The 56,817-nt window shown below is 61.9% G+C and carries 48 protein-coding genes and 1 pseudogene; 23 read left to right on the plus strand and 26 right to left on the minus strand.

What is annotated here, in order from left to right; translation table 11 throughout:
• Positions 1–85: 85 nt before the first annotated feature.
• Complete coding sequence (locus tag AC3WLP_RS22000; protein WP_012053644.1) at positions 86–1,633, minus strand: AmpG family muropeptide MFS transporter; 1,548 nt, start codon at positions 1,631–1,633, stop codon at positions 86–88.
• A gap of 43 nt (positions 1,634–1,676) precedes the next feature.
• Complete coding sequence (locus tag AC3WLP_RS22005; protein ID WP_010952470.1) at positions 1,677–2,030, minus strand: MGMT family protein; 354 nt, start codon at positions 2,028–2,030, stop codon at positions 1,677–1,679.
• A 164-nt stretch (positions 2,031–2,194) separates the two neighbouring features.
• On the opposite strand from AC3WLP_RS22005, the gene AC3WLP_RS22010 reads away from it, so the two are divergent.
• From AC3WLP_RS22010 to groL, 5 genes are all read left to right on the plus strand, one after another.
• Positions 2,195–3,205, plus strand: coding sequence for a DUF481 domain-containing protein (locus AC3WLP_RS22010; protein ID WP_012053643.1), 1,011 nt, complete (start codon positions 2,195–2,197; stop codon positions 3,203–3,205).
• Between the two features lie 82 nt (positions 3,206–3,287).
• Positions 3,288–4,019 (plus strand): HugZ family pyridoxamine 5'-phosphate oxidase, encoded by a 732-nt coding sequence (locus AC3WLP_RS22015; protein WP_012053642.1) that lies wholly within the window; start codon positions 3,288–3,290, stop codon positions 4,017–4,019.
• 65 nt (positions 4,020–4,084) lie between these two features.
• On the plus strand, positions 4,085–4,546 hold the full coding sequence (locus tag AC3WLP_RS22020; protein WP_003251903.1) for an FxsA family protein: 462 nt from the start codon (positions 4,085–4,087) through the stop codon (positions 4,544–4,546).
• A gap of 243 nt (positions 4,547–4,789) precedes the next feature.
• Positions 4,790–5,083 (plus strand): co-chaperone GroES, encoded by a 294-nt coding sequence (locus tag AC3WLP_RS22025; protein ID WP_003251905.1) that lies wholly within the window; start codon positions 4,790–4,792, stop codon positions 5,081–5,083.
• 50 nt (positions 5,084–5,133) lie between these two features.
• On the plus strand, positions 5,134–6,774 hold the full coding sequence (gene groL, locus AC3WLP_RS22030; RefSeq protein ID WP_003251907.1) for a chaperonin GroEL: 1,641 nt from the start codon (positions 5,134–5,136) through the stop codon (positions 6,772–6,774).
• 126 nt (positions 6,775–6,900) lie between these two features.
• On the opposite strand, the gene pyk is transcribed toward groL, so the two are convergent.
• Positions 6,901–8,355: a pyruvate kinase gene (gene pyk / locus AC3WLP_RS22035; protein ID WP_003251912.1), complete on the minus strand. Its 1,455-nt coding sequence runs from the start codon at positions 8,353–8,355 to the stop codon at positions 6,901–6,903.
• 180 nt (positions 8,356–8,535) lie between these two features.
• On the opposite strand from pyk, the gene AC3WLP_RS22040 reads away from it, so the two are divergent.
• The 3 genes from AC3WLP_RS22040 (at position 8,536) to sbcB (ending at position 10,896) form a co-directional block, all read left to right on the plus strand.
• Complete coding sequence (locus tag AC3WLP_RS22040) at positions 8,536–8,922, plus strand: tol-pal system YbgF family protein (protein ID WP_003251914.1); 387 nt, start codon at positions 8,536–8,538, stop codon at positions 8,920–8,922.
• A 123-nt stretch (positions 8,923–9,045) separates the two neighbouring features.
• Positions 9,046–9,405, plus strand: coding sequence for a PilZ domain-containing protein (locus tag AC3WLP_RS22045; protein ID WP_012053641.1), 360 nt, complete (start codon positions 9,046–9,048; stop codon positions 9,403–9,405).
• Positions 9,406–9,462: 57 nt separating this feature from the next.
• Positions 9,463–10,896 (plus strand): exodeoxyribonuclease I, encoded by a 1,434-nt coding sequence (gene sbcB, locus AC3WLP_RS22050; protein WP_003251919.1) that lies wholly within the window; start codon positions 9,463–9,465, stop codon positions 10,894–10,896.
• 72 nt (positions 10,897–10,968) lie between these two features.
• Here sbcB and mvaT read toward each other — a convergent pair whose 3' ends face one another.
• Positions 10,969–11,346 carry a histone-like nucleoid-structuring protein MvaT gene (gene mvaT / locus AC3WLP_RS22055; protein WP_003251920.1) on the minus strand — a complete coding sequence of 126 codons (378 nt, stop codon included), beginning with the start codon at positions 11,344–11,346 and terminating at the stop codon, positions 10,969–10,971.
• Between the two features lie 284 nt (positions 11,347–11,630).
• Here mvaT and purU point away from each other — a divergent pair, with 284 nt between their 5' ends.
• Complete coding sequence (gene purU / locus AC3WLP_RS22060) at positions 11,631–12,482, plus strand: formyltetrahydrofolate deformylase (protein ID WP_088513329.1); 852 nt, start codon at positions 11,631–11,633, stop codon at positions 12,480–12,482.
• Between the two features lie 231 nt (positions 12,483–12,713).
• Here the strand turns inward: purU and gpgF are convergent, their stop codons facing one another.
• From gpgF to AC3WLP_RS22085, 5 genes and pseudogenes are all read right to left on the minus strand, one after another.
• On the minus strand, positions 12,714–13,706 hold the full coding sequence (gene gpgF / locus AC3WLP_RS22065) for a glucosaminyl phosphatidylglycerol flippase (RefSeq protein WP_003251923.1): 993 nt from the start codon (positions 13,704–13,706) through the stop codon (positions 12,714–12,716).
• Positions 13,703–14,467 (minus strand): N-acetylglucosaminyl phosphatidylglycerol deacetylase, encoded by a 765-nt coding sequence (gpgD, locus tag AC3WLP_RS22070; protein WP_012053638.1) that lies wholly within the window; start codon positions 14,465–14,467, stop codon positions 13,703–13,705. Before gpgD ends, gpgF begins: the two co-directional genes overlap by 4 nt.
• The gene (gpgS, locus tag AC3WLP_RS22075; protein WP_088513330.1) at positions 14,460–15,581 is read right to left on the minus strand and encodes an N-acetylglucosaminyl phosphatidylglycerol synthase; all 1,122 of its coding nucleotides are present in this window, start codon (positions 15,579–15,581) and stop codon (positions 14,460–14,462) included. The genes gpgD and gpgS overlap by 8 nt, the downstream gene beginning before the upstream one ends.
• Positions 15,582–15,746: 165 nt before the next feature.
• Positions 15,747–16,511, minus strand: coding sequence for a methyl-accepting chemotaxis protein (locus AC3WLP_RS22080; protein WP_370588296.1), 765 nt, complete (start codon positions 16,509–16,511; stop codon positions 15,747–15,749).
• 93 nt (positions 16,512–16,604) lie between these two features.
• Positions 16,605–17,621 (minus strand): annotated as a pseudogene (locus tag AC3WLP_RS22085) (cache domain-containing protein); the annotation flags it as partial.
• 169 nt (positions 17,622–17,790) lie between these two features.
• Here AC3WLP_RS22085 and AC3WLP_RS22090 point away from each other — a divergent pair.
• Entirely contained in the window at positions 17,791–19,266 is a 1,476-nt protein-coding gene (locus AC3WLP_RS22090) for a helicase HerA-like domain-containing protein (RefSeq protein ID WP_012053636.1), read from the plus strand.
• 105 nt (positions 19,267–19,371) lie between these two features.
• Here AC3WLP_RS22090 and AC3WLP_RS22095 read toward each other — a convergent pair whose 3' ends face one another.
• Together AC3WLP_RS22095 and AC3WLP_RS22100 are read right to left on the minus strand one after the other, a co-directional pair.
• Positions 19,372–20,844, minus strand: a complete 1,473-nt coding sequence (locus AC3WLP_RS22095; RefSeq protein WP_003251935.1) for an inorganic phosphate transporter — start codon at positions 20,842–20,844, stop codon at positions 19,372–19,374.
• A gap of 315 nt (positions 20,845–21,159) precedes the next feature.
• Positions 21,160–21,360 (minus strand): hypothetical protein, encoded by a 201-nt coding sequence (locus AC3WLP_RS22100; RefSeq protein ID WP_003251937.1) that lies wholly within the window; start codon positions 21,358–21,360, stop codon positions 21,160–21,162.
• 478 nt (positions 21,361–21,838) lie between these two features.
• On the opposite strand from AC3WLP_RS22100, the gene pcaR reads away from it, so the two are divergent.
• The 7 genes from pcaR (at position 21,839) to pcaC (ending at position 29,955) form a co-directional block, all read left to right on the plus strand.
• A complete protein-coding gene (gene pcaR / locus AC3WLP_RS22105) occupies positions 21,839–22,714 on the plus strand; it encodes a pca regulon transcriptional regulator PcaR (protein WP_088513331.1) in 876 nt (291 codons plus the stop codon).
• Between the two features lie 320 nt (positions 22,715–23,034).
• The gene (gene pcaK / locus AC3WLP_RS22110) at positions 23,035–24,381 is read left to right on the plus strand and encodes a 4-hydroxybenzoate transporter PcaK (protein ID WP_088513332.1); all 1,347 of its coding nucleotides are present in this window, start codon (positions 23,035–23,037) and stop codon (positions 24,379–24,381) included.
• Positions 24,382–24,704: 323 nt separating this feature from the next.
• Positions 24,705–25,910, plus strand: a complete 1,206-nt coding sequence (gene pcaF / locus AC3WLP_RS22115; RefSeq protein WP_178085915.1) for a 3-oxoadipyl-CoA thiolase — start codon at positions 24,705–24,707, stop codon at positions 25,908–25,910.
• Positions 25,911–26,097: 187 nt separating this feature from the next.
• Positions 26,098–27,387, plus strand: coding sequence for an MFS family transporter (locus AC3WLP_RS22120; protein ID WP_003251946.1), 1,290 nt, complete (start codon positions 26,098–26,100; stop codon positions 27,385–27,387).
• Between the two features lie 9 nt (positions 27,388–27,396).
• Positions 27,397–28,749, plus strand: coding sequence for a 3-carboxy-cis,cis-muconate cycloisomerase (locus AC3WLP_RS22125; RefSeq protein ID WP_003251947.1), 1,353 nt, complete (start codon positions 27,397–27,399; stop codon positions 28,747–28,749).
• Positions 28,750–28,760: 11 nt separating this feature from the next.
• The gene (pcaD, locus tag AC3WLP_RS22130) at positions 28,761–29,552 is read left to right on the plus strand and encodes a 3-oxoadipate enol-lactonase (RefSeq protein WP_014754363.1); all 792 of its coding nucleotides are present in this window, start codon (positions 28,761–28,763) and stop codon (positions 29,550–29,552) included.
• Positions 29,553–29,562: 10 nt separating this feature from the next.
• Complete coding sequence (gene pcaC, locus AC3WLP_RS22135; protein ID WP_003251949.1) at positions 29,563–29,955, plus strand: 4-carboxymuconolactone decarboxylase; 393 nt, start codon at positions 29,563–29,565, stop codon at positions 29,953–29,955.
• A gap of 53 nt (positions 29,956–30,008) precedes the next feature.
• Here the strand turns inward: pcaC and AC3WLP_RS22140 are convergent, their stop codons facing one another.
• From AC3WLP_RS22140 to ttgA, 5 genes are all read right to left on the minus strand, one after another.
• Complete coding sequence (locus AC3WLP_RS22140) at positions 30,009–30,533, minus strand: Mpo1 family 2-hydroxy fatty acid dioxygenase (RefSeq protein ID WP_088513334.1); 525 nt, start codon at positions 30,531–30,533, stop codon at positions 30,009–30,011.
• 243 nt (positions 30,534–30,776) lie between these two features.
• A complete protein-coding gene (locus tag AC3WLP_RS22145; protein ID WP_019752475.1) occupies positions 30,777–32,033 on the minus strand; it encodes an OprD family porin in 1,257 nt (418 codons plus the stop codon).
• A gap of 446 nt (positions 32,034–32,479) precedes the next feature.
• Positions 32,480–33,934 (minus strand): AdeC/AdeK/OprM family multidrug efflux complex outer membrane factor, encoded by a 1,455-nt coding sequence (locus AC3WLP_RS22150; RefSeq protein WP_003251955.1) that lies wholly within the window; start codon positions 33,932–33,934, stop codon positions 32,480–32,482.
• On the minus strand, positions 33,931–37,083 hold the full coding sequence (gene ttgB / locus AC3WLP_RS22155) for a multidrug efflux RND transporter permease subunit TtgB (protein WP_014754360.1): 3,153 nt from the start codon (positions 37,081–37,083) through the stop codon (positions 33,931–33,933). Before ttgB ends, AC3WLP_RS22150 begins: the two co-directional genes overlap by 4 nt.
• Before the next feature lie 3 nt (positions 37,084–37,086).
• A complete protein-coding gene (gene ttgA / locus AC3WLP_RS22160; protein ID WP_003251957.1) occupies positions 37,087–38,241 on the minus strand; it encodes a toluene efflux RND transporter periplasmic adaptor subunit TtgA in 1,155 nt (384 codons plus the stop codon).
• Between the two features lie 257 nt (positions 38,242–38,498).
• Between ttgA and ttgR the strand changes: the two genes are divergently transcribed.
• Positions 38,499–39,131: an efflux transport transcriptional regulator TtgR gene (gene ttgR, locus AC3WLP_RS22165; RefSeq protein ID WP_012053630.1), complete on the plus strand. Its 633-nt coding sequence runs from the start codon at positions 38,499–38,501 to the stop codon at positions 39,129–39,131.
• Positions 39,132–39,242: 111 nt separating this feature from the next.
• On the opposite strand, the gene AC3WLP_RS22170 is transcribed toward ttgR, so the two are convergent.
• Positions 39,243–40,694: an MDR family MFS transporter gene (locus AC3WLP_RS22170; protein WP_012053629.1), complete on the minus strand. Its 1,452-nt coding sequence runs from the start codon at positions 40,692–40,694 to the stop codon at positions 39,243–39,245.
• A 381-nt stretch (positions 40,695–41,075) separates the two neighbouring features.
• On the opposite strand from AC3WLP_RS22170, the gene AC3WLP_RS22175 reads away from it, so the two are divergent.
• Positions 41,076–41,945 (plus strand): isocitrate lyase/PEP mutase family protein, encoded by an 870-nt coding sequence (locus AC3WLP_RS22175; RefSeq protein ID WP_003251963.1) that lies wholly within the window; start codon positions 41,076–41,078, stop codon positions 41,943–41,945.
• A 232-nt stretch (positions 41,946–42,177) separates the two neighbouring features.
• On the opposite strand, the gene AC3WLP_RS22180 is transcribed toward AC3WLP_RS22175, so the two are convergent.
• Positions 42,178–43,086, minus strand: a complete 909-nt coding sequence (locus AC3WLP_RS22180) for a LysR family transcriptional regulator (RefSeq protein ID WP_014754356.1) — start codon at positions 43,084–43,086, stop codon at positions 42,178–42,180.
• A gap of 183 nt (positions 43,087–43,269) precedes the next feature.
• Here AC3WLP_RS22180 and AC3WLP_RS22185 point away from each other — a divergent pair, with 183 nt between their 5' ends.
• Positions 43,270–43,884 (plus strand): NAD(P)-dependent oxidoreductase, encoded by a 615-nt coding sequence (locus tag AC3WLP_RS22185; protein WP_003251968.1) that lies wholly within the window; start codon positions 43,270–43,272, stop codon positions 43,882–43,884.
• Positions 43,885–43,981: 97 nt separating this feature from the next.
• Here AC3WLP_RS22185 and AC3WLP_RS22190 read toward each other — a convergent pair whose 3' ends face one another.
• The gene (locus AC3WLP_RS22190; RefSeq protein WP_012053627.1) at positions 43,982–44,857 is read right to left on the minus strand and encodes a LysR substrate-binding domain-containing protein; all 876 of its coding nucleotides are present in this window, start codon (positions 44,855–44,857) and stop codon (positions 43,982–43,984) included.
• A 114-nt stretch (positions 44,858–44,971) separates the two neighbouring features.
• Here AC3WLP_RS22190 and AC3WLP_RS22195 point away from each other — a divergent pair, with 114 nt between their 5' ends.
• Positions 44,972–46,609 carry a 5-guanidino-2-oxopentanoate decarboxylase gene (locus tag AC3WLP_RS22195; protein WP_088513335.1) on the plus strand — a complete coding sequence of 546 codons (1,638 nt, stop codon included), beginning with the start codon at positions 44,972–44,974 and terminating at the stop codon, positions 46,607–46,609.
• Between the two features lie 123 nt (positions 46,610–46,732).
• Here AC3WLP_RS22195 and AC3WLP_RS22200 read toward each other — a convergent pair whose 3' ends face one another.
• Positions 46,733–47,653 (minus strand): AraC family transcriptional regulator, encoded by a 921-nt coding sequence (locus AC3WLP_RS22200; protein ID WP_003251974.1) that lies wholly within the window; start codon positions 47,651–47,653, stop codon positions 46,733–46,735.
• Between the two features lie 202 nt (positions 47,654–47,855).
• Here AC3WLP_RS22200 and AC3WLP_RS22205 point away from each other — a divergent pair, with 202 nt between their 5' ends.
• On the plus strand, positions 47,856–48,149 hold the full coding sequence (locus AC3WLP_RS22205) for a putative quinol monooxygenase (protein ID WP_003251976.1): 294 nt from the start codon (positions 47,856–47,858) through the stop codon (positions 48,147–48,149).
• A gap of 16 nt (positions 48,150–48,165) precedes the next feature.
• Positions 48,166–48,432, plus strand: coding sequence for a hypothetical protein (locus tag AC3WLP_RS22210; RefSeq protein ID WP_014754353.1), 267 nt, complete (start codon positions 48,166–48,168; stop codon positions 48,430–48,432).
• Here AC3WLP_RS22210 and AC3WLP_RS22215 read toward each other — a convergent pair whose 3' ends face one another.
• From AC3WLP_RS22215 to bglX, 6 genes are all read right to left on the minus strand, one after another.
• Positions 48,433–49,038 carry a flavin reductase family protein gene (locus AC3WLP_RS22215; RefSeq protein ID WP_004575149.1) on the minus strand — a complete coding sequence of 202 codons (606 nt, stop codon included), beginning with the start codon at positions 49,036–49,038 and terminating at the stop codon, positions 48,433–48,435.
• A 119-nt stretch (positions 49,039–49,157) separates the two neighbouring features.
• A complete protein-coding gene (locus AC3WLP_RS22220) occupies positions 49,158–49,523 on the minus strand; it encodes a hypothetical protein (protein ID WP_012053623.1) in 366 nt (121 codons plus the stop codon).
• A 300-nt stretch (positions 49,524–49,823) separates the two neighbouring features.
• Complete coding sequence (locus AC3WLP_RS22225) at positions 49,824–51,143, minus strand: MFS transporter (protein WP_003251986.1); 1,320 nt, start codon at positions 51,141–51,143, stop codon at positions 49,824–49,826.
• Positions 51,144–51,397: 254 nt separating this feature from the next.
• Positions 51,398–52,732, minus strand: coding sequence for a sigma-54-dependent transcriptional regulator (locus AC3WLP_RS22230; protein ID WP_088513336.1), 1,335 nt, complete (start codon positions 52,730–52,732; stop codon positions 51,398–51,400).
• Positions 52,726–54,483 (minus strand): ATP-binding protein, encoded by a 1,758-nt coding sequence (locus AC3WLP_RS22235; RefSeq protein WP_012053622.1) that lies wholly within the window; start codon positions 54,481–54,483, stop codon positions 52,726–52,728. Before AC3WLP_RS22235 ends, AC3WLP_RS22230 begins: the two co-directional genes overlap by 7 nt.
• 87 nt (positions 54,484–54,570) lie before the next feature.
• Positions 54,571–56,817 (minus strand): beta-glucosidase BglX (gene bglX, locus AC3WLP_RS22240; RefSeq protein WP_103340246.1); only part of this gene is annotated, 2,247 nt, incomplete at its 5' end.

Below are 56,817 nucleotides of genomic sequence, written 5' to 3' on the forward strand. Positions count from 1 at the left end.
GGGTAAACCCGCTCCTACACCGGGCCGCGCTGCCTTGTAGGAGCGGGTTTACCCGCGAAGAGGCCAGCACAGGCAATACAAAGTTTCAGGGCCGCTCAGCCACCGAGTGGTCGTCCGCCACCGGCGTTCCCCGCCCGGCTTCCTGATGCCACTGCAGGGCGATCAGGATCAGCGTAGGCACCCCCAGCAGCGCCGTGATCAGGAAGAAGTCGTGGTAGCCGAACTTCTCCACAATAACGCCCGAATACCCGCCGATCAGCCGCGGCAACAGCAACATGATCGAACTGAGCAGCGCGTACTGGGTCGCCGAGAACTTCAGGTTGGTCAGGCTGGACAGGTAGGCGACAAAGGCCGAGGTAGCCATGCCGGAGCTGAAGTTGTCCAGCGAGATGGTCACCACCAGCATTTCCAGGTTCGGCCCCATGTCAGCCAACATCAGGAACAGGATGTTGGTGCCGGCAGAGGCTACGCCGCCAATGAACAGGATGGGCATGATGCCGAAGCGTACGATCAGCAGGCCGCCAACCCCGGCGCCGACCAGGGTCATGATCAGGCCGAAGATCTTGCTGACGCTGGCAATCTGGTCCTTGGTGAAGCCCATGTCGATATAGAACACGTTGGCCATCACCCCCATCACCGTGTCCGACATGCGATAGGTGGCGATCAGGCCGAGCAGCAGCAGAGCCTGCCAGCGGTAGCGGGTGATGAAGTCGTTGATCGGGGTCAGCACGGGGGCCAGGCCGCGACGGCCGAGGCTCGACAGGCAGGCCCAGGTCAGCAGCACGTAGAGGATCAGGCGCAGGAAGGCGCGGTCTTCCAGCAGCAGGTCGAGCGGCGTGGCATCACCGGAGACCACGCTGGACCAGCCGGTATTGAACATCTGGGTGAAGCTGGCCGGTACCGAGACCAGCAGGATGATCAGCACGAACACCGAAGCCATCTGGTGCACCAGCCCGTAGCGCGCTGCCGACAGTTGGGTGCGCATGGGCACTGGCGGTTCGCGCATGACCAACGTGGTGAACAGGGCGGGCAGCATCATCACCCCGAACATCACGTAAGTGCCGGCCCAGGCCTTGTGCAGGTAGCTGAAGCCGGTAGAGCCGAACCACTCGGCGAAGAACAGGGCACCGGCCGTGGCGAGCAAGGCAGCCACCCGGTAGCCGGCCATGTAACTGGCTGCGAGCGCGGCCTGGCGCTGGTCGTCAGCGATTTCCAGGCGGTAGGCGTCGACAGCAATGTCCTGGGTAGCCGAGGCGAAAGCCACCAGTACGGCCATGGCAATCAGCCAGGAGAGATGCTGTTGCGGGTCGCACAGGCTCATGCCGACCAGCCCGATCACCACCAGCGCTTGCGACAACAGCAGCCACGAACGCCGGCGCCCGAGGCCGCCAAGCAGCGGCAAGCGCCATTGGTCGAGCAGCGGTGACCAGACCCACTTGAAGGCGTAGGCCAAGCCAATCAGGCTTGCATAACCGATGGTTTCACGGGCAACGCCGGCTTCGCGCAACCATACCGACAGGGTCGAAAACACCAGCATGTAGGGTAGGCCGGCGGCGAAACCGAGTAGCAAAAGTACCAATGTTGACGGGCTGGCATAGGCAGCAAGCGCAGCGCGCCAGGTTTTACGGGGCATGGGCCAACATCTGCCTCAAGTTTTCGAAAACAAAGCGCGCACTCTAACCGCTGTGCTCCATTGGGCGCCAGCCATGGCGCGTCATATCCACACGATTGTTGCTTACATTCACACCTTCTGCGCGTAACCGCGCCCGTTGTTCATCGCCCGACGGGGTGCCCAGCGCCAGGCTCAGCCGGCCACCTGCACCAAGCACCCGGTGCCAAGGCAGGCGTGTGTCTGCAGGCAACTGCCCCAGGGTGCGCCCAACCCAGCGCGCCGCACGGCCAAGCCCTGCCAGTTCGGCCAGTTGGCCATAGCTCACGACCTTGCCGGGTGGCACTTGGCCCAGTACTGAATACAGCGCCGTTCGTCGGCCCTCGGCCGAATCGAGGGCGTGCTCATATCCATCAGACATCTCGCCCGCCTTGGGCTGCAGATGAAACCGGACCGGTGGTCTGGTCAATGAGAGTTGAACTCAACGGCATACTCCCGGTCTGTCCTTGCTCTGGTCGTGGGTATCTGGATAATGCCCGGCTTTTTCGTCAAATCGAACCCATAGTCCGCAAACAAAGCCCGTTTATGAATTCTAGATCCTTGTTGTGCCTTCTTGCTGTTTCCCTGTGTGCCTCTCCGGTGTTCGCCGACACTGTGTGGATGAAGAACGGTGACCGGCTAAGTGGCAAGATCAAGGTATTCGACGGCGGCAAGCTGCTGCTGGAAACCCCTTATGGCGGGTCCATCGCCCTGGACTGGAAACAGGTCCAGACGCTGGAGAGCGACCAGGAGATGCTGGTCAAGCAGGACGCCTACAGCGGAGAGAAAGCCAAGTCGCTCAAGGCGGCAGAGCCAGGCAAGGTGACCTTGGCCAATGGCGAGGCACCGAAGACGGTGGAACTGGCCAGTATCGAGCAGATCATGAAGCCCAAGCCGCTGGTCGAGGATTTCGTGTGGAAAGGCAATGTCGACGTGGCCCTGGATTACAAGCGCGCCGAGAACGACACCGACGATTACGACGTAGGCTTCAAGACCACCGCCCGTCATGGCCGTTGGCGGCACAACGCCGAGGGTGAGTACAACCGCGAGACCAAGGACGACGTCACCACCACCGACAACTGGAGCGCCGAGTACGCGCTGGACCGCTTCATTACCGAGAAGTGGTTCTGGCAGGGGCGTGCGGAATACAAACGCGATCGCATCGAAGACCTGGCCCGCCAGCGCACCGTGGGTACCGGCCCGGGTTACCAGTTCTGGGACGATGAGCTGGGCGCGTTCTCGCTGGGCTCACTGATCAACCGTACTGACTTCGAGTATCAGGACGGCGGCAAGGATAATTTCTATTCTGCGGCCGTGAAGTGGGATTACACCCGATACCTGATCGGCAAGAACGTGCAGCTGTTCACCAACGGCGAGTTCGCCAAGCCGCTGGGTGGCGTGGCCGACTACTCGCTGGATGCCGAGGTTGGCCTGCGCTACAAGGTCACCGAGTGGGCCTCGCTGAACCTTAAGGCGGAGAAGGATATCATCACCGGCACGCGTGAAAGTGACCTGGACAAGACACGCTATACCGCGGGCTTCGGCGTTACCTGGTAAGGCGTCTGGATGCAGGTCAGTGGCACAGGCAGCTGATAATGCTTATCTTGTCCCGAACCCGTCCGCCAGGAGCCGCCCTCAAGTGAGTACCAACGCCATCCGCCCCGCCCGGGAACTGCTGCTCAAGGAATACCGCGGCGTGCTTTCGACACATTCCAGGTCGATGCCTGGCTACCCCTTCGGTTCGGTCGTGCCGTACTGCCTGGACGCTCAGGGCAACCCGCTGATCCTGATCAGCCGCATTGCCCAGCACACCCATAATCTGCAGAAGGACCCCAAGTGTTCGCTGTTGGTGGGTGAGCGCGAGGCTGAGGATGTGCAGGCGGTAGGGCGCCTGACGGTGATGGCCGAAGCGCACAAGCTGGTCGACGAGGCCGTCATCGAGGCCGCCGCCGAACGCTATTACCGCTATTTCCCGGATGCGGCCAACTACCACAAGGCCCACGACTTCGATTTCTGGGTGCTGCAACCGGTGCGTCACCGTTACATCGGCGGCTTCGGTGCGATCCACTGGCTTGACCATGTCACCTTGGCCAACCCGTTCGCGGGCAAGGCCGAGGGGAGCATGATCGAACACATGAACAGCGATCACGCCAGTGCCATTGCCCACTACGTCGAATTGACCGGGTTGCCACAGCACGTACCGGCGCAGATGGTTGGGGTAGACAGTGAAGGCATGCACCTGCGCATCGGCCAGGCCGTGCACTGGTTGCCTTTCCCCACTACTTGCAACACGCCGACACAAGTCCGCGAGGCCTTGGTTTTGCTGGCTCGCGCCGACCATTGGCCGCTTGTGATGCAAGCCGAGGGTTGAAATCCGGAGCGCAGGCATCCATGTGAGGTCTTATTGGAAGGTTATCTTCCGTCGAGGAACCCTTGATGCGTGCTTTTCTACTGCTGTTTCTGATTTTTCCTGTGCTGGAGCTGTTCGTCTTCGTGAAGGTCAGCGCGGCAATCGGTTTCTTTCCGGCGTTGCTGCTGATCATCGCCGGCTCCGCCTTGGGCGTACTGGTCATGCGGGTGGCCGGCCTGGCGACTGCATTGCGCGCCCGTGAAAGCCTGCAGCGCGGTGAATTGCCCGCCGAGGACATGTTCCAGGGCATGATGCTGGCCGTGGGTGGTGGCCTGTTGTTGCTGCCCGGCTTCATCAGCGACGTGCTGGGTGTGCTGTGCCTGCTGCCATTCACCCGCCGCCTGGCAGCGCGCAAGATGCGCGAGCGTGCCGAGGCCCAGGCCATGCGCCAGCGTGCATTCCAGGACGACCCCTTCCAGGCGCAGCCGCGTGATGGCGGCCACCGCCCGAACGTGATCGAAGGCGAGTACGAGCGCCGCGACAAGTAAGAAGGACCGGGGCCGCACAAGCGGCCCCGGTTTTTTTTGGCCTGATGAAAATTTTTCTATCTCGAGCCTTGTAATTGGATGTGGCGGCCTCATGTATGTGGTCACCGCAAGGTTTCTGGTGGCAACACCAGACATTACACAGGTGGTTCGCTCACAGCGGGCCGCCCCCGGCAACGCCGGACAGCATCAAAACCGCCGGTGTCGAACCGGCCGATGAAAACCACAATTTGGGAGAGATCGACAATGAAACTTCGTCCTCTGCATGACCGCGTAGTCATCCGTCGCAGCGAAGAAGAATCGAAAACCGCTGGCGGTATCGTCCTGCCGGGTTCGGCCGCTGAAAAACCAAACCGCGGCGAAGTTGTAGCCGTCGGCACCGGTCGCGTCCTGGACAACGGCGAAGTTCGCGCGCTGGCCGTGAAAGTGGGTGACAAAGTGGTTTTCGGCCCGTACTCGGGCAGCAACACCGTGAAAGTCGATGGCGAAGACCTGCTGGTCATGGCCGAGAACGAAATCCTCGCCGTTGTTGAAGGCTGATTTCCCCCCGACTTCCCGTTACTCCAAAGTTTTTCAAGGATTAAACGATCATGGCTGCTAAAGACGTAAAATTTGGTGATTCCGCCCGTAAGAAAATGCTGGTTGGTGTCAACGTTCTGGCTGACGCGGTAAAAGCGACCCTGGGCCCGAAAGGCCGTAACGTGGTACTGGCCAAGAGCTTCGGCGCGCCGACCATCACCAAGGACGGCGTTTCCGTCGCCAAAGAAATCGAGCTGAAAGACGCTTTCGAAAACATGGGCGCCCAGCTGGTCAAGGAAGTTGCTTCCAAGGCCAACGACGCTGCCGGTGACGGCACCACCACCGCTACCGTTCTGGCTCAGGCCATCGTCAACGAAGGCCTGAAAGCCGTCGCTGCCGGCATGAACCCGATGGACCTGAAGCGCGGTATCGACAAGGCCACTGCTGCCGTTGTTGCCGAGCTGAAGAACCTGTCCAAGCCATGCGCCGACTCCAAGGCCATCGCCCAGGTAGGTACCATCTCTGCCAACTCCGACAACTCCATCGGTGAAATCATCGCCGAAGCCATGGAAAAAGTCGGTAAAGAAGGCGTGATCACCGTTGAAGAAGGCTCGGGCCTGGAAAACGAACTGTCCGTCGTAGAAGGCATGCAGTTCGACCGCGGCTACCTGTCGCCGTACTTCGTCAACAAGCCGGACACCATGGTTGCCGAGCTGGAAGGCCCGCTGCTGCTGCTGGTCGACAAGAAAATCTCCAACATCCGTGAGCTGCTGCCAGTTCTGGAAGCCGTTGCCAAGGCCGGCCGCCCACTGCTGATCGTTGCCGAAGACGTTGAAGGTGAAGCGCTGGCTACCCTGGTAGTCAACAACATGCGCGGCATCGTCAAGGTTGCTGCAGTCAAGGCTCCAGGCTTCGGCGATCGCCGCAAGGCCATGCTGCAGGACATCGCTGTCCTGACTGGCGGCCAGGTCATCTCCGAAGAAATCGGCCTGTCCCTGGAAACCGCTACCCTGGAGCACCTGGGTAACGCCAAGCGCGTCATCCTGTCCAAGGAAAACACCACCATCATCGACGGTGCTGGCGCTGACACCGAGATCGAAGCACGCGTCAAGCAGATCCGTGCCCAGATCGAAGAAACTTCCTCGGACTACGACCGTGAGAAGCTGCAAGAGCGTCTGGCCAAGCTGGCTGGCGGTGTTGCCGTGATCAAGGTAGGTGCCGGCACTGAAGTTGAAATGAAAGAGAAGAAAGCCCGCGTTGAAGACGCCCTGCACGCTACCCGTGCAGCCGTTGAAGAAGGCGTGGTGCCTGGCGGTGGTGTTGCCCTGGTTCGCGCCCTGGCTGCCATCGTCGACCTGAAAGGCGACAACGAAGACCAGAACGTCGGTATCGCGCTGCTGCGTCGCGCTGTTGAATCCCCGCTGCGCCAGATCACTGCCAACGCCGGTGATGAGCCAAGCGTGGTTGCTGACAAGGTCAAGCAAGGTTCGGGCAACTTCGGCTACAACGCCGCTACCGGTGAATACGGCGACATGATCGAGATGGGCATCCTGGACCCAGCCAAGGTTACTCGCTCGGCGCTGCAAGCTGCTGCTTCGATCGGCGGTCTGATGATCACCACCGAAGCCATGGTTGCCGACCTGCCGGAAGACAAGCCAGCTGCTGGCATGCCTGATATGGGCGGCATGGGTGGCATGGGCGGCATGATGTAAGCCAGCCTTACCCCCTGCACCATCAAAAAGCCCCGGTTCGCGAGAACCGGGGCTTTTTGTTATTCCAGTCGGGGCCTCTTCGCAGCACAAGGCTGCGCTTGAGCCTTGTGCTGTGAAAAGCGTGGATCAACCGACCAGCGGATCACCCACGTGCAGGATCTTCATGCCGTTGGTGCCACCGATAGTGTGGTAGCTGTCACCTTTGGTCAGGATCACCCAGTCACCTTGCTCCACCAGGCCACGTTTGAGCAGTTCGTCGACCGCTGCCTGGCTCACCTTGTCGGCCGGCAGCGCGGCCGGGTCGAAGGCAATCGGATACACGCCACGGAACATCGAGGCGCGTGCCTGGGTGGCGCGGTGCGGCGACAGGGCGAAGATCGGTACATGCGAACGCAGGCGCGACATGATCAGCGGGGTGTAGCCGCTTTCGGTCAGGGCGATGATCGCCTTTACGCCCGGGAAGTGGTTGGCAGTGTACATGGCCGCCAAGGCGATGCTTTCGTCGCAGCGCTGGAAGGTGGTGTGCAGGCGATGGCTGGACTTCTGGCTGGTCGGGTGCTTTTCGGCACCCAGGCAGATGCGTGCCATGGCCTGGACCGCTTCGATCGGGTAGGAACCGGCGGCGCTCTCGGCCGACAGCATCACCGCATCGGTGTTGTCCAGCACGGCGTTGGCCACGTCGGACACTTCCGCGCGGGTCGGCATCGGGTTCTGGATCATCGACTCCATCATCTGAGTCGCCACGATCACGGCCTTGTTGTTGCGGCGGGCGTGCTGGATGATCTTCTTCTGGATAGCGATCAGCTCGGCGTCGCCGATTTCCACGCCCAGGTCACCACGGGCAACCATCACAGCGTCGGAGGCGGCGATCAGCTTGTCGAGGGTCTCGTCATCGGCAACTGCTTCGGCGCGTTCGATCTTGGCCACCAGCCAGGCGCTGCCGCCGGCTTCGTCACGCAGCTTGCGCGCGTATTCCATGTCGCTGGCGTCACGCGGGAAGGAAACGGCCAGGTAGTCCAGGTCCATTTCCGCAGCCAGTTTGATGTCGGCCTTGTCTTTTTCGGTCAGGGCCGGTGCGGTCAGGCCACCACCTTTACGGTTGATGCCTTTGTGGTCCGACAGCGGGCCACCGATGATCACCACGCAGTGCAGGGCGTCTGCAGTGGCGGTTTCGACGCGCATGACCACACGGCCATCGTCGAGCAGCAGTTCGTCACCAACGCCGCAGTCCTTGACCAGGTCGGGGTAGTCGATACCGACGATGTCCTGGTTGCCTTCGGTCAGCGGGTGGGCGGTGGAGAAGGTGAACTTGTCACCGATCTTCAGTTCGATGCGCTTGTTGGCGAACTTGGCGATGCGGATCTTCGGACCCTGCAGGTCGCCCAGCAGTGCAACATGGCGGCCGTTCTTGGCGGCGATGTCACGGATCAGGCGCGCGCGGGCCTTGTGCTCGTCCGGCGTGCCGTGGGAGAAGTTCAGACGTGCCACGTCCAGGCCGGCGAGGATCAGTTGTTCGATCACTTCCGGCGAGTTGCTGGCGGGGCCAAGGGTGGCGACGATTTTGGTGCGGCGGATGCTCATGCACAGACTCCTATAGTGAAGCGCAGCGAAAGGCTACTCCTGAATCTCGCTGTAGTCATTGTTCCGTTGCACTACCTGCGACCAAGGCAGGGTGGCATTTGAACGGGGCAGGGTATCCTTGCAAAAGGGTGTGAAGATTTGCAGGCAAACGCCGATACACTGGCATCAAAGGAGATCCCCATGCGAGCCCTGATCGTTTTAGCCTTGGCCGCCAGCGCCGTCGGCTGTACCCGCTGGTCCATGGACCACCATCTGAACAATGCCTACCGCGCCTACGACCGCGGCGATTGCGCACGGGTCATGCTCGAACTGTCGCAGGTTGATCGCACCAGCCGTGCCCGGCCGTTCATCCACCCCGAAGTATCACTGCTGCGCGGCCAGTGCCTGGAGCGCCAGGCGTTGTACGTGGACGCGGCGCAAACCTATCAGTACCTGATCCAGCAGTACCCGGGCAACGAATATGCCTATCGCGCCCGAGCGCGCCTGCAGACGCTGGAAAAACTCGGCCATTTGCGCGGCGCAGAAACGGCCGTGGCCAATCCGGTGACGACCGTACCTTGGCGCTAACACAAAGGTGTGGTTTATTTCACGGGATTTGCTGCGCGTGCTGCGCTAATCTGTAACTCAGCTGTTACAACAACCGCCAGTACCTAGTATTCCTGGCATCAGGTACGGAATACACTCGCGATCATGTTTAACAAGCGCCACATCGAACGTCATCAGCTACCTTGTGTCCTCAAGGTGTTCAACCGCTTTACCGGTCAGGAGATCGGTCAGCTAGGCAATGCCTCTGAAAATGGGTTGATGGTCATCAGCCAGCTGCCCGTGTTGGTCGGGCCTGATTACGAGCTGCAACTGCGTATGCCCCTGCCTGGCGGCGGGCACCAGTTCGTCAACCTCACGGCCAGTTGCCTGTGGTGCCGCGAGGACCAGACGCCTGGGCACTACGATTCGGGCTTCATGCTGCTGCAGTCTCCGCGCGAGTACGATGATTTCGTACGTTCGTTGCGCGACTATTTCAGTTTCCGCCCCGCGAACGCTCCCGTCTGAACGTTCATTTTTCAGAATCGCGCTAGAATCGGGTCGACCTCGATACAGGACGACCCCGTGACCTCCAGCATTTTCTGGCACGACTATGAAACCACCGGCATCAACCCGCGCTGCGATCGGCCGCTGCAGGTGGCCGGCGTGCGCACTGACTTCGACCTCAACGAAATCGACGAGCCAATCAGCCTTTATTGCCGACCGTCGGACGACATCCTGCCGCACCCGGCGGCCTGCCTGGTGACAGGCATCACGCCACAACTGTTGGCGGAGCAGGGCCTGTGCGAAGCCGAGTTCATGACTCGCGTGCACGCCCAGCTGGCGCAACCGGGTACCTGTGGTGCCGGCTACAACACCCTGCGCTTTGACGATGAAGTGACCCGCTACAGCCTTTACCGCAACTTTTTCGACCCCTATGCCCGTGAATGGCAGGGAGGCAATAGCCGCTGGGACCTGATCGACATTGTGCGCACCGCCTATGCCCTGCGCCCGGAGGGCATTGAATGGCCGCAGCAGGACGGGCGCACCAGCCTGCGTCTGGAGCTGCTGAGCAAGGCCAATGGCATTGACCACGGTCATGCCCACGAAGCGCTTTCCGACGTGCGGGCAACCATTGCCTTGGCTCGCCTGATTCGGCAGAAACAACCCAAGTTGTATGACTGGCTGTTTCAACTGCGTAGCAAGCATAAAGTGATGGAGCAGATCCGTCTGTTGCAGCCACTGGTGCATATATCCGGGCGTTTTTCGGCGGCGCGCAATTACCTGGGGGTCGTATTGCCACTGGCCTGGCACCCGCGTAATCGCAATGCACTGATTGTCTGCGACCTGCATCAGGAAACCCTACCGTTACTGCGGGAAAGTGCTGAAGTTTTGCGTCAGCGCTTGTACACCCGGCATGATGAATTGGCTGAAGGTGAATTACCGGTACCGCTCAAATTGGTGCAGATCAATCGTTGCCCGGTAGTGGCGCCGCTGTCGGTATTGCGCCCGGTCGATCAACAACGATTGGGCCTGGACTTGACGTTGTTACAATCGCGCGGCGAACAATTGGCCAATCAACAGGCGCAATGGCAAGAAAAGCTGGAGCACATCTATGGCAAGGACGAGTTCGCTCCGAGCGAGGACCCGGAACAGCAGTTGTATGAGGGTTTTATAGGTGACCGCGACCGGCGCTTATGCGAGCAAGTTCGTGCGCTGGAACCGGCGCAGTTGAGCCATGGCCACTGGATGTTCGATGATCCGCGTTTGCCGGAGCTGTTGTTTCGCTACCGGGCACGTAACTTCCCTGAAACCTTGACCCCCGAAGAGCGGCAACGTTGGTATGGCTTCTGCCAGCAACGCCTGAGCGACCCGCAGTGGGGCGCGCCGAATACCTTGGGCGACTTCGAACAGGCACGCCAGCAAGCCTGGGAGGGCGCCGACGAGGCGGGCAGGCGAGTGTTGGAGGCCTGGCAACTGCATGCTCGACAATTGCAGGAGCACTATTCAATCGGCTGATGGCCGGTAAACAAAAACGCCGGCAGTGTGCCGGCGTTTTTGTTGTGCGAAGCAAGAGGCGTATGCGGATAATCAGTCCAGCAGGGTTGCCCAGCTTTCAACCACATCGCCGCCCCAAGTGGCTTTCCACTCTTTCAGGGTCTTGTGGTTGCCGCCTTTGGTTTCGATCACTTCACCGTTGTGCGGGTTCTTGTATTGCTTGACCTTGCGTGCGCGCTTGGTGGCGGTAGTCTTGACCGAACCACGAGGTGCCTTGCTCAGTTTCGATTCTGGATCGAGCAGGGCAATCACGTCGCGCAGCGACTTGGAGTACTCGCCCATCAGTGTGCGCAGTTTGCCTTCGAACTCCAGTTCTTTCTTCAGCTTGTCATCCTGCGACAGATTGGCCAGGCGGGCCTGAAGTTCCTTGATGGCTTCTTCGGTAGCGCGGTACTCGTTGATCAGGGACATGGAGTGTTCCTTAATGCGTGTTCAGAAATGTGTGGGGCAATAATAGACAGCCCCTACTCGCAAGTAAACATAAGATTGGGCAATTAACTGTTAATTAAGCTGTGACAGCATTTCTCTACGTGAACAAATTTTTACATATGCCCCGTGCGTTTCCTCTTGTCTGTCAGGCAGCGCCCGTGTGGCGTTTTCGGGCCTGCATATGCAATCGCGGCAGCGATCAATACTGCGTTTTTTCTGGCGGGCCGCTAGAATAGGCGCCTTTGCGAAGTTCTGGAGTCTCATTCATGCGCACCTATCGTCTGGTGATCGCCTGCCCCGACCGTGTAGGCATCGTGGCGAAAGTCAGTAATTTCCTGGCCTTGTACAATGGCTGGATCAACGAAGCCAGCCACCACTCCGATGAGCAGAGCGGTTGGTTCTTCATGCGTCATGAAATCCGCGCTGAATCGCTGCCGTTCGGTATCGAAGCCTTCCGTGAGGCGTTTGCGCCGATCGCCGAAGAGTTCTCCATGACCTGGCGCATTACCGACTCGGCTCAGAAAAAACGCGTGGTATTGATGGCCAGCCGTGAGTCGCACTGCCTGGCAGACTTGCTGCACCGCTGGCACACCGATGAGCTGGACTGCGAGATCCCTTGCGTCATCTCCAACCACAACGACCTGCGCAGCATGGTCGAGTGGCACGGTATTCCGTTCTTCCATGTTCCGGTCGACCCCAAAGACAAGGCCCCGGCCTTTGCCGAAGTGTCGCGCCTGGTGCAGGAGCATGCCGCCGACGTCGTGGTGCTGGCCCGCTACATGCAAATCCTGCCACCACAACTGTGCCGGGACTATGCCGAGAAGGTGATCAACATCCATCACAGCTTCCTGCCGTCGTTCGTCGGCGCCAAGCCTTACCACCAGGCTGCCCTGCGTGGGGTGAAGCTGATTGGCGCGACGTGCCACTACGTCACTGAAGAGTTGGATGCCGGCCCGATCATCGAGCAGGATGTGGTGCGTGTCAGCCATGCCGACAGCATCGATGACATGGTCCGCTTTGGCCGTGATGTGGAGAAGATGGTGCTGGCCCGTGGCCTGCGTTATCACCTGGAAGACCGTGTGCTGGTGCATGGTAACAAGACTGTGGTGTTCGACTGACACCGTCCGGCTTGCTGTGAGGTGCTGGGCTGCTGCGCAGCCCTGTCGCGACAGGGGCGCAGAGCGCCCCGGCAATCTTGGGTGAAACGGCAATGACCAAGCAACGCAACAATCCCGTCGCCTCACCTCCACCGATCCTTGGCGAAGGCTGCCTGGCCCGCTACGACCCTGAAGCCCTGGATGATACGGATGGCACCGACTTCCCCGGCGCCGCCGAACTCTGGCAACAGCTCAACCCGCCTGACGCCGCCAGCGCTCCAGCAACGGACGTCCCAGCAGGCACACAAACACCGGCCCCCCAGCCAGCAGATAAAAGTAGTAAGTAACCGCCCGCCATATAAGGATTGCTGCAGCTGCGGTCGAGCTGCCTACCAAGGGTGTCAACAGGCTGGCCGACGTCAGCTCGGCGGCCCCGGCCCCGCCAGGCAGCAGACTGAATTGGCCGGCGCTGAGCGACAGCATCTGCACCAGGAAGCTGGGAATCCACTGCAGGTCTACCCCCAAGCCCCGCAACACCAGGTACAGCACGCTGTAGCGCAGCCCCCAGTGGATGCAGGTCAGGGTGAACACAAGGCTCAGCCTGCGCTTGGGCAGGCGCCAGGTCTGCGCCAGTGCTGCAACAAAGTGCAGCAGTTTGCGCGCCCAGCGACGTTTGCGCGGCTGGCCCATCCCCATGCGCTGCAACAGCCTGCCGTTCATGCGCATTATCGGGCGCCGGTAGCGCAACAGCCCGATCACCCCGGCCAACGCTGTGCACAGCAGTAACGCACTGCCAAGCAACATGCTTTCCTGGCTGCGGCCCAGGCTGTGGAACAGCGCGTAGCCGGCAATCGCCAGCATTGCGCAGAAGAAGAACACCAGGTCGTTCAGCTGGTCCATGGCAAAAACGGCGCCGCTGCGCGCCGGGCGGATGCGGTCTCGCGCCAGCAGGGCCATCAGGGTCAGCGGCCCACCACTGCCGCCAGGGGTGGTGCAGATGGCAAACTCGGTGGCCATGACCACGCCGAGGCTGCGAGCATGGCTCAACTGTTTTGCCTGCTCACCCAGCAACAGGCGCAGGCGCAGCGCATTGATGACCCAGCACAACAGAATCATGCCTAGCAGCATGAGCAGCAGGTGCGGGTCGAACCGGCTCAGCCTCGGCAGCAGCTCGCTACCACCCAGCAACGCTGGCACCAGCGCTGCCCCCAGCAGTGCCAGCGCCAGCCAGGCCCAACGCTTCATGCTGCCCCCTGGCGCTCCAGCCAGGCAGATTTGGTCAGCGGTTCGCGGCCATCCTTCACCAGTGTTTCCAGCGTTCGCAACCAATAGTCTCGGGATGAGCGATGACGCATGTCTACAGGGTGCAGCCCCAAGCGCAATGTGCTCGCGCCTCGCCAGCGCCTGCATTGCCAGTCGCACAGCGTGCGGGACAATGTGCGACGCCATGCGCTCCGTGCGCTCCAGACCAGGCCTGGCGCATCAATGGCTGTAAAGTCTGGCAACCGGTACAGATGCTGCGGTGTACTGGTGTATTTGAGTGGCAGGCGGCACAGGGCTTGCCGCGTGCCCTGGCTCATGAGCCAGGCCGGTGCGACAAAGCCTGCCACAGGCCAACCTTGGCTCTCGAACAGCGCCAGGCCCTCCTGTAGCCGGGTAAGCGCTTCGTTCTCATCAAGGCCGTAGAACTCGCCTTCATGGGTATAAATGCGCCGCATGAAGTAGTCGATGGGGCTGCGCGGTGCGGGGCCTTCGTCAGCATGGGCATAGCCGTGAAGCGCCAGTTCGTCACCTTTGGCAAGGCGTTCGTCCAGGAGGCGGCAGAACGAAGGTGCCTGGTGCAGCGGATTGCGTCGATGGAAGTCCGGGACCACCAGCCATGTCATTGGCACGTGGCCCAGTGCGTCCACGGCCCTTACGAACGGTTCATAGTCCGGCCAGGTTTCCGGGGCAACATCGTGCAACACCAGCATGAGGCTGCGCTGGCTGGCGGAGGGCTCAAGCATGGGCGCGCACCTGCGGCTGGTGGCCGAGCACGGCCTGGTAGTGCTGGAGCAGGCCAGCTACCACGTTATCCCATGAATAATGTTGCTCTACATGGTGGCGGGCCTGCAGGCCGAGCTCGCGGGTACCCGCCTCGAACGCCTCGCGCACGGCGCACGCCATGGCCCGACCATCGTTGGGCGTGCACAGGCGGCCACACTGTTCGTTGATGATTTCAGGGAACGCACCGGCGCGCACGGCCACCACAGGGGTGGCGCTGGCCATCGCTTCGAGAATGACCAGGCCGAATGTTTCCTGGTCGCCAGCATGCACCAGCAAGTCGGCGCTGGCGATCAGCCGGGCCACCTCGGCAGACGGGCAGAAGTGATCGATGACGCTGACGTTGGACGGCACGTTGGCCGGCATGTTCGAGCCTACCAGTAACAGGTGGTAGGGGGCGCCGAGTTGCTGCATGCAGTCAAGCAGCACCGGCAGGTTCTTCTCCCGCGAGCCGCGGCCGGCAAAGATCAACAGGCGGCTGGTGTCGGGAATGCCCAGTTCGGCACGCACATGTGGGTCGCGCCGGGAGGGGTGGAAAGTGGCAAGGTCAACGCCCAGCGGCTGCACATGGACATCGCGCACGCCCAAGCGGCGTAATTTGTCGGCCATCACCTGGCTGGGGGCCAATACCCGATCAAAATTGCCGTATAGCTTGCTGACGTAGGCCTCGACATTGGGTGCGAACCAGTTGCCCATGCGGTTGCTGACCAGTAACGGCAGGTCGGAATGGTAGAAACCGATCACGGGCACGTCGAGCTGGCGCCGCGCTTCCAGCGCCGCCCAGGCGGTCAGGTAGGGGTCGCCAACTTCAATCAGGTCGGGTTTGAGCGTGCGCAGTGTATTGCACCAGGGGGCCAGGCGTACCGGAAAGCGGTAGCCCTTGCCAAACGGCAAGGGTGGCGCAGGTACCTGATAGATGCCATCGCCGTGTTGGGCGCTGGCACCGGGAATCAACAGGCTGTGGCGTACGCCGTGAATGGCGTCGAGACGGTGATGTTTGGCATCAAGATAGGTACGTACGCCACCGCTGGCCGGGGCGTAGAACATGGTGATGTCGGCGATGTGCACGATCAGCATCCCTCCGGGATCGTCTTCGGGTCTGTCATCCGGCGTTGAATGGCCGGCGATGAAACGCCTAAAGGTGGACCTATCAGAAGGATAGTTTGTTCGATCGGTTTGAGAGGGGGAGTGCGCAATGCCTGGAGCAGCACAAGGCTGCTCCAGGTGAAGGTGTAGCCTTTATCAGATACGGAAGCTGCCCACCAGGTGCTTCAGGCGGCCAGCCTGCTGCTCGAGGTCGGAGCAGGCGCGCAGGGTCGCTTGCAGGTTCTCCACGCCTTCCTGGTTGAGCATGTTGATCTCGTTGATGTCCATGTTGATCGCCTCGACCACGGCGGTCTGCTCTTCGGTGGCAGTGGCCACCGACTGGTTCATGCCGTCGATCTCGCCAATGCGCACGGTAACGCTGTCCAGTCGCTCACCCGCCTGGTTGGCGATCTGCATGCTGTCCTGGCTGTGGCGCTGGCTCTGGTCCATGGTGTCGACCGACTCGCGGGCACCGACCTGCAGCTCTTCGATCATGGTCTGCACTTGCTGCGCCGACTCCTGGGTGCGGTGCGCCAGATTGCGCACCTCATCGGCGACCACGGCAAAGCCACGCCCGGCCTCACCGGCGCGGGCCGCTTCGATGGCGGCGTTCAGCGCCAGCAGGTTGGTCTGCTGGGAAATGCTGGTGATCACTTCCAGGATCTGGCCGATATTCACGGTCTTGCTGTTCAGTGTCTCGATGTGCGCGCTGGAGGTGACGATCAGGTCGGACAGGCGGTTCATCGCGGCAATGTTGCGCTCGACCACTTGCTGGCCTTCTTCGGCCAACAGGCGCGCGGAGCTTGCATGCTGCGAGGCCTGGGCGGCGTTGCCGGCGATTTCCTGAGCCGCAGCGCCCAATTCATTGATGGCGGCGGCGACACTGTTGGTGCGGTTGGACTGCTCGTCGGAGTTGGTCATCGACGAGTTCGAAGCGCTGATCACCCGCAGGGCTACTTCGTTGACCTGCTCGGTGGCCGAGGACACTTCGCGAATGCTGCTGTGAATGCGCTCGACGAAGCGGTTGAAGGCGTTGCCGAGGACACCGAATTCGTCGTGGTTGTGGATGTGCAGGCGCTTGGTCAGGTCGCCTTCACCTTCGGCAATGTCTTCCATGGCGCGGGTCATGGTGTGCAGCGGCTGCATCAACACGCGGATCAGCAAGCCGAGCAGGCCGATGATGATCACCACTGCCACCACCGTGGCGATCACCGCCGAGGTGCGGAAGGTGCTGAGCATCGAGAAGGCCTTGTCCTTGTCCACCGACAGGCCGATGTACCAGTTTGCCGACGGCAGGCCGGTAATCGGGCTGAAGGTCAGCAGGCGGGTCTGGCCCTCGCTTTGCACTTCGGTCAGCTCACCGGTCAGTTTCGGCGTGCGCTGCGGGAACAGGTCCGACAGCGATTTCATGACCAGATCCTTATCCGGGTGTACCAGGATCTTGCCCTGGTCGTTGACCAGGAAGGCGTATCCCATGCCGCCGAAGTTCAGCGAGTTGATGATCTGCACCAGGCCGTCCAGGGCCAGGTCGCCGCCGACCACGCCCACGCTGCTGGAGACCTTGCTGAGGATACCAATGACCATCTTGTTGGTGGTCATGTCGATGTAGGGTTCGGTCAGCGTCGCGCCGCTGGCGTTCATGCCGTCCTTGTACCAAGGGCGGGTGCGCGGGTCGTAGCCGTCGGGCATCTTCGCGTCCGGGCGTACGCTGAAACCGCCGTCGACTTTGCCCAGGTAGACCGTGAGGAAGCTGGATATCAGCGCATTCTGACCCATCAGGGTTTCGGCGTTGGCTGGGTCCTGGGCAATGTTCTGCGCCAGGTTCTCCACCAGCTTTATCCGGCCCTCGAACAGGTTGCGAATGTTGGTCGACGTGGAGGTGCCCATTTCAGCCAGATAGTTTTCCAGGTCCTCGCGGATCGCATTACGCTGGAGGTAATCGTTGTAGAGGGTGAAAAGGCTGAAGGCGAGTATCACGATCAGTGATGCCGCCAAAAGAATCTTGTGGCTGAAACGAAGGCTTTTGTTCATGGCGTAATCGGTTCCGCTAAGGTTTTATATCAGGCGTTCGCACGAGTGGAGCCGTAGGTTGTGCAACATCCCGAAAAGTCCCTTTTCGGCTGTTCCTCTCTAATTAAGGCGAATAACACCCACAGGTATCGGCCGAATTAAGCTAAAGCTTGAGCAGAGGATTAAAGAGATGTCGGAATTTTCGACCATCGTTGTAGGCGCGGGCCCGGATGGCCAGCCAGTCGGGCAAGCAATGCGCCTGGCCAACCGCCACGGTCTGGTGGCTGGCGCAACCGGTACTGGCAAGACCGTCACCCTGCAGCACCTGGCGGAGGTGTTCAGCGACGCGGGGGTAGCGGTGTTCGCCGCCGATGTCAAAGGCGACCTCTGTGGCTTGGGTGCTGCTGGTGCGCCACAAGGCAAGGTGGCTGAGCGCATCGCCGGCATGCCGTGGCTGGGGCATACGCCCAAGGCCTACCCGGTGAGCTTGTGGGATATCGCCGGGCTGTCGGGCCACCCGCTGCGCACCACCCTCAGTGAAATGGGGCCGCTGCTGCTGGGCAACTTGCTGGAACTGACCGACAGCCAGCAGGCGGCGCTGTATGCAGCATTTAAGGTGGCCGACCGCGAAGGCCTGCTGCTGCTGGACCTCAAAGACCTCAAGGCCCTGCTGGCGCATCTGAAGGACAACCCGCATCTGCTTGGCGAAGACAGCGCGCTGATGACCACGGCCTCCACCCAGGCTTTGTTGCGCCGGCTCGCTACGTTGGAGCAGCAGGGCGCCGAGGCACTGTTTGGCGAGCCGGCATTGCAACTGGAGGACCTGCTGCGCCCTGATCCGGATGGCCGTGGACGTATCCACCTGCTCGATGCCAGCCGATTGGTGCACGAGGCACCCAAGGTGTACGCGACGTTCCTGTTGTGGTTGCTGGCCGAACTGTTCGAGCAGTTGCCCGAGCGCGGTGATGCCGACAAGCCGGTGCTGGCGCTGTTCTTCGATGAAGCACACTTGCTGTTCAACGGCACGCCCAAGGCGCTGCAAGACCGTCTTGAGCAAGTGGTCCGGCTGATCCGCTCCAAGGGGGTGGGGGTCTATTTCGTTACCCAGTCGCCGGGTGACTTGCCGGACGCGGTACTGGCCCAGTTGGGCTTGCGCATTCAGCACGGCTTGCGGGCGTTCACGGCCAAGGAGCAGAAGTCGCTGCGGGCGGTAGCCGATGGTTTCCGTCCCAACCCAACATTCGACACCCTGGCGGTGCTTACCGAACTGGGTATTGGCGAAGCGCTGGTGGGTACGTTGGAAGAAAGGGGCACACCGGCCATCGTGCAGAGGGTGCTGGTTGCACCGCCGCAGTCGCGTATCGGGCCACTGAGTGCGGCTGAGCGCAGTGCGCTGATTGCGGCTTCGCCATTGTCGGGGCGCTATGACAAACCGGTGGACCGTGAGTCAGCCTATGAAATGCTGAGCCAGCGTAAGGGCGAGCCGGTGGAACCGGCGCCGCAACCGAAGGCGGATGAAGAGAGTTTTGCCGACAAGGCGGGTGAGTTCTTGCAGAGTGCAGCGGGGCAGGCGATCAAGTCAGCAGTGCGCCAGGCCGCTAACCAGTTGGGGCGGCAGTTGGTGCGCGGGTTGATGGGGTCGTTGTTAGGGGGCAAGAAAAGGTAGTCTTCCTGCGCCGCGCCCATACCCTTGGTAGCACAAGGCTGCTTCGGCAGGCATAACGGCTATGAAAAAGGCGCCCGAGGGCGCCTTTATTCATTGCGGTGTCACTCAGCCAATGGCTTTGGACGCCAGCCAGAACAGGCCGGCCGCCAGGCCCATCGAGGCAGGCAGGGTCAGGACCCATGCCAGCAGGATGGTTTTCACAGTGCCGCCTTGCAGGCCACTTTTGTTGGCAACCATGGTGCCGGCCACGCCGGACGACAGCACGTGGGTGGTCGACACCGGCAGGGCGAATACGTTGGCCATACCGATGGCGCAGGCTGCGGTGATCTGTGCCGACATACCTTGGGCATAGGTCATGCCTTGTTTGCCGATCTTCTCGCCCACCGTCAATACCACGCGCTTCCAGCCAACCATGGTGCCCAGGCCAAGGGCCAGGGCGACGGCCACGATCACCCAGAACGGGGCGTATTCGGTGGTGGCGGTGAGGTCTTTGCGCAGTTTTTCAAGGTCGGACTTTTCACGGGCGTCCAGGCCTGGCAGCTTGCCAACCTTCTTTGCCGTGTCATCCAGGCACAACAAATAGCGGCGCACTTCAACGCGCTTCTCGGCATCGAGGCTGTGGTAGTCCGTCACGCCTTTCAGCGAGGTCTGCAGCGCAGCAATGGTCGGCTCGGTCTGCTGCGGGTTGCAACTGAACTGCTCCGGCAGATCGCTGGCCTTGGCCTTGCCCAGTGCCAGGAACTCGCCCAGGGTGGCGGCGTTACGCTGGTAGAACTGGCTCATGTGCAGGGTAGCGTCGCGAGTACGTTCGATCTGGTAGGTGGTGCTGTTCAGATCGAGTACGAACTTGGCCGGCACAATACCGATCAGCACCAGCATGATCAGGCCAATGCCCTTCTGGCCGTCGTTGGAGCCGTGCACGAAGCTCACGCCCATGGCGGAAACAACCAGGACCAGACGGTTCCAGAAGGGTGGGTGCTTCTTGTCATCGAGCTTGCGGCGCTGTTCCGGGGTTTTGTGCATCTTCGACAGCGGGCGCCACCATTTCAGGCCGATCAACACCAGGGCAGCAACGGCGAAACCGGCCATTGGCGAGACTACCAGCGACATGGCGATATCAATCGCTTTCTGCCAGTTGACGCCGTCGCCTAGCGGAATGTCGTTGATCAGGGCGTTGGCCAGGCCGACACCGAGAATGGAGCCGATCAGCGTGTGCGAACTGGAGGCAGGGATGCCAAAGTACCAAGTGCCCAGGTTCCAGGTGATGGCCGCGGCCAGCAACGAGAAGACCATGGCCAGGCCGTGTCCGGTGTTCACATTGATCAGCAGCTCTACCGGCAACAGGTGCACGATGGCATAGGCCACCCCTACACCGCCGAGCAGAACCCCAAGGAAGTTGAACACGCCGGAGAAGAACACGGCGAGGTGTGGCGGCATGGCTTTGGTATAGATGACGGTAGCTACCGCGTTGGCGGTGTCATGAAAGCCATTGATGAACTCGAAGGCGAGTACGAAGGTCAAGGCGAGCAGCAGGCTCACCAACACCCAGGCATCCAGTCCGCTGAATAAATCGATCATGAAGGTTGTCTGGCGGGTCATAGGGGGGCGGGATTATGCCAGAAAACCTTGGCAATCGATGCACCTGCAACAGACAGATGACCGCCTTCATGGTGCAACCGTGTCGTGCGGAGGGGGGCGCTCAAGGCGATAAATGGCGGTAAAAAATCACAAAATATGGCGAAATAAGGCCGAAATGTTGAGAAGTGGTCATTTCCCTAAAATTCAAACGGCCGTATGAAATTTGTGTGATTCCATTTCATCATCGGCCAGACAGTAAAGATCGACCTCGCCCGGGTGCACCGGGCGACGACACGCAGAGGGCGCCCCCGACGCTCAGGGGTTGTCGCTGCGCAGTTCTTTTTCGATGCGTTCCAGTTCCTGGCTGAAGGCCTGGTCACGAACGCTGGCACGCTTGCGCCAGGGTTTGCGTTCCGGATCCGGTTGTGCGGCGTATGTGGTGACTTCGCCACCATAAACATCCTTGTAACGTTCAGCCTGGCGCTCGAGTTCCGCGCGCAGTTCATCTTTCGTCACGTGCAGTACCTGAAATAAGTGTAATGACTGTTGTTATGCATTGTGCAACATGCATTTTGCCTTGCGGGCCGCAACGGCTTGATAAAGCGGAAGGTTCCATGACCACGGTAAGCGGAGGGCCTGCGCAATCGATTATAGCAACCGATAATTCGCCGATCATCGTTAATTTACTCAGCCCTGACATCATCTGGCGTAAATAGCAGGATGTGCCCGCGAACAGTTTGGACCTTTCGTACAAGTTAGAAAGGAATGACGGATAGAAGTTCGTTGCAATGTCAGGGCGGGCCGTAATGAAAAACGGCCTCGCCGAAAGGCGAGGCCGTTGCCTGGGGACTTCTACGGTGGGTACCTGACCAGTCTCTCCAAAGAAGCCACAAGTGGCATGAGAAAGGTATAAGCAAAAGTGTCGGCGGTCAATTGCGATTATCGGCCGTTTGTTCGATAATCGCACGAACCGGTGTTTTTTTTGAGGTGTGCGATGAGTAACGAAACCCTGGGCAACGATTCCGGCAATGCAGAGGTGGCGCGACCTGCTTCGGCTGCCATGGCGCCGCCGATCGTGGCTTCCCCGGCCAAGCGCATCCAGGCCTTTACCGGTGACCCGGACTTCATGACCTCGCTGGCACGTGGCCTGGCGGTGATCCAGGCATTCCAGGAGCGCAAGCGCCACCTGACCATCGCCCAGATCAGCCACCGTACTGAAATCCCTCGCGCAGCGGTGCGCCGTTGCCTGCACACGTTGATCAAGCTGGGTTACGCCACCACCGACGGGCGTACCTATTCGCTGCTGCCTAAAGTGCTGACCCTGGGGCATGCTTACCTGTCGTCGACGCCACTGGCAATTTCTGCCCAGCCGTACCTGGATCGCATCAGCGACCAGTTGCATGAGGCGGCCAACATGGCCACCCTCGAAGGCGACGACATCCTTTATATAGCCCGTTCGGCCACGGTCGAGCGGCTGATTTCGGTCGATCTCTCGGTGGGGGGACGCCTGCCGGCCTACTGCACGTCGATGGGGCGCATTCTGCTGGCGGCCATGGACGACACCAGCCTGCGTGAGTATCTGGAACGTGCTGATCTCAAAGCGCGCACCAGCCGCACCCTGAATGATCCCGAATCGTTGTTCGCCTGCATCCAGCAGGTGCGCGCCCAAGGCTGGTGCGTGGTGGACCAGGAACTGGAACAGGGGCTGCGATCGATTGCAGTGCCGGTGTATGACGCTTCGGGGCAGGTGTTGGCTGCCTTGAACGTAAGTACCCATGTTGGGCGGGTGACCCGCAGTGAATTGGAGCAGCGGTTCTTGCCGATTTTACTGGCAGCCAGTCGAGACCTTTGCCATCAGTTGTTTGGTTGAAACCGCAGGGAGCACGTTGCGGCCCCGGATCAGAACAGGCAAAACCGTTTCTTGTGCGATAAACGCACAGTGTCGTGCCGGGTGAATTGCTTCACCCCGGCCCGCTGATTAATGTCTCTCGCAACGGTCGGCTAGCCGACCGAACAAGAAAAACATAAGAGGCACTTACGCATGAATACTGTCACCTCGCTGCTGCGGCCGCACCCGCATGCAGTACCGTTGTATCCAGGCTGACCCAGGCCATATACCCCAATCATCGCCTTTGTACCGGTTACCCGCGTGCAATGGCCTGACTGTGTCCCTCATTCTGGATAACAATAATGAATCAAGCGCAAACCAACGTCGGCAAAAGCCTCGACGTTCAGTCGTTCATCAATCAGCAGCCGCTGTCCCGCTATCAGTGGCGAGTCGTGCTGCTGTGCTTTCTGATCGTCTTCCTCGATGGCCTGGACACTGCTGCCATGGGTTTCATCGCCCCGGCACTGTCGCAAGAGTGGGGAATCGACCGCGCCAGCCTTGGGCCGGTCATGAGTGCCGCGTTGATCGGCATGGTGTTCGGCGCCCTGGGCTCCGGGCCCCTGGCTGACCGTTTCGGCCGCAAAGGCGTGCTGGTGGGGGCGGTGCTGGTATTTGGTGGTTTCAGCCTGGCCTCGGCCTATGCCACCAACGTCGACCAGTTGCTGATACTGCGCTTCCTGACTGGCCTGGGCCTGGGTGCAGGCATGCCCAACGCTACCACGCTGTTGTCCGAATACACCCCGGAGCGCCTCAAGTCGCTGCTGGTGACCAGCATGTTCTGTGGCTTCAACCTGGGCATGGCGGGTGGTGGCTTCATTTCCGCCAAGATGATCCCGGCCTACGGCTGGCACAGCCTGCTGGTCATCGGTGGCGTGCTGCCGTTGCTGCTGGCGCTGGTGCTGATGGTCTGGCTGCCGGAGTCGGCGCGGTTCCTGGTGGTGCGCAACCGCGGCACCGACAAGGTGCGCAAGACCTTGTCGCCAATCGCCCCGCAAGTGGTGGCCGAGGCAGGCAGTTTCAGTGTGCCTGAGCAAAAGGCGGTGGCTGCGCGCAACGTGTTCGCGGTGATCTTCTCTGGCACCTATGGCTTGGGCACCGTGTTGCTGTGGCTGACCTATTTCATGGGCCTGGTGATCGTCTACCTTCTGACCAGCTGGCTGCCAACCCTGATGCGTGACAGCGGCGCGAGCATGGAGCAGGCGGCGTTCATCGGCGCGCTGTTCCAGTTTGGCGGAGTGCTGAGTGCAGTCGGCGTGGGTTGGGCCATGGACCGTTTCAACCCGCACAAGGTGATTGGCATTTTCTATCTGCTGGCCGGGGTGTTCGCTTACGCAGTGGGGCAGAGTCTGGGCAACATCACCGTGCTAGCTACGCTGGTGCTCGTTGCCGGTATGTGTGTGAACGGTGCGCAGTCGGCAATGCCATCGCTGGCGGCGCGCTTCTATCCCACTCAGGGCCGTGCCACAGGTGTATCGTGGATGCTGGGTATTGGCCGCTTTGGTGCGATTCTTGGGGCCTGGAGTGGTGCAACGCTGCTGGGCCTGGGCTGGACTTTCGAGCAGGTGCTGACGGCGTTGCTGGTGCCGGCAGCGCTGGCGACTGTGGGTGTGGTCGTCAAAGGGCTGGTCAGCCACGCCGACGCAACCTGAGGGAGAGGGCCGCGTTACGGCCCATTCGCAGCACAACGCCGCGTCGACTGGTGCGGCATTGTGCTGCGATCAGGGCGCACAGCTGCCCTGTGGTGGGCGTGGGCAGTTGCGCAACAAATGGTTCGTTAATCGCACAAATAGTCGATTATCGGATTGTAAGGTGCCCACCAGTCTCCTTAATCTGGGTTCATCGAAGCACCCTGACCAGGAGCCTCCAAATGCCACGCGCAGACCATTTCCACACCCACCCCAATCGAGCCGTCCGCCATGCGTGACCTCGACGCCCGTACCGCCGCTGAGCATGGCCAGCTGGCAGGAGAAGCCTGATGCACGACGTATTCATCTGTGACGCCATCCGTACCCCGATCGGCCGCTTTGGCGGCGCCTTGGCCAGCGTGCGGGCCGACGACCTGGCAGCCGTGCCGCTGAAGGCGCTGATCGAGCGCAACCCTGGCGTGCAGTGGGACCAGGTAGACGAAGTGTTCTTCGGCTGCGCCAACCAGGCCGGTGAAGACAACCGCAACGTGGCCCGTATGGCACTGCTGCTGGCCGGCCTGCCGGAAAGCATCCCGGGCGTCACCTTGAACCGCCTGTGCGCGTCGGGTATGGATGCCATCGGCACCGCGTTCCGCGCCATCGCCAGCGGCGAGATGGAACTGGTGATTGCCGGTGGCGTCGAGTCGATGTCGCGCGCCCCGTTCGTCATGGGCAAGGCTGAAAGCGCCTATTCGCGCAACATGAAGCTGGAAGACACCACCATTGGCTGGCGTTTCATCAACCCGCTGATGAAGCGCCAGTACGGTGTGGATTCCATGCCGGAAACCGCCGACAACGTGGCTGACGACTATCAGGTTTCGCGTGCCGACCAGGACGCTTTCGCCCTGCGCAGCCAGCAGAAGGCTGCCGCTGCACAGGCTGCCGGCTTCTTTGCCGAAGAAATTGTGCCGGTGCGTATCGCTCACAAGAAGGGCGAAATCATCGTCGAACGTGACGAACACCTGCGCCCGGAAACCACGCTGGAGGCGCTGACCAAGCTCAAACCGGTCAACGGCCCGGACAAGACGGTCACCGCCGGCAACGCCTCGGGCGTTAACGACGGTGCTGCCGCGATGATCCTGGCCTCGGCCGCAGCGGTGAAGAAACACGGCCTGACCCCGCGTGCCCGCGTTCTGGGCATGGCCAGCGGCGGCGTTGCTCCACGTGTCATGGGCATTGGCCCGGTGCCGGCGGTGCGCAAGCTGACCGAGCGTCTGGGGGTTGCGGTAAGCGATTTCGACGTGATCGAGCTTAACGAAGCGTTTGCCAGTCAAGGCCTGGCGGTGCTGCGTGAGCTGGGTGTCGCTGACGATGCACCACAGGTAAACCCTAATGGTGGCGCCATTGCCCTGGGCCATCCGCTGGGCATGAGCGGTGCACGCCTGGTGCTGACTGCGCTGCACCAACTGGAGAAGAGTGGTGGGCGTAAAGGCCTGGCGACCATGTGTGTGGGCGTTGGCCAAGGTCTGGCACTGGCCATCGAGCGGGTTTGACCTGTACCGGCCGCTTCGCGGGCAAGCCCGCTCTTACAGGGATCCACGCAATCACCTGTGGGGGCGGGCTTGCCCGCGAAGAGGTCTGTCCTGTGAGACACAAGGCCAATTGCCAGCCAGATAGCGGAACGAGTGTGTTACTAGGTATGTCTAGACTTACCTAGGACCCTCCAGGAGTGAAACCCTCATGACCTCAACCTATTACACCGGCGAAGAACGCAGCAAGCGCATCTTCGCTATTGTCGGTGCCTCGTCAGGCAACCTGGTGGAATGGTTCGACTTCTACGTCTACGCCTTCTGCGCGATCTACTTTGCCCCGGCCTTCTTCCCCTCCGACGACCCCACCGTGCAGTTGCTGAACACGGCAGGTGTATTCGCCGCAGGCTTCCTGATGCGCCCCATTGGTGGCTGGATCTTCGGCCGCCTCGCCGACCGCCACGGTCGCAAGAACTCCCTGATGATCTCGGTGCTGATGATGTGCTTCGGCTCCCTGATGATCGCCTGCCTGCCCACCTATGCCAGCATCGGCACCTGGGCCCCGGCGCTGCTATTGCTGGCCCGCCTGATTCAGGGGCTGTCGGTAGGGGGCGAATACGGCACCACGGCCACCTACATGAGTGAAGTGGCACTGCGTGGGCAGCGCGGCTTCTTTGCTTCGTTCCAGTACGTCACCCTGATCGGCGGCCAGTTGCTGGCGGTATTGGTCGTGGTGATCCTGCAACAGCTGCTGACTGAAGATGAACTGCGGGCCTGGGGCTGGCGCATTCCCTTCGTGGTGGGGGCCATCGCCGCCCTGATTTCGCTGATGTTGCGCCGTTCGCTGCACGAGACCAGTAGCGCCGAAGCCCGCAATGACAAGGATGCAGGTTCTATCGCAGGCCTGTTCCGCAATCACGCAGCGGCGTTCATCACGGTACTGGGCTACACCGCGGGTGGCTCGCTGATTTTCTATACTTTCACCACCTACATGCAGAAGTACCTGGTCAACACCGCGGGCATGACAGCCAAGAACGCCAGCTACGTGATGACCGGGGCGTTGTTCCTGTTCATGGTGTTGCAGCCGTTCTTCGGCATGCTGTCCGACCGTATCGGTCGGCGCAATTCGATGCTGCTGTTCGGCGGCCTCGGTACCCTGTGCACCGTGCCGCTGCTGATGGCACTGAAAACCGTGACCAGCCCGTTCATGGCCTTCGTGCTGATCAGCCTGGCCCTGTGTATCGTCAGTTTCTACACCTCGATCAGCGGTCTGGTGAAGGCTGAGATGTTCCCGCCGCAGGTGCGTGCACTGGGTGTTGGCCTGGCCTATGCGGTGGCGAACGCAGCATTCGGCGGTTCGGCCGAGTATGTGGCCCTGGGCCTGAAGACCCTGGGGATGGAAAACACTTTCTATTGGTACGTCACGGCGATGATGGCGATTGCCTTCCTGTTCAGCCTGCGCCTGCCGAAGCAGGCGGCGTACCTGCACCATGATGACTAAGGACGCTGCATGAGCAACCAACTGTTCGACGCCTATTTCACCGCGCCGGCCATGCGCGAGATTTTCTCCGACCGTGGCCGCCTGCAGGGCATGCTGGATTTCGAAGCAGCGCTTGCCCGTGCCGAAGCCTCTGCCGGTTTGGTCCCGCACAGCGCGGTAGCAGCCATTGAGGCGGCATGCCAGGCCGAGCGCTATGACGTTGGTGCGTTGGCCAATGCCATCGCCACCGCCGGCAACTCGGCCATTCCGCTGGTGAAAGCGTTGGGCAAGGTGATCGCCACTGGCGTACCTGAGGCTGAGCGCTATGTGCACCTTGGGGCCACCAGTCAGGATGCGATGGACACGGGTCTGGTTCTGCAGCTGCGCGATGCCCTCGATTTGATCGAGGCCGACCTCGGCAAGCTGGCCGATACCCTGTCGCAGCAGGCCTTGAAGCACGCCGATACGCCCTTGGTGGGTCGTACCTGGTTGCAACACGCCACCCCGGTGACCCTGGGCATGAAACTGGCTGGTGTACTGGGGGCTTTGACCCGCCACCGTCAGCGCCTGCAGGAACTGCGCCCGCGCCTGCTGGTCCTGCAGTTCGGCGGTGCCTCGGGCAGCCTGGCGGCCCTGGGCAGCAAGGCAATGCCGGTGGCCGAAGCGCTGGCCGAACAGCTCAAGCTGTCCCTGCCCGAGCAGCCCTGGCACACCCAACGCGACCGCCTGGTGGAGTTTGCCTCGGTGCTGGGCCTGGTTGCCGGCAGCCTGGGCAAGTTCGGCCGTGATATCAGCTTGCTGATGCAAACCGAGGCGGGGGAGGTATTTGAGCCGTCTGCGCCGGGCAAGGGTGGTTCTTCGACCATGCCACACAAGCGCAACCCGGTGGGTGCCGCCGTGTTGATCGGTGCCGCAACCCGCGTGCCGGGCCTGCTGTCGACGCTGTTTGCAGCCATGCCTCAGGAGCACGAACGCAGCCTGGGCCTATGGCATGCCGAGTGGGAAACCCTGCCGGACATCTGCTGCCTGGTCTCGGGTGCCCTGCGCCAGGCTCAAGTGATTGCCGAGGGCATGGAGGTGGATGCCGCGCGCATGCGCCGTAACCTCGACCTGACACAAGGCCTGGTGCTGGCCGAAGCGGTGAGCATCGTCCTCGCCCAGCGTCTGGGTCGCGATCGTGCCCACCACCTGCTGGAACAATGCTGCCAGCGCGCGGTGGCCGAACAGCGGCACCTGCGTGCCGTGCTGGGTGACGAGCCGCAGGTCAGCGCCGAGCTGTCTGGCGAAGAACTCGATCGCCTGCTCGACCCTGCCCATTACCTGGGCCAGGCCCGCGTCTGGGTGGCGCGCGCCGTGTCCGAACATCAACGTTTTACTGCCTGAAGGAGACCGCTGTGGCGCACTTGCAACTGGCCGATGGCGTTTTGAATTACCAGATCGATGGCCCGGATGACGCCCCGGTGCTGGTCCTGTCCAACTCGCTGGGTACCGACCTGGGCATGTGGGACACCCAGATTCCGCTCTGGAGCCAGCACTTCCGGGTGCTGCGCTATGACACCCGTGGTCACGGCGCATCGCTGGTCACAGAAGGCCCTTACAGCATCGAACAGCTGGGCCGCGACGTGCTGGCCCTGCTCGATGGCCTGGACATTCAAAAGGCTCACTTCGTCGGCCTGTCGATGGGAGGCCTGATCGGCCAGTGGCTGGGTATTCATGCAGGTGAGCGCCTGCACAGCCTGACCCTGTGCAACACGGCCGCCAAGATCGCCAACGACGAGGTGTGGAACACCCGTATCGACACGGTACTCAAAGGCGGCCAGCAGGCCATGGTCGACCTGCGCGATGCCTCTATCGCCCGCTGGTTCACCCCGGGCTTTGCCCAGGCACAGGCGGAGCAGGCCCAGCGTATCTGCCAGATGCTGGCGCAAACCAGCCCGCAAGGCTACGCAGGCAACTGTGCAGCAGTACGTGACGCTGATTATCGTGAGCAACTGGGCCGCATCCAGGTGCCCGCGCTGATCGTTGCCGGTACGGAAGACGTGGTTACCACCCCTGAGCATGGCCGCTTCATGCAGGCCGGTATCCAAGGTGCCGAGTACGTCGACTTCCCGGCGGCGCACCTGTCCAATGTCGAGATTGGCGAGGCCTTCAGCCGCCGCGTGCTCGATTTTCTGCTGGCTCACTGAGGACAACGCCATGGACGAGAAGCAACGTTACGACGCTGGCATGCAAGTGCGCCGCGCAGTGCTGGGTGATGCCCACGTGGACCGCAGCCTGGAGAAGCTCAACGACTTCAATGGCGAGTTCCAGGAAATGATCACCCGCCACGCCTGGGGTGACATCTGGACCCGCCCGGGGTTGCCGCGCCATACCCGCAGCCTGATCACCATCGCCATGCTGATTGGCATGAACCGCAACGACGAGCTGAAGCTGCACCTGCGTGCGGCGGCCAACAATGGTGTGACCCGCGACGAGATCAAGGAAGTGCTGATGCAGAGCGCGATCTACTGCGGCATTCCGGCGGCCAATGCCACGTTCCACATGGCTGAGTCGGTGTGGGATGAACTTGGCGTAGAGTCGCGCCAGTAAACCGTGTTCGCGGGCAAGCCCCCTGCAACAGGGCACTTGCCCGCGAATGGCCTTTACACCGATGCCTTTTTTTGCCGCATGGCAATCGGGCCGGCGTTGGTTTCCACGGCGCGCTTCAGGGTCGGGCACAGGCCCAGCATGAACGCAGCTTCCGCCACCACGAACAGCGGCCCGATGATCAGGCCACTCACGTCGTCAATAAATGCCGGTTTGCGGCCTTCGTAGTAATGGCCGATGAACTGGATGATCCAGCCCACCACGAACGCTCCCAGCCCGGCGCCGAGCCATAGCGTTGTCGACTGTACTGCCAGCGCCTCACCGACCCACAGGCACAGGCCCAGCAACAGCCCCATCACCAGCCCGAAGCGCAGGTCCAGGCGCAAGTAGAACCACACAGACGCCGCCGCTGCCACCAGGGCAGGGGACAGCCACATGCCAGCTATCCCCCAGCCTGGGCGTGAAAGCAGGATGGTGACTGCCAGCACGATCATGGGGATGCCGACGAAGTGGGTGGCGATGTTGCGCGGATCGCGGTGGTAGTTGGCGTATTGGCTCAGGTGGTCGACGAGGGTTTTCATTGTTGTGCCTCCCTGTTCTGCTTTGTTTCACCTGTACCTGATAGTGATCAGGATAGCCTGCAGTCACCACCATCATCAGCTCAGCGAATGGCGGCAGCGTGCACTGGCAAATTCATGGCAGGGATTTCATCAAGCTGTTGCAAATCATGCCTTCAAAAAAGGGGCATGGATTTTTATAGCTTCAGGTCATTTGAGGAGGCGTCTGGCCTCTTCGCGGGTTTATCCGCGAAGAGGCCATTTGATTCACAGAAGATTCAGCGGATAACTCACGATCAAGCGGTTCTCATCGAACGCGTTGGTGCTGAAGTCGCGACGCATGGTCGAGTTGCGCCATTTCACCGACAGGTCCTTGAAGCTGCCCGACTGCACCACATAGGCCAGCTCTGTTTCCCGCGCCCATTCCTTGCCATCGTCCACGCTGCCCACGGTGACGTTGTCACCCTTGATATAGCGGTTCATCAGGGTCAGGCCGGGTACGCCGACGGTGGCGAAGTTGAAGTCATGGCGAACCTGCCAGGAACGCTCCTTGGCATTGTCGAAGCTTGAATTGTAGCTGTCGTTGGCCAGGGTACCGCCACTGGTGCCATTGACCCGCATCCAGGCATCGTCGCCGCTGACCTTCTGCAGGCCAACGTAAAAGGTGTGGCCTTGGTAGCGCGCCGAAAGCAAGGCGGAGGCGGTGCGGTTGTCCAGCTTGCCGGCCCGTTCGGCGCCATCTTCCTTGCCAATGAAATAGCCCAGGTTGGCGCCCAGCGTCCAGTCGCCCAGCGGCTGGCTGTGCGTCAGGTTGAGGTATTGCTGGCGGTAGATGTCCTTGAGCTGGGCATCCCACAGGCCGATCATGGTGCGCTTGTCGTTGAAGGTGTACTCACCGCCGCCGAAGTTGAAACGGTCGGAGGTGAAGGCGGCTTTGCCGTTGAGCGACATGTCTTCCATGCTGGCATCGTTGCGCGGGCTGTTGCCGCGGAACTGGCCGGCGTACAGGGTCAGGCCGGCGATTTCCCTGGAGGTCAGCTGGCCACCGCGGAAGGTTTGCGGCAGTGAGCGGCCATCGTCCGAACGCAGGATTGGCAGTACCGGCATCCATTCACCGACTTTCAGCTCGGTTTCGGACAGCTTGGCCTTCAGCGCCACACCCAGCCGACCAAAGTCATCGGCCGGGCGGCCGTCGCCATGCACGGGCAGCAGGTGAGTGTTGGTGGTGCCTTTGCCGCCGTCGAGCTTGACCGAGTACAGGCCCAGTACGTCCACGCCGAAACCGACCGTGCCCTGGGTGAAACCGGAACGGGCATCGAGGATGAAGCTTTGTGTCCATTCCTCGGCCTTGCCCTGTGGGTGGGCCGGGTCGACGAAGTTGCGGTTGATGTAGAAGTTGCGCAGGTTGAGGGTGGCCTTGGCGTCCTCGATGAAACCACCTTCGTTGGCGGCGAATGCGGGGAGGGCGCAGGACATGGCCAACAGGCCAGGCAGCAGCTGACGTGCGGGTAGCGAAATGCTCATCTGTCGTGGATCTCTTGTTTTTATGGTCGAGCCGGTGCACTGCGGGATCGGGCCTGCAGGTGCGGGTGTTTTTGATGAACTTGGGTAACGTTGCGTGGGGGGATGGTGCGGGGTAGTGCGGGGGTGAGGCAATTCGCCGCAAACGGAACGGGGCGATAATCGAACGGAATGTTCCGGTTGGTTAATAACTCTCGTGTGGCGGCGTCTTCGCGGGTAAACCCGCTTCTACAGCGGCTTGCGCGCAACCACCGTATGTGTCCGCCACACGATCCGTGTAGGAGCGGGTTCACCCGCGAATACGGTGGTGGCTGTGACGGTGAATCGCCAGGGATACTGGCCAGCAGGCCCGGCCCTTGCGCGGGCTCGTCCGCAAAAAGGCCGGCACAGGCAGTAAAAAAGCAAAGCCCACCGCTAAGGGTGGGCTTCCTACTTTGTAACAAGGCCGATCAGCCTTTCGGTGTTTCCACCGATGCCTGCTGGTTGGCCTGCCCGGTCTGCTCGTACCAGCCACCGCCAAGCGCCTTGTACAGGTTGACCTCGCTGGTCAGCTGCGACAGGCGGTCTCCGATCAGCGCTTGCTGGGCACTGAACAGGTTGCGTTGGGCATCGAGGAAGGTCAGGTTGCTGTCAATCCCGATGCGGTAACGGCGTTCGGCCAAGCGGTAGTAGTCCTGGTTCGCCTGCACCAGGTCGCGCTGGGCCTGCAACTGCTCTTCGAAGGTCTTGCGTGCCGCCAGGCCATCGGAGACTTCCTGGAAGGCCGTCTGGATGGTTTTTTCGTACTTGGCGACGTTGATGTCCTTCTGGATTTTCGAGTAGTCCAGGCTGGCTTTCAGGCTACCGGCGTTGAAGATCGGCAGGTTGATCTGCGGCTGGAACAGCCAGGTGCCCTGGCCGCCCGCGAACAGGTGGCCCATGTCGGGGCTCAGGCTGCCGGCGTTCGCGGTCAGGCTGATGCTCGGGAAGAACGCTGCGCGGGCTGCACCAATGTTGGCGTTGGCAGCCTTGAGCAGGTGCTCGGCTTCCTGAATGTCCGGGCGACGCTGAAGGATATCCGATGGCAGGCCGGCCGGTACTTCGGCCAGTTGGTCGGCATCAAGCTCCAGCGGCTTGGCCAGGTCGGCAGGAATGCCGGTGCCCAGCAGCACGGTCAGGCTGTTGACGTCCTGGGCGACCAGGCGCTGGTACTGCGAGTACTTGACCCTGGCGCCTTCCACGGCGGTACGCGCCTGGCTGACGTCCAGGGCCGATGCCACGCCGACCTCGTTGCTGCGACGGGTGAGGTTGTAGCTTTCCTCGTAGGTCTTCAGCGTTTCTTCGGTCAGCTTGAACAGGGCCTGGTCGGCCTGCCAGGTGTAGTAGGCGTTGGCCACGCTGGCGACCAGGGCGATTTGCGTGGAACGACGCGCCTGCTCGCTGGAGAGGTAGGTTTCCAGGGCCTGCTCGGTCAGGCTGCGCACGCGGCCGAACAGGTCCAGCTCGTAGGCGCTGACGCCCAAGGTGGCCGAGTACTGGCTGGTGATGCCAGATTCGCCTGTTTGCGACATGTTCGCCGGGACACGCTGGCGGCTGCCACTGCCGGTGGCCGAAACTGCCGGGAACAGGTCGGCGCGCTGAATGCGGTATTGCGCACGGTAGGCATCGAGGTTCAGCGCCGCGACCCGCAGGTCGCGGTTATTGACCAGCGAGGTCTGGATCAGCTGTTGCAGCGCCGGGTCGTGGAAGAACTGGCGCCAGCCCTGTTCAGCAGCGGCAACATCCGCCGATTGCGTCGGCGAGTATGCAGGGCCTTGCGGCCACTGTGCAGCCACCGGCGCCTCTGGGGTCTGGTAGTCAGGGATCAGCGAGCAGCCGCCAAGAATGAAAGCGGTTACCGCCAGGGACAACAAAGACTTGGTCATTGCCCAGCCTCATAACGTGGATTTTCAGGGGTGACGTCTTTTTCCGGCTCTTTGCTGCCGAACAGCGACGACACTGCGACGAAGAACAGCGGTACCCAGAAGATAGCCAGCACGGTCGCACTGATCATGCCGCCGATCACGCCAGTACCGATGGCGTGCTGGCTGCCGGCGCCGGCGCCGCTGGCGATGGTCAACGGTACCACGCCCAGGATGAACGCCAGCGAGGTCATGATGATCGGGCGCAGACGCATGCGGCACGCTTCAATCGCTGCGTCGTACAGGCTACGGCCTTGTTCGTGCAGCTCCTTGGCGAATTCCACGATCAGAATGGCGTTTTTCGCCGCAAGACCGATGGTGGTCAACAGGCCAACCAGGAAGTACACGTCGTTGGACAGGCCGCGCAGGCTGGTGGCGATCAGCGCACCGATGATACCCAGCGGTACCACCAGCACCACAGCGATCGGGATCGACCAGCTTTCGTACAGGGCCGCCAGGCACAGGAACACGAACAGCACCGAGAGGGCGAACAGCGCCGGCATCTGCGAGCCGGAGAGTTTTTCCTCGTAGGACATGCCGGTCCAGGAGAAGCCGATACCGCTCGGCAGCTCGCCTGCAATGCGCTCGACCTCGGCCATGGCTTCACCGGTACTGTAACCAGGCGCCGGCGCACCGAGGATTTCCATCGCTTCGACACCGTTGTAACGCGACAGCTTCGGCGAACCGTAGGTCCATTCGCCTTTGGCGAAGGAGGAGAACGGCACCATCTCGCCTGCGCCGTTGCGCACGTACCATTTTTGCAGGTCTTCCGGGCTCATCCGCGCGCTGGGTTCGCCTTGGATGTACACCTTCTTGACCCGGCCACGGTCGATGAAGTCGTTGACGTAGCTGGCACCCAAGGCAATCGACAGGGTGTTGTTGATGTCGGCAATGGTCACGCCCAAGGCGCTGGCACGTTCGTCATCAATGGTCAGTTGGTACTGCGGTTCATCGTTCAGGCCGTTCGGGCGCACGGCGCTGAGGATCTTGCTCTGCGCAGCTTTGGCCAGGAACTGGTTGCGCGCCTCCATCAACTTCGCGTGGCCGACACCGCCGCGGTCCTGAAGGAACACGTCGAAGCCGGTGGCATTACCCAGTTCAAGCACCGCTGGCGGGGCGAAGGCGAACACCATCGCATCACGGAAGGTGAAGAAGTGCTGCTGGGCGCGCTGGGCCAGGGCGAACACGCTGTTCTCCTTCGAGCGTTCATCCCAGGGTTTGAGCATGATGAAGGCCATGCCTGAGCTCTGGCCGCGGCCTGCGAAGTTGAAACCGTTGACCGTGAACACCGACGATACGGTATCGGCTTCGTCCTTGAGCAGGTATTCACGCATCTGGTCGACCACGACCTGCGTGCGCTCGGCACTGGAACCGGCCGGGGTCTGCACCTGAGCGAACAGTACGCCCTGGTCTTCTTCTGGCAGGAACGCGGTAGGGATGCGGGCGAACAGCCAGATCATGCCGACCACGATCAGCGCATAGGCCAGCAGGAATGGCACCTTGTTGCGCAGGATGGTGCCTACGCTACGCTCGTAGCCGTTGACGCTGCGGTCGAAGTTGCGGTTGAACCAGCCGAAGAAGCCGCCTTTGGCGGTGTGGTGCTCGCCCTTCTTCAGCGGTTTGAGCATGGTTGCGCAGAGCGCCGGGGTGAAGATAAGCGCAACCAGCACCGACAGGCCCATGGCCGAGACGATGGTGATGGAGAACTGCCGGTAGATCACACCCGTGGAGCCGCCAAAGAACGCCATGGGCAGCAGTACGGCCGAGAGCACCAGGGCGATACCCACCAGGGCGCCCTGGATCTGTTCCATCGAGCGCTTGGTCGCTTCCTTGGGCGGCAAGCCTTCTTCGGACATGACCCGCTCGACGTTCTCCACCACGACGATGGCGTCGTCCACCAGCAAGCCGATGGCCAGGACCATGGCGAACATGGTCAGGGTGTTGATGCTGAAGCCCGCGGCGGCAAGGATACCGAAGGTACCCAGCAATACGACCGGTACGGTCATGGTGGTGATGATGGTGGCGCGGAAGTTCTGCAGGAACAGGTACATCACCAGGAACACCAGCACCACGGCTTCGATCAGGGTGTGGATCACGCCGCTGATCGATTCGGTGACCACGGGGGTGGTGTCATACGGGAATACCGCCTTGACCCCCGGCGGGAAGAACGGTTCCAGGCCTTTGATGGTCTCGCGCAGTGCCTTGGCGGTGTCCAGGGCGTTGGCGCCGGTTGCCAGTTTTACCGCCAGGCCGGAAGCCGGCTTGCCGTTGAACTGGGCGCTGACAGCGTAGTTTTCACCCCCCAGGCCCACTTGGGCGACGTCACCCAGGCGCACCTGTGAACCGTCTTTGTTGACCTTGAGCAGAATGCTCTCGAACTGCTCGGCGGTTTGCAGGCGGGTCTTGCCGATGATGGTGGCGTTCAGCTGGGTGCCCGGCAGGGCTGGCAGGCCGCCGAGCTGGCCGGAAGACACCTGCACGTTCTGTGCAGCCACAGCGGTCTTGACGTCGACCGGGGTCAGCTGGAACTTGTTCAGCTTGGCCGGATCGAGCCAGATACGCATGGCGTACTGCGCACCGAACACCTGGAAGTCACCTACACCCGCGGTACGCGAGATCGGGTCCTGCATGTTCGAGACGATGTAGTTGGCCAGGTCGTCCTTGGTCATGCTGCCGTCTTCGGAGACCAGACCAATCACCAGCAGGAAGTTCTTCACTGCTTTGGTGACGCGGATACCTTGCTGCTGCACTTCCTGCGGCAGCAGCGGGGTGGCCAGGTTCAGCTTGTTCTGTACCTGTACCTGCGCGGTGTCGGGGTTGGTGCCCTGTTCGAAGGTGGCGGTAATGGTCATGCTGCCGTCGGAGTTACTTTCCGACGACACATAACGCAGGTTGTCGATACCGTTGAGCTGCTGCTCGATCACCTGCACCACGGTGTCCTGCACGGTTTGCGCCGAGGCGCCCGGGTAGGTCACGGCGATGGCGATGGCCGGCGGCGCGATACTGGGGTACTGGTTGATCGGCAGCTTCAGGATAGACAAGGCCCCGACCAGCATGATCACCAAGGCGATCACCCAGGCGAAGATCGGGCGATCGATAAAGAACTTCGACATGGTTTACTCCGCTTTGGCGTCTGCTTTCGCCGCGTTGGCCTGATCAGGGCCGGCCGGCTTCTTGACGTTGGTGGCATCGCTGACCTTCACCTCGACGCCTGGGCGCACGTACTGCAGCCCTTCGGTGATCAGGCGGTCACCCGGGTTGAGGCCTTCCTCGATCAGCCAGTCGCTACCCAAGGTGCGGCTGGCCTTGAGCTGGCGCAGTTCGACCTTGTTCTCCTGGTTGACCACCAGGGCGGTGGGTGCGCCCTTGAGGTCGCGGGTCACGCCTTGTTGCGGTGCCAGGATGGCGTTGGCGTTGACCCCGGCCTTGAGCCGCGCATGCACGAACATGCCTGGCAGCAGGGTGTGATCGGGGTTGGGGAACAGCGCGCGCAGGGTCACCGAGCCGGTGGTCTCGTCCACCGCGACTTCGGAGAACTCCAGGCGGCCTTCCTGCTTGAACAGGCTGCCGTCTTCCAGTACCAGCTGAACCGAGGCGGCGTTGTCGCCGGCCTTCTTCAGCTGGCCGCTTTCCAGGTCACGGCGCAGCTTGAGCAGCTCGGCGGTGGACTGGGTAACGTCGACATAAATAGGATCGAGCTGCTGGATGGTGGCCATGGCGTCGGTCTGGCCATTGCTCACCAGTGCACCCTCGGTGAACGAAGAGCGACCGATACGGCCGCTGATTGGCGCCAGAACCTTGGTGTAGCGCAGGTCGATCTGTGCGCTCTTGAGCGAAGCCTCAGCCTGCAATCGTTTGGCATTGGCGTCGTCGTACTCCTGTTTGGAGACGGCCTGTTCGTCAATCAGTTGCTTGTAACGTTCGGCCAGTGAGCGTGTAGCCAGCAGGTTGGCCTTGGCATTGGCCAGTGTGGCTTCGTACACGGCAGGGTCGATCTGATACAACTGCTGGCCTTCCTTGACCTCACTGCCTTCCTTGAACAGGCGCTTGAGGATGATGCCGTTGACCTGCGGGCGCACTTCGGCGACGCGGTAGGCACTGGTTCGCCCCGGCAATTCCGAGGTGAGGGTGAAGGCTTGCGGCTGGATGGTCACGACGCCGACCTGAGGAGCCTGCGCCGCTGGCGCTGCTTCTTCTTTCTTACAGCCACTGAGCAGGGTTGCCAGGGCGACGGCGGAAACCAGAGCGGTAACGGCTGGCTTGAATTGCATGAGGATCCTCGGGTCGCTGGAGCAGGGAGACGCTCAAGAGTAATGGAAGAGATCTTGATCTGGAAAAAATGCTATCCGGTGGATAAATAGCTTGCTAAGGAATATACTTACATTCATGGTTGTTTGTAAATACTGCTGGGTGGTACTCAGGTACAGCCTCAGCGCTTGATTAGCTTATCCGAGAGGCCCCGGCAGAGGTGCCCCCGGAGCGTTCCCCGCACGCGCTGCGCGTTCGGGCCAGATGAGGTTGTACTGCCATGGTCCGTCGAACCAAAGAAGAAGCCCAGGAAACCCGTGCCCAGATCATCGAGGCGGCGGAAAGGGCCTTCTACAAGCGCGGGGTTGCGCGAACCACCCTGGCCGACATCGCCGAACTGGCGGGTGTGACACGGGGGGCGATCTACTGGCACTTCAACAACAAGGCCGAGCTGGTGCAGGCGTTGCTCGACAGCCTGCGCGAGACCCATGACCATTTGGCGCGCGCGAGCGAAAGCGAGGATGAACTCGACCCGCTTGGCTGCATGCGCAAGCTGCTGTTGCAAGTGTTCAACGAGCTGGTGCTCGATGCCCGAACCCGTCGTATCAATGAAATCCTGCATCACAAGTGCGAGTTCACCGATGACATGTGTGAAATTCGCCAGCAGCGCCAGAGTGCGGTGCTGGATTGCCACAAGGGCATCACCCTGGCGCTGGCCAATGCCGTACGCCGGGGCCAGTTGCCTGGCGAGCTGGATGTCGAGCGCGCGGCGGTGGCCATGTTTGCCTATGTCGATGGCCTGATCGGGCGCTGGCTATTGCTGCCTGACAGTGTCGATCTGTTGGGTGATGTCGAAAAATGGGTCGACACCGGGCTGGATATGCTGCGCTTGAGCCCGGCTCTGCGCAAATGACACTTTGTTAAGGATTGTGAGGGAGTGTTTCCCCTTTGTGTTAAGGGGAGATTAAGGTCGCCGCCGCCTTGCAGCTGTTCGCACCACAAGGCGGCAGCGCGTGTGCAACCTTCAGCGGCCGCGCAATTGCCGGTCAGGCAAAGCAAATGCCGCGAACAGTCCCAGCACCGCGACGAGCGCACTCCCCATCAGCAGTTGCCTGAACGTCTCCAGCAACCGCCCTTGAGTCACCAGGTCCACCTCTGCGGCCTTCAAACTCCCCAGCAACGGGTTACCCGTCAAGTCGAAACCACCTTGATGCAGCAGTGCCAGCAACAGGCTGGACATGCACGCTACGCCCATGGCTCCGCCCAGCGAGCGGAACAGGTTGGTGGTGCTGGTGGCCACGCCGATGTCCTTGCTGGCCACCGCACTTTGTGTACCCACCAGTGAGGTCGGGAATTGCAGCCCGCAGGCTATACCGGTCAGCAGCATGCACAGCGCACTGAGCAACGCTGATTGCGGCGGAGTCAGTGCCATCGCGAAAATGGCCACTGGCATCAGCAGTGCACCGGCCAGGATCTGTGGCTTGTAGCGCCCGGTCCGGCTGGTCATCCGGCCTCCTGTGAAGGCGCCCATGGGCAGCCCCATGGCCAGCGGCAGCAGATGCAGGGCGGCGCTGTCGGCACCGGCGCCGGTAATGCCCTGGTAACGCAAGGGCATCAGCATGGTCAGGGAAATGGACTGGAAGCTGGCGAAGAAGATCACCGCCCAGCACAGCACTGCCACACGGTTGCCGAACAGGCTGAGCGGCAGCAGCGGTTCTGGGCAGCGGCGTTCGTGTGCGATGAAAAGCGCCAGGCCCAGCAGGGCGCAGCCGAACAGCGCCAGCACGGCCGGGTCGGCCCAGGCGTGGCCCTGGCCCACCAAGGTAATGCCCAGCAGCAGGCTGCCAAGGCCGAGAATCAACAGCATGGCGCCAAGGTAGTCCACCTGTGCCTCGCGACGCTGCACCGGCATGTCAGCGAGCGCACGGCGAATGGCCCACAAGGCGACCAGCCCCAGCGGCAGGTTGATCCAGAACACCCAGCGCCACGACAGGTACTCGGTCAACCAGCCGCCCAGCACTGGCCCGGCCACGCTGGCCGCGGCGTACATGCTGCTGAAGTAGCCCTGGTAGCGGCCGCGTTCGCGTGGGGGCACGAAGTCGCCAATGATTGCCTGGCTCACCGAGACCATCCCGCCTGCGCCGATACCCTGCAGTACCCGGGCCAGCACCAGTTGCGGCATGTCCTGGGCCATGGCGCAGGCAATGGAGGCCAGGGTGAACAGGCTGATGCCGGTGAGGATCATCCGGCGCCGGCCGTAAAGGTCGCCCAGTTTGCCGTAGATCGGCACGGCCACGGTCATGGCCACCATATAACCGGAGATGACCCAGGCCAGCAGGCCGACATCGCTGAACTGCGCCGAGATGGCGGGCAGCGAGACGGCGACGATGGTCTGGTCCAGTGCGCCGAGGAAGATGGCCAGCATCAGGGCGGTGAGCACGTTGCGCAGGGCGGTGGGGGGCAGGGCGGCGGTCACGGGAATACCTTGTTTGTCTATGGCGGCCCCTTCGCGGGCAAGCCTGCTCTCACAGAAGCCCTCGGATTGTAACCTGAGTTAGGTAGCTTCCTATGTACTATCTGCATCCCCTATGCAAGATCGGCATTGGCGCATTCATCCAGTGCTGCATGGCTGCGTGATATCGTTGGTATGCCACAGAGGCTGAAATCCGGGGGTTGCACCAGGTTGGTGCAGCATATTGCCGCAGGTTTTTCAGTCCGCTGTCTCCCACACCTTTTATTCCTCTGCCTGCATGTCGAGCATGACCGCCCAGATGGCGACGGTTGGAACAGGTCAGGTAGACCCGATTACAGGGGTCGGTAGTTACCGTTCAAATTTCAACTTTTTTGCGGAGTGATCATGCCCAAGGCTTCCCACCAAGATTTGCGTTTTGCCTTCCGCGAGCTGCTCGCTTCAGGTTCCTGTTTCCACACTGCCTCGGTGTTCGACCCTATGTCGGCACGCATTGCCGCAGACCTGGGCTTCGAAGTCGGTATCCTCGGCGGTTCGGTCGCTTCGTTGCAGGTACTGGCTGCTCCAGACTTCGCTCTGATCACCCTCAGCGAGTTCGTCGAGCAGGCCACCCGCATTGGTCGGGTCGCGCAACTGCCGGTACTGGCCGACGCCGACCACGGTTATGGCAACGCATTGAACGTGATGCGCACGGTGATCGAACTGGAGCGCGCCGGTGTGGCCGCACTGACCATCGAGGACACCCTGCTGCCTGCCCAGTTCGGGCGCAAGTCCACCGACCTGATCCCGGTCGAGGAGGGCGTTGGCAAGATCCGCGCGGCGCTGGAGGCACGAGTCGATTCGTCCCTGTCGATCATTGCCCGTACCAACGCGGGCGTACTCAGCACCGAAGAAATCATCGTGCGTACCCAGAGCTATCAGAAGGCGGGCGCTGATGGCATCTGCATGGTCGGGGTCAAGGACTTCGAGCAGCTCGAACAGATTGCCGAGCACCTGACCGTGCCGCTGATGCTGGTTACCTATGGCAACCCGAACCTGCGCGATGACGAGCGCCTGGCGCGTCTGGGCGTGCGCATCGTGGTCGATGGCCATGCGGCTTACTTTGCCGCGATCAAGGCCACTTACGACTGCCTGCGGCTGCAGCGTGGTCGGCAGAACAAGTCGGAAAACCTCAGTGCCACCGAACTCTCGCACACCTACACCCAGCCTGAAGACTACATTCGCTGGGCCAAGGAATACATGAGCGTCGAAGAGTGATCAGCAGGGCGCCGTCCATTCAACGGACGGCGCTCAAGGTTGCACTGTGAGGCACGCAATGTGCCTGCTCGCAGCTATTGGCGACGCTGGGCTGGCTGCGTAGCAGTTCGGCGCGCCAGCAGGCTGATCCATACAGCCCTGCGACTGCGGTAAGGGCCATGACAAGGGCGACTCTTCTGGATTTGATGCCCATGGTGCTCACCTCCCGTGACAGCGATAGGGGTGTACGCCACTAGTATAGATCCCGATCCCACTCCGGTTCGTCCTTGAAACGCTGCACCAGGAAATCCAGCATGCTGCGCAAGGTCGCCGGCATGTGTTTGCGCGACGTATACACCGCATTCAGGTTCAGTTCCCGCGGTTTGGCCTCGGGCAGCAGACGCACCAGTTCACCCCGGCGTATGGCGTCTGCGGCCTGGTAGGTTGGCAGCATGGTGATACCTGCGCCAGCCAGCGCAGCCCTTTGCAGGGTCATCACTTCGTTGGCACTGATGTTTCCGGATACGGGCACGGCGACCTGCTGGCCGGCTACCGCGAAATGCCACAAGCTGTGTCCGAAGTAGGCATGGGTCAGGCAGTTGTGCAGGCTCAGTTCCTCAACCCGTTGCGGCGTGCCTCGCTCATTCAGGTAGGCGGGTGCCGCGCACACGACCGAGCGGCACACACTCAGGCGCCGGGCGATGAGGCTGGGGTCCACGTCATTGCTGGTGCGAATGGCCAGGTCGATGCGCTCGTCCACCAGGTTGACGGTGCGGTCGAGCATCTGCAGTTCTACCTTCACGTCAGGAAAGCGCCGCACATAGGCGGCCACTGCATCCACCAGCTGTGCCTGGCCGAATGAGGTACTGACGCTGATACGCAGTGCCCCCCTTGGTGCGTCTTCCGGCTGCTGCACGGCAGCCTGCAGGTCGCCGGCCAGTTCCAGCAGTTGCCGGCAGCGAGGCAGGGTTTCCTGGCCGGCTGCCGTGAGGCTGAGCTTGCGCGTGGTTCGCTGCATCAGCCGCGTGCCAACCCAGTCTTCCAACTCTGCCAGGTAGCGCGACACGACCGGCCGCGATAATTGCAGATAATCCGCCGCCGCCGACTGGCTGCCCAGGTCGATGACTGTGACGAATACCCGCATGGCGTTGAGACGGTCCATGATTTGCCCGATTTCAGAAACAAACTATGTCTGAGCATCGCATTTTTTGTGACGAATCGGGTAACTAAGCTGTGCGCATTGTTTGGTAGAAGGCGTTACCCGAAGCCGGCAGGCGAGTGCCCTGGCGCTGGCGGCGAAGGTCACCAAGGGCGGTCATTCCGTTCAACTGATGGAGAGTATTTCATGAGCAAGATCGCAATCATCGGTGCCACCGGCCGTGCTGGCAGTCAGTTACTGGAGGAGGCCCTGCGCCGTGGTCACCGTGTACTGGCCATAGCCCGCGACCCTTCCACGCTTGAAGGGCGTGAGGGTGTGACCGTCAAGTCGCTGGATGCCACGGACAGCGCGGCCCTGCAGGCAGCCGTCGCAGGTATGGACGCTGTGTTGAGTGCCGCGCATTTCTCGACAATGGAGCCGCACGCCATCATCGAGCCGGTGAAGCGCGCCGGGGTCAAGCGCCTGCTGGTGGTGGGTGGCGCCGGTAGCTTGTTGCTGCCGTCAGGGCACCGGGTGATCGACAGCCCGGATTTCCCGGAGGCGTATAAAGCCGAGGCCAGTGCCGGCGTGCGTTTTCTGGAGGCGCTGCGGCGCGAGCCGAACCTGGACTGGACCTTCCTTTCGCCTTCGGCTGAGTTCGTTGAGGGTGAGCGCAGAGGTCACTATACGCTGGGCAAGGATCATCTGTTGATCGGTGCGGACGGCAAGAGCTGGATCACGTTTGCCGACTATGCGATTGCCATGCTGGATGAGCTGGAGAAGCCGCAGCACTCGCGGCAACGGTTCACAGTCGGCTATTGAGTCGCCTGCGTTGCGGGTATGCCCGCTCCCATGGGTACCGTACAGCTACCAAGGCCTGTGCAAACCTGTGGGAGCGGGTGAGCCTGCGAAAGGGCCGTCACAGGCTGGCCTGGCCCTCCAGCCAGTCCAGCAATTCCAGCAGCCCCGGCGGCAAGCTCCTGGCCTGGCTCACCAGGTAATACCCCTTGCCTGTCAGCACCTTCAGCGCAAACGGCATGCATAACCGCCCACCGCGCAGGTCATCGCCAATCAGCGACCAGTCACCGATTGCCACCCCTGTCCCCTGCGAGGCCATGGCCATCGCCATGTCCAGTGTCTCGAAATGTTGTTTAGGCCCATGCGTGGCGAGCGTCACTCCAGCCGCCTGCAACCACAACCGCCAGTCGTGTTCATCCCGCGAGGGATGCAGCAACATATGTCGGGCCAGGTCTTCCACCTGCTGCAACGGCACTGGCCCTTCACGCAGTGACGGTGCGCACACCGGGGTCAGCTGCTCATCGAACAGCTTGCGCACCTGCAGCCCGTGGTTCGGCGCATCGCCGTAGACCACTGCCGCATCGAAGCCCTCGCGACGGAAATCCACCCCGTGCTGCACGGTCGTGGTCAGCTCAACCGGCACATCCGGGCGCAGTGCCTGCCATTCCATCAGGCGCGGCAGCAGCCAGCGCATTACGCAGGTGGGTGCCTTCAGCTGCAAGGTCGTGCTGTGCTCACCCACCTCGCGCACCCCTTGTTCGATCAGGGCGAACACCTGCTGCACCCGTGGCAGCCAGTCCAGGCCTTCACGGGTCAGGCTCAACCCACGTGCCTCGCGCTTGAACAGGGCATAGCCGAGGTGTTCTTCGAGGGCTGCAATCTGGCGGCTGACAGCGCCCTGGGTGATGTGCAACTGCTGCCCGGCGCGGGTGAAGTTGCAGTGCTGGGCGGTGACCAGAAACGTGTGCAGGGCAGGCAGGGGCGGGAGGCGTTTCATTGCAGTAAGCCATGATCACAGGACATGGCTAGTATGTGTTTTTTTACATTGTGGCGATAGCCGTGGCTTGGGTCCAATAAGGGCATACCCCAACACGATTCATGGTGACCCCTGATGGCAACCTGCGGCGAAGTACTGGTCAAACTCCTTGAAGGCTATGGCGTCGATCATGTCTTCGGCATCCCCGGTGTACATACCGTGGAGCTCTATCGTGGCCTGGCGGGCTCTTCCATTCGCCACATCACCCCACGTCATGAGCAAGGTGCCGGGTTCATGGCTGACGGCTATGCGCGCACCCGCGGCAAACCCGGGGTGTGCTTCATTATCACCGGCCCGGGCATGACCAATATCACCACTGCCATGGGCCAGGCCTATGCCGACTCGATCCCGATGCTGGTGATTTCCAGCGTGCAGTCCCGTGACCAGCTGGGCGGTGGCCGTGGCAAGCTGCACGAACTGCCCAACCAAGCCGCGCTGGTATCGGGTGTGGCGGCGTTTTCCCACACCTTGATGAGTGCAGCCGACTTGCCGCAGGTGCTGGCCCGGGCATTTGCCGTGTTCGACAGTGCCCGGCCACGCCCGGTGCATATCGAAATCCCGCTCGATGTGCTGGTTGAACCGGCCGACTTCCTGCTGCCGGGCCGCCCTGTACGGGGCAGTCGGGCAGGGGCTGCACCGCAGGCCGTGGCGCAGATGGCTGAGCGACTGGCCAGTGCGCGTCGGCCGCTGATTCTGGCCGGTGGCGGGGCGTTGGCTGCGGGCGCTGCGCTGGCACGCCTGGCCGAACACCTTCAGGCCCCGGTAGCGCTGACCATCAATGCCAAAGGCTTGCTGCCTGCCAGCCACCCATTGCAGATCGGCTCGACCCAGTCGTTACCCGCCACACGGGCGCTGGTGGCCGAGGCCGACGTGGTGCTGGCGATCGGTACCGAACTGGCTGAAACCGATTATGACGTGACCTTCAAGGGAGGCTTCGAGATCCCGGGCAGGCTGCTGCGCATTGACATCGACCCGGACCAGACCGTGCGCAATTATCTGCCGGAGCTGGCGCTGGTAGCCGATGCCGAGCTGGCAGCCGAAGCGCTGCTCGGTGCCCTGCAAGCCCAGCCGCAGCCAGTGCACGAAAGCACTTGGGGCGTGGCCCGCGTGGCCGACCTGCGCAAGGTCCTGGCGGCAGACTGGGACCAGCCCACCCTGAGCCAGACGCGTTTGCTGAGCGCCATACTGGAGCGCCTGCCTGATGCGATTCTGGTGGGCGACTCGACCCAACCTGTGTACACCGGCAACCTGACACTCGACATGGAGCAGCCACGCCGCTGGTTCAACGCCTCGACCGGTTACGGCACCTTGGGTTACGCGTTGCCAGCAGCCATGGGCGCCTGGTTGGGCAGTGCCGAGCAGGCCGTCGAACGCGCTCCGGCGGTGTGCCTGATTGGTGATGGTGGTTTGCAGTTCACCCTGCCGGAACTGGCCAGTGCAGCGGAGGCACAGGTACCGCTGATCGTGCTGCTGTGGAATAACCAGGGGTACGAGGAAATCAAGAAATACATGGTCAATCGGGCGATCGAGCCGGTCGGGGTGGATATCCATACCCCGGATTTCATCGGCGTGGCGCGAGCATTGGGCGCGGCAGCAGAGAACGTGGCCGATATTGCCCAATTGCAGGCGGCGCTCGGGCAAGCGGTGGAGCGCAAGGGGCCGACCTTGATTCAGGTGGACCAGAATCAGTGGCAGGCCGCGGTGTTGGGTTGAAGCATTGCGATTGCCTGTATCGGCCTCTCGTGCCTGCAGGCAGCGCGCAATTTTCGCATCTGTGCAAAAACCTGCAGGTGCGGGTTTACCCGCGAAAGCGCCGGGGCAGGCGAGTGTCGAGCTTCAGACCGCAGTAGCCCGCAACCGAGCCACATCGCGAATTGGCGGCGCGCCGTAAAGCCGGCTGTATTCACGGCTGAATTGCGACGGGCTTTCATAACCCACCCGATAAGCCGCCACCGCCGCCTCCAGCCCGTCGTTCAACATCAGCCGCCGCGCCTCTTGCAGGCGCAGTTGCTTCTGGTACTGAAGCGGGCTCATCGAGGTCACGGCCTTGAAGCGGTGGTGCAAGGTCGAGGTGCTGAGGTTGACCTCACGGGCCAGGTCCTCGATACGCAGCGGCTGTTGGAAGTTGTTGTTGAGCCAAGTGATGGCCTGGCAAACCCGGTGGGTCTGGCTGTTGGCCAAGGCAATTTCATACAGCCGGTAACCCTGCGGCCCACGCAGCAGGCGGTAGAGAATCTCGCGGCGGAACAGCGGCGCCAGCATTGCGATGTCGCGCGGGGTGTCCAGCAGCCGCAGCAACCGCAGCAGGGCATCGAGTAACGCGGCATCAGTCCTTTCCACATACAAACCACGGCCGGAAGGTCGATTGGGTACCAGCATCGGTCCGCTCTCGGCGATCAGCTGGCTGATCTCGGCCGGGTCCAGGTCCATGCGCAGGCCCAGGCTTGGGTTCTCGGGGCTGGCATCCAGCCTCACGGCACTGAGTGGCAAGGTCACCGAAACGACCATGTAATGCAGTGGGTCGTAGGCGTACTGCTCGTCACCCAGGAACAGGCTTTTGCTGCCTTGGGCAAGGATGCACAGGGCAGGCTGCGCCAGGGTGGGTACAGAACGCACATTTTCGGTGTAACGCACCAGGTACAGGTCATCGATGGCCGATGCTGGGCCATAGGGCTCGCCCGCGTGGCGGTTGATCAGCTCGGCCAGCTCCAGGCGCTGCAGTTCCAGGGTCGGTTCGGTGGACGTGGCGGTGGTCATGATGGCTTTCCTCTGCTGACCGACGCAGCATAGGTTTGGGCAAAGACGGGCGCTAGTCGAAAGCTGCATGTCGATTGCCTGATCCTGCCGTGCTGCAGGATCAGGCAATTGACATGCAGTAATGGCCTAACGCGCCGCGCGGGTGAGCGCCTAACCTTGGCAGCCTGGCTTTTCCGTCCGCCTGCTTCAAGGAGATTGTGCAATGACCCTTAAACAACCGGTCACCCACCTTGCTTTCATCCGTGCCAGCAGCGGGCGCTCGGCAGAGCTGGGCGCGCGCCTGCGTGATCTGCTCGAGCCCTCGCTGCGTGCACCGGGATGCCTGAGTTTCACCGTGCAGCGTTCTCAGGCTGATGCTGACCTGTGGTTGCTCAGCGGAAGCTGGCAGGACCAGCAGGCGATGAGTGGCTACTTTGCTTCACCGACACTGGAGGTGTTCGGTGAGCTGGTGCAGGCTCAGGTGGTCAGCAGCCTGGACTTGCATACCTTCGACTGAGCGTGGATGAGGTAAAGTGACGCCCTTGTTCAATCACGCGGACAGCAACATGGCACGTAAGGAATTCACTCATTTCGAAGCGGTATCGGCGATGGTGCCGGTGGAAGGTGGCGGCTACCACGCGGCCATCGCAGTCAAAGCCTTGGGCATGGGCGGTGCGCCGCGTTTTCACAAGGTTCTCGACGGGCAGGTGTTCAAGGGCGCTGTGGCCGCCGACGAAGCGGCCACCGCCGAGCTGCAACGCCTGCAGGGCGTCAGCGAAGAGGGTGAGCTGGTCTGGTGATCAGGCCGGCGGCCGGGCCATCTTGAACAGGTTGCCCAGCTCGAAGTAATCCGCCGGGCCACCCCCGCGCAGGATCGGCTCGGCGGCAGCGGTATCGTAGATGCCGTTGTTCAACAGGTGCTCGGCAATGTGCACCGCCACCACTTCCCCAAGGATCAGCCAGCTGGGCACCTCTTGCTGGTCGGCGCGCTTGAGCTGGACGATCTGGCTGACCTTGCACTCGAAGGCTACCGGCGTTTCACCCACGCGCGGCACCTTGACGATGCTAGACGGTGCGGCAGTGAGGCCGCTCAATTCGAATTCGTTCACTTCGGCAGCAACCGGTGCGCAGCTCAGGTTCATTTGCTCGGCCAGTGGGCGGGTGGCCAGGTTCCAGACGAACTCACCGGTCTGCTCGATGTTGTTCAGGCTGTCTTTGCGCCCGACGCTGCAGAAACCGATGATCGGCGGGATGTAGTTGAACGCATTGAAGAAGCTGTAAGGCGCCAGATTCAGGCGGCCTTCGCGGTCCTGAGAGGAGATCCAGCCGATAGGGCGGGGACCGACGATGGCATTGAACGGGTCGTGCGGCAGGCCGTGGCCTTTGGCGGGTTCGTAGTAATACATCTGTGCTGGGCTTGTTGGCCCTACCTCCTGGTGGACAAGGTGCCTAGTGTGCCAAGCCTGAGCTCGTGTGCAAATGATCAAGCCCGGCCGAAGCCGGGCTGGGTGCTCGCAATCAGGTATCAGCTGATGCGGTGCGCGTTGGTGCGGTCGAAGCCGTCTTCAGCGAAGCGCTGGCCGCCGGTGCGGTCGAAGCCGTCTTCAGCGAAGCGCTGGCCTCCGGTGCGGTCGAAGCCGTCTTCAGCGAAGCGCTGGCCGCCGGTGCGGTCGAAGCCGTCTTCAGCGAAGCGTTGGCCACCGGTGCGGTCGAAGCCGTCTTCGGCGAAGCGTTGGCCGCCGGTGCGGTCGAAGCCGTCTTCAGCGTAGCTGGCTGACTGGGTTTGAACCGCGGCAAAGGTGTGAGCGTCGGTCCGGTCGAAGCCATCTTCGGCGAAGGCGCCAGCGGCGAAAACCGAGAGGGCCAAGGTGAGGATCAGTTTGTTTTTCATGGTCGTTGCTCCAGGGGTTTGTGAGTTGTTTGTTTCTATGGGTTTAATCCTACGCCGAATAATTTGATTAAAAAGCGCAAAAAATAGTGATTAATAATCTATTTATTCGATGTGTTTGTGCGCGTATGCCGTGCTTCAGGCCGCAAGCCTGGCTTGGGAGCGTTCGCGCGGGCGCCAACGTTCTGCCAGCCATTGCAGCTTGAAAAGGTGGAATTAATAGGGCGTTAAGAAGGAAAGGTCTGAATGAAAAAGGGGCGCTCCATGCAATGGAGCGCCCCTTTTAGTACTGCCAGGCCAGCGTTACTCAGTGGTGATTCGCGAGTGCTGCTTGGTGTCTTTCATGGTCGCGTAAACCAGCAGCGAGCAGGCGATACAGGCGGTGACATACCAGTAAAAGCCGCTCTCCATTCCAGCGCTTTTGAACCACAGGGCCACGTATTCGGCGGTGCCACCGAAGATCGACACGGTCAGGGCATACGGCAGGCCCACGCCCAGGGCGCGAATCTCGGTAGGGAACAGCTCGGCTTTGACCACGGCGTTGATCGAGGTATAGCCGCTTACGATGATCAGTGCGGCCATGATCAGGAAGAACGCACCCCACCAGGTCTGGATGGTGTGCAGGGTGCTGAGGATGGGGACGGTGAACAGGGTGCCGAGTACACCGAAAGCGATCAGGATCGGACGGCGACCGATCTTGTCGGACAGACCACCGATCACCGGCTGCAGGCACATGAACAGGAACAGCGTGGCGGCCGAGATGGTGGTCGAGTCACTGATGCTCATGCCTACGGTGTTGACCAGGTATTTCTGCATGTAGGTGGTGTAGGTGTAGAAGGCCAAGGTGCCGCCCATGGTCAGACCGACGACGGTCATCAGCTCCTTGGGGTGACGCAGCAGGGTGCGCATCAGGCTTTCCTTGGCCTTTTCCTTCTTGGTGAACGAGGCGGTTTCTTCCATACCGCGACGCAGGTACAGGGCCACCACGGCGCACAGCGCACCGATCACGAACGGCACGCGCCAGCCCCAGGCGTACAACTGCTCGGTGGTCAGGGTCTGTTGCAGGACGATCAGGACCGCCAGGGCGATGAGCTGGCCAGAGATCAGGGTCACGTACTGGAAGCTGGAGAAGAAACCACGGCGCTCCTTGCTGGCCATCTCGCTGAGGTAGGTGGCCGAGGTGCCGTATTCACCACCCACCGACAGGCCCTGCAGCAGGCGCGCGATGACCAGCAGGACAGGTGCGGCGACGCCGATGGTTTCATAACCTGGGGTCAGGGCGATGACCAGCGAGCCTGCGCACATGAGCAGTACCGACGCCATCAGCGCGGCCTTGCGGCCCTTGCGGTCGGCGTACAGGCCCATCAGCCAGCCACCGATCGGGCGCATGAGGAAGCCCACGGCGAAGATCGCAGCGGTATTGAGCAGTTGTGCGGTGGAGTCGCCGGCGGGGAAGAAGGCCTTGGCGAAGTACAGCGAGAATGCGGCGTAGACGTACCAGTCGTACCATTCGACCATGTTGCCGATGGACCCGCTGAAGATCGACTTCAGGCGGCTGGCGGTGGTTTTTTCTGCGGCAGGCGCGGTGGCCGCCCCGGCGGGCAGGGAGGTGGCGTTATCCATCAGGGATACCTTCTCGTTGTTTTTGTGGAGCGCGCCGTGGCGCAGCTTGCCAAGGCAATTGCAGAAGGTGTGCCAAATGGGGGCGGGCTGATTCATTTCAGGGCATCCAATACCCCAAAACCGGCACAGTAGTGGGGCTTGCGCTGCCCTTTGCGGGAGCGGGCTTGCCTGCGAAGGGCTGCAAAGCAGCCCGGAATCTCGAGGTGATAAGCGGTTTTTTGCCGACCAGGTGCAGGTCATAAGCGGATTTCCGCTCATTCCTGCCCAACAAAATCCTCGCGCACCAGCCCATGCCGTTGCATCTTCTCGTTAAGGGTGCGCCGCGGCAGTTGCAACGCCTCCATCACCGACTTGATCTCGCCCCCATGCTGACGCAAGGCCGCGCGCAGGCATTGCGCCTCGAATGCTTCCATCTGCTCGCCCAGCGACTGCCCGGCAGGTGCCACCTCGATGTTTGGCGAACCCAGCCCCAGCGCATGCCGCTCCGCCGCATTGGCCAGCTCACGCACGTTGCCAGGCCAGTCATGTGACAGCAGCTGCGCCAGCTGTGCAGCCGATAGCGGCGGGGCGGTGCGACCCAGCTTTTCACCTGCAGCACGGGCAAAGTGTTCGAACAGCAGCGGTATGTCCTCCCGCCGCTCGCGCAGCGGTGCCAGGCGCAATTCGGCCACGTTCAGGCGGTAGGCCAGGTCTTCGCGGAAGCGCCCGGCACGCGCCTCCTCGAGCAGGTCGGGCTTGGTCGCAGCAATGATGCGCAGGTCCACGCTGATGCTCTGGTTGGCCCCCAGGCGCTCCAGCTTCTGCTCCTGTATCACCCGCAACAGCTTGGCCTGTTGGGCCAGTGGCATGCTCTCGATTTCGTCGAGGAACACGGTGCCACCGTTGGCATATTCCAGCTTGCCGATCCGTTTACCCTGGGCGCCCGTGAAGGCGCCGCTCTCATGGCCGAACAGTTCGGCCTCGAACAACGACTCGGGGATGGCTGCGCAGTTGAGGGCTACTAAGGGCTTGGCGGCACGGGGGCCAAAGTCGTGCAGGCAGCGGGCCACCCGCTCCTTGCCACTGCCGGTTTCACCGCGAATCAGCACGTTCACCGGCAGGCCGGCCAGGTCCAGCACTTGCCGGCGCAGCTGTTGCAGGCCCTGGGACATGCCCAGTAGCGTGACTTCCAGGCGTGACTTGAGGTCGGCCTGCTCGTGGAGCCGGCGGTTCTCAAGCACCAGCTGGCGCTTTTCCAGGGCGCGGCGCAGGCTGCCCAGCAAGTCTTGCGGCGTAAAGGGTTTTTCCAGGAAGTCATAGGCCCCCATGCGCATGGCTTCTACCGCCATCGGTACATCACCGTGACCGGTCAGCAGAATCACGGGCAGGTCGGGGTCGTTCGCCTGCAGGCGTTCGAGCAATTGCAGGCCATCCATGCCCGGCATGCGCACATCGCTGATGATCACCCCAGGGAAGTGCTGCGGCAGGTGTGCCAGGCACGCTTCGGCGTGAGCGAACAACTGCACGCTGAAGCCAGACAGGCTCAGCCATTGCTCGACAGCAGTGCGGATACTGGCTTCATCATCGACGACGATCACCGAATTCAACATACAGGCTCCAGGTCACGGGGCAGGGTAAGGCTCAGGCGCGCGCCGCCAGGCAGGTTTTCGGCCCGCAGCTGGCCGCCGGCCTCGTGGACGATGCCGTAGGAAATGGCCAGGCCCAGCCCTAGCCCTTCCCCCACCGGTTTGGTGGTGAAGAACGGGTCGAAGACCTTGGCCAGGTCGGCTTCGGCAATGCCGCCACCCGAGTCGAGCACACTCAGGCGCCATAGCTCCCCGTCGGGTTCAATGCGGATCTCCAGGCGTTTGTAACGCTTGTCGAGCATGGCGTCGAGTGCATTGTGCAGGAGGTTTATCAGCACCTGCTCCAGGCGGATGGCATCGCCGCGTACCCAGGCCGGGCGTGCCAGGTACAGCGCCACTTCCACGTCTTCGTTGCGAAGGCGCGCCTCCAGCAGGTGCAAGGCCTGGTCGACCACGGTTGCCAGGTCAAGGCGTTCGCGCAGGCCCATCGGGCTGTTGCGGGCAAAGGTTTTCAGGTGGCTGGTAAGTGCTGCCATGCGCGTGAGCATCTGTTCCAGTGGCTCCAGCGCTTGCCGCGCTTCGTCATGGCGACCATGGTCAAGCAGCAGGCGCAGGGTTTCCAGTTGCATACGCTGGGTGGTCAGCGGTTGGTTGATTTCGTGGGCCATGGCTGCCGACATCTGCCCGAGAGCGGCGAGCTTGGCTGATTGCACCAGGCCTTCCTGGGCAGTGCGCAGCTCACGGGTGCGTTCTTCGACCTGGCGTTCGAGTTCTTGCCGGCTGCGCTGGCGCAGGCGTGCCAGGCGCAGGCGTTGGCTGACGAAAAGGGCGGCGAACACCAGGCTCAGCCAGACGGCGGCGGCGCCAAGCGCGGCATTACGGCCGTCGGCAGCGACCTGCGGTTTGCGCAGCAGGTGCAAGGTCCAGTTTTCGCCTTCCAGCGGCAGGCTTTCCCACAGGTACTCGGTACTACCCTCGGGGCCTTGCACGCGGCTAAGGGTGCTGTAGGGGGCAAACCGCGTCAGCACCTGATGGTGTAGCGGCACCAGCGGTTGCTTGTCGTACTGACGGGTTTCGGCCAGCTCGGCACGGTCGGCGCCACTGAGCGGCTGAAGTTCGCGGTAGCGCCAGCCATCCTGGTTTGCGATGAAAGTGATGCCGCGGGCGTCGCTGACCAACAGGATATCGTTGCCCTGTCGCCATTCGCGTTCCAGCTCGGGGAACTCCAGCTTGACCACCATGGCGCCAAGGAATCGGCCATGCTCGTCGTTCACCGCGCTGGCGAGGAAGTAGCCCGGCACGCCACTGGTCACGCCCACGGCATAGAAGCGGCCACTGCCCTGGTTGCGGGTTTGCTTGAAGTAGGGTCGGAAGCCGTAGTTGGAGCCGACGTAGCTGCTGGGCAGCCGCCAGTTGCTGGCGGCAATGGCCAGCCCGGTGCGGTCGAGCAGCTCGAGGGTGGAGGAATTGGCGGCGCCATTGATGCGTTCGAGCTTGAGGTTCAGGGCGTTCTGAACCTTTTCGTCGACCGGGCCGCGCAAGGCTGCGATCAGCTCCGGGTCCAGCGCCAGCACGGCGGGGAGGGCACGGTAGCGATCGATCAGGGTGTGCAGTGCGTTGGCGTACAGGCCCAGTTGCTGGCTGGCACGCTTGGCGTCGTCTTCCATGGCCTGGCGCTTGGCCTGGTGCATGGCCCAGCCGGCGCTGAGTGCGGTACCCAGCACGATCAGCAGGGTGATCAGCCCCAGACGCAGGGCGCGAACGGAAAAGGGCATCGGGGGGCGGATCCGGTGGTGGGATAACGGGGCCGGCCTCTTCGCGGGTTTACCCGAGAAGAGGCCGGAACAGGCGGCCTTTTTCAGTCAAAGCAATTCAAAGCTCTGCTGCTGCACCGCCTGGGAGTCCAGCCCTACCTGGACATTGAACTCCCCTGGTTCGGCAACCCGCTGCAACTGGCCATTGTAGAACTTCAGGTCGTCCTCGCTGATGCGGAAGGTCAACGTGCGGGTTTCACCCGGTTCAAGCATCAGCTTCTGGAAGTTTTTCAGCTCTTTCACTGGGCGGCTCATCGACGCCGACACATCCTGCAGGTACAGCTGCACCACCGTCTCGCCTGCAACCTTGCCGGAGTTCTTGACCGTTACCTTGGCTTCCAGCGTATCGCCGCGCTTGAGATCCTTGCTCGACAGGTTCAGGCCCGACAGCTCGAAGCTGCTGTAGCTCAAGCCATAGCCGAACGGGTAAAGCGGCCCGTTGGGTTCTTCGAAGTATTGCGAGGTGTAGTTGCCCGGCTTACCCGGCGTGAACGGCCGGCCGATGCGGGTGTGGTTGTAGTACATCGGGATCTGCCCCACCGACCGTGGGAAGGTAATGGCCAGCTTGCCGGAGGGGTTGTAGTCGCCAAACAGCACGTCGGCGATGGCATTGCCGCCTTCGGTGCCGGCGAACCAGGTTTCGAGGATGGCGTCGGCCTGCTCGCGCTCCCAGCTGATCGACAGCGGCCGGCCGTTCATCAACACCAGCACCAGCGGTTTGCCGGTGGCCTTGAGCGCCTTGATCAGCTCGCGCTGGCTGGCAGGGATCTCCAGGGTGGTGCGGCTCGACGACTCGTGGGACATGCCACGGGACTCGCCGACCACTGCGACCACGACGTCGGATTGCTTCGCCGCCTTGACTGCTTCATCGATCAGCACGGCAGGCGGGCGTGGGTCGTCGACGATTTCCGGGGCATCGAAGTTGAGGAAGTTCAGGTAATCGAAGATCGCCTTGTCGCCCGTGACGTTGGAGCCTTTGGCGTAGACCAGCTTGGCCTTGCCCTCCACGGCGCGGCGCAAGCCTTCGCGCACGGTCACCGAGTGAACGGGCTTACCGTCGGCGGCCCAACTGCCCATCATGTCGATCGGGGCATCGGCCAATGGGCCGACCAAGGCAATGGTGCCGGTCTTTTTCAGCGGCAGGGTCTGGTTGCGGTTTTCCAGCAGCACCAGGCTGCGGCGTGCCACGTCACGCGCAGCTTCGCGGTGCAGGCGGTCGTTGCCGTAGTAGTCCTTCAGGTCGGTTTCGGCCTTGCCGATGCGCACGTACGGGTCTTTGAACAGGCCCATGTCGTACTTGGCACCCAGCACTTCACGCACCGCCTGGTCCAGCTCGCGCTGGGTCACCTCACCGGACTTCAGCAGGCCCGGTAGCTCTTCGCCGTACAGGGTATCGTTCATGCTCATGTCGATGCCGGCCTTGATCGCCAGCTTGGCGGCTTCACGGCCATCACGGGCGACGCCGTGGCGAATCAGCTCCTGGATGGCACCGTGGTCGCTGATGGTCACGCCCTTGAAGCCCCACTCCTTGCGCAGCAGGTCGTTCATCAGCCAGGTGTTGGAGGTGGCCGGTACGCCGTTGATCGAGTTCAGCGCCACCATCACGCCACCGGCACCCGCATCGAGCGCGGCGCGATAGGGTGGCAGGTAGTCGTTGTACATTTTCGGCAGGCTCATATCGACCGTGTTGTAGTCGCGCCCGCCTTCCACGGCGCCATACAAGGCGAAATGTTTGACGATGGCCATGATGCTGTCGGGGTTGGCCGGGCTGCTGCCCTGGAACGAGCGCACCATTACCTGGCCGATTCTCGAGGTCAGGTAGGTGTCTTCGCCGAAACCTTCACTGGTGCGGCCCCAGCGCGGGTCACGGGCGATATCCACCATTGGCGCGAACGTCATGTCCAGGGCGTCGGCCGAGGCTTCGATCGCGGCGGTGCGGCCGACCTTGGCGACGGCCTCCATGTCCCAGGTAGCGGCCATGCCCAGGCCGATCGGGAAGATGGTGCGCTCGCCGTGGACGGTGTCGTAGGCGAAGAACATCGGGATCTTCAGGCGGCTGCGCATTGCCGCGTCCTGCATCGGCCGGTTTTCGGGGGCCGTGCGGGAGTTGAAGGTGCCACCGATACGGCCGGCGGCGATTTCCTCGCGGATCTTGTCGCGGGGCATTTCCGGGCCGATGCTGATCAGGCGCAACTGGCCGATTTTCTCGGCTTCGGTCATCTGGCTGATCAGATGCTCGATGAATGCCTGCTTGTCCTGCAGGGGCGGGGCGGTGGGGGCGGCGACGGCCGCCTG

The organism is Pseudomonas sp. FW305-E2 (genome assembly GCF_058782925.1).

Bases quoted from the DNA above. Each gene is read 5' to 3' on its own strand.
- groL (WP_003251907.1), top strand. From the start codon at position 5,134: ATGGCTGCTAAAGACGTAAAATTTGGTGATTCCGCCCGTAAGAAAATG.
- ttgA (WP_003251957.1), bottom strand. From the start codon at position 38,241: ATGCAATTCAAGCCAGCCGTTACCGCTCTGGTTTCCGCCGTCGCCCTG.
- AC3WLP_RS22045 (WP_012053641.1), top strand. From the start codon at position 9,046: ATGTTTAACAAGCGCCACATCGAACGTCATCAGCTACCTTGTGTCCTC.
- AC3WLP_RS22220 (WP_012053623.1), bottom strand. From the start codon at position 49,523: ATGAAAAACAAACTGATCCTCACCTTGGCCCTCTCGGTTTTCGCCGCT.
- gpgS (WP_088513330.1), bottom strand. From the start codon at position 15,581: ATGCTGATCGTGCACATCGCCGACATCACCATGTTCTACGCCCCGGCC.
- AC3WLP_RS22235 (WP_012053622.1), bottom strand. From the start codon at position 54,483: ATGCCCTTTTCCGTTCGCGCCCTGCGTCTGGGGCTGATCACCCTGCTG.
- pyk (WP_003251912.1), bottom strand. From the start codon at position 8,355: ATGAGCATCCGCCGCACCAAAATCGTCGCCACCCTTGGCCCCGCCAGC.
- AC3WLP_RS22200 (WP_003251974.1), bottom strand. From the start codon at position 47,653: ATGACCACCGCCACGTCCACCGAACCGACCCTGGAACTGCAGCGCCTG.
- AC3WLP_RS22025 (WP_003251905.1), top strand. From the start codon at position 4,790: ATGAAACTTCGTCCTCTGCATGACCGCGTAGTCATCCGTCGCAGCGAA.
- AC3WLP_RS22180 (WP_014754356.1), bottom strand. From the start codon at position 43,086: ATGGACCGTCTCAACGCCATGCGGGTATTCGTCACAGTCATCGACCTG.
- AC3WLP_RS22090 (WP_012053636.1), top strand. From the start codon at position 17,791: ATGTCGGAATTTTCGACCATCGTTGTAGGCGCGGGCCCGGATGGCCAG.
- AC3WLP_RS22020 (WP_003251903.1), top strand. From the start codon at position 4,085: ATGCGTGCTTTTCTACTGCTGTTTCTGATTTTTCCTGTGCTGGAGCTG.
- AC3WLP_RS22190 (WP_012053627.1), bottom strand. From the start codon at position 44,857: ATGAAACGCCTCCCGCCCCTGCCTGCCCTGCACACGTTTCTGGTCACC.
- purU (WP_088513329.1), top strand. From the start codon at position 11,631: ATGCGCACCTATCGTCTGGTGATCGCCTGCCCCGACCGTGTAGGCATC.
- AC3WLP_RS22205 (WP_003251976.1), top strand. From the start codon at position 47,856: ATGACCCTTAAACAACCGGTCACCCACCTTGCTTTCATCCGTGCCAGC.
- AC3WLP_RS22215 (WP_004575149.1), bottom strand. From the start codon at position 49,038: ATGTATTACTACGAACCCGCCAAAGGCCACGGCCTGCCGCACGACCCG.
- ttgR (WP_012053630.1), top strand. From the start codon at position 38,499: ATGGTCCGTCGAACCAAAGAAGAAGCCCAGGAAACCCGTGCCCAGATC.
- gpgD (WP_012053638.1), bottom strand. From the start codon at position 14,467: ATGCTTGAGCCCTCCGCCAGCCAGCGCAGCCTCATGCTGGTGTTGCAC.
- AC3WLP_RS22005 (WP_010952470.1), bottom strand. From the start codon at position 2,030: ATGTCTGATGGATATGAGCACGCCCTCGATTCGGCCGAGGGCCGACGA.
- AC3WLP_RS22150 (WP_003251955.1), bottom strand. From the start codon at position 33,934: ATGACCAAGTCTTTGTTGTCCCTGGCGGTAACCGCTTTCATTCTTGGC.
- AC3WLP_RS22125 (WP_003251947.1), top strand. From the start codon at position 27,397: ATGAGCAACCAACTGTTCGACGCCTATTTCACCGCGCCGGCCATGCGC.
- gpgF (WP_003251923.1), bottom strand. From the start codon at position 13,706: ATGAAGCGTTGGGCCTGGCTGGCGCTGGCACTGCTGGGGGCAGCGCTG.
- AC3WLP_RS22010 (WP_012053643.1), top strand. From the start codon at position 2,195: ATGAATTCTAGATCCTTGTTGTGCCTTCTTGCTGTTTCCCTGTGTGCC.
- AC3WLP_RS22145 (WP_019752475.1), bottom strand. From the start codon at position 32,033: ATGAGCATTTCGCTACCCGCACGTCAGCTGCTGCCTGGCCTGTTGGCC.
- pcaC (WP_003251949.1), top strand. From the start codon at position 29,563: ATGGACGAGAAGCAACGTTACGACGCTGGCATGCAAGTGCGCCGCGCA.
- mvaT (WP_003251920.1), bottom strand. From the start codon at position 11,346: ATGTCCCTGATCAACGAGTACCGCGCTACCGAAGAAGCCATCAAGGAA.
- ttgB (WP_014754360.1), bottom strand. From the start codon at position 37,083: ATGTCGAAGTTCTTTATCGATCGCCCGATCTTCGCCTGGGTGATCGCC.
- AC3WLP_RS22230 (WP_088513336.1), bottom strand. From the start codon at position 52,732: ATGTTGAATTCGGTGATCGTCGTCGATGATGAAGCCAGTATCCGCACT.
- AC3WLP_RS22175 (WP_003251963.1), top strand. From the start codon at position 41,076: ATGCCCAAGGCTTCCCACCAAGATTTGCGTTTTGCCTTCCGCGAGCTG.
- AC3WLP_RS22095 (WP_003251935.1), bottom strand. From the start codon at position 20,844: ATGATCGATTTATTCAGCGGACTGGATGCCTGGGTGTTGGTGAGCCTG.
- AC3WLP_RS22040 (WP_003251914.1), top strand. From the start codon at position 8,536: ATGCGAGCCCTGATCGTTTTAGCCTTGGCCGCCAGCGCCGTCGGCTGT.
- AC3WLP_RS22185 (WP_003251968.1), top strand. From the start codon at position 43,270: ATGAGCAAGATCGCAATCATCGGTGCCACCGGCCGTGCTGGCAGTCAG.
- pcaK (WP_088513332.1), top strand. From the start codon at position 23,035: ATGAATCAAGCGCAAACCAACGTCGGCAAAAGCCTCGACGTTCAGTCG.
- AC3WLP_RS22225 (WP_003251986.1), bottom strand. From the start codon at position 51,143: ATGGATAACGCCACCTCCCTGCCCGCCGGGGCGGCCACCGCGCCTGCC.
- pcaR (WP_088513331.1), top strand. From the start codon at position 21,839: ATGAGTAACGAAACCCTGGGCAACGATTCCGGCAATGCAGAGGTGGCG.
- AC3WLP_RS22080 (WP_370588296.1), bottom strand. From the start codon at position 16,511: ATGACCAACTCCGACGAGCAGTCCAACCGCACCAACAGTGTCGCCGCC.
- AC3WLP_RS22120 (WP_003251946.1), top strand. From the start codon at position 26,098: ATGACCTCAACCTATTACACCGGCGAAGAACGCAGCAAGCGCATCTTC.
- AC3WLP_RS22140 (WP_088513334.1), bottom strand. From the start codon at position 30,533: ATGAAAACCCTCGTCGACCACCTGAGCCAATACGCCAACTACCACCGC.
- AC3WLP_RS22000 (WP_012053644.1), bottom strand. From the start codon at position 1,633: ATGCCCCGTAAAACCTGGCGCGCTGCGCTTGCTGCCTATGCCAGCCCG.
- AC3WLP_RS22195 (WP_088513335.1), top strand. From the start codon at position 44,972: ATGGCAACCTGCGGCGAAGTACTGGTCAAACTCCTTGAAGGCTATGGC.